At 61.5% G+C, this 55966-nt stretch carries 55 protein-coding genes and 1 tRNA gene (1 of these 56 running past the window's edge); 27 read left to right on the top strand and 29 right to left on the bottom strand.

Features of this window, described 5'->3' with window-relative positions; genetic code table 11:
- Positions 1-505, top strand: partial view of a M23 family metallopeptidase gene (locus CCGE531_RS16895; RefSeq protein WP_120665265.1) — the end only. Its footprint begins 1436 nt before the window's first position; only the last 505 of its 1941 coding nucleotides appear in the window; its start codon lies off the left edge, out of view; the stop codon is at positions 503-505.
- A gap of 191 nt (positions 506-696) precedes the next feature.
- On the opposite strand, the gene clpB is transcribed toward CCGE531_RS16895, so the two are convergent.
- The gene (gene clpB / locus CCGE531_RS16900; protein ID WP_120665267.1) at positions 697-3297 is read right to left on the bottom strand and encodes an ATP-dependent chaperone ClpB; all 2601 of its coding nucleotides are present in this window, start codon (positions 3295-3297) and stop codon (positions 697-699) included.
- A 158-nt stretch (positions 3298-3455) separates the two neighbouring features.
- Here clpB and CCGE531_RS34285 point away from each other — a divergent pair, with 158 nt between their 5' ends.
- Positions 3456-3614, top strand: coding sequence for a hypothetical protein (locus CCGE531_RS34285; RefSeq protein WP_162943918.1), 159 nt, complete (start codon positions 3456-3458; stop codon positions 3612-3614).
- A 101-nt stretch (positions 3615-3715) separates the two neighbouring features.
- Here the strand turns inward: CCGE531_RS34285 and CCGE531_RS16905 are convergent, their stop codons facing one another.
- The 6 genes from CCGE531_RS16905 to CCGE531_RS16930 all read right to left on the bottom strand — a co-directional run bounded on the left by CCGE531_RS16905 (position 3716) and on the right by CCGE531_RS16930 (position 11249).
- A complete protein-coding gene (locus tag CCGE531_RS16905; protein WP_120665269.1) occupies positions 3716-4417 on the bottom strand; it encodes a DUF4167 domain-containing protein in 702 nt (233 codons plus the stop codon).
- 348 nt (positions 4418-4765) lie between these two features.
- Positions 4766-5641, bottom strand: a complete 876-nt coding sequence (gene prmC, locus CCGE531_RS16910) for a peptide chain release factor N(5)-glutamine methyltransferase (RefSeq protein ID WP_120665270.1) — start codon at positions 5639-5641, stop codon at positions 4766-4768.
- The gene (prfA, locus tag CCGE531_RS16915; protein ID WP_120665272.1) at positions 5638-6717 is read right to left on the bottom strand and encodes a peptide chain release factor 1; all 1080 of its coding nucleotides are present in this window, start codon (positions 6715-6717) and stop codon (positions 5638-5640) included. Before prfA ends, prmC begins: the two co-directional genes overlap by 4 nt.
- Positions 6718-6807: 90 nt before the next feature.
- Complete coding sequence (gene ptsP, locus CCGE531_RS16920; protein ID WP_120665274.1) at positions 6808-9075, bottom strand: phosphoenolpyruvate--protein phosphotransferase; 2268 nt, start codon at positions 9073-9075, stop codon at positions 6808-6810.
- A gap of 101 nt (positions 9076-9176) precedes the next feature.
- Positions 9177-10451: an aspartate kinase gene (locus CCGE531_RS16925; protein WP_120665276.1), complete on the bottom strand. Its 1275-nt coding sequence runs from the start codon at positions 10449-10451 to the stop codon at positions 9177-9179.
- A gap of 171 nt (positions 10452-10622) precedes the next feature.
- Positions 10623-11249, bottom strand: a complete 627-nt coding sequence (locus CCGE531_RS16930; protein ID WP_120665278.1) for a hypothetical protein — start codon at positions 11247-11249, stop codon at positions 10623-10625.
- A gap of 259 nt (positions 11250-11508) precedes the next feature.
- Here CCGE531_RS16930 and ubiG point away from each other — a divergent pair, with 259 nt between their 5' ends.
- Positions 11509-12261, top strand: coding sequence for a bifunctional 2-polyprenyl-6-hydroxyphenol methylase/3-demethylubiquinol 3-O-methyltransferase UbiG (gene ubiG, locus CCGE531_RS16935; RefSeq protein WP_120665279.1), 753 nt, complete (start codon positions 11509-11511; stop codon positions 12259-12261).
- A gap of 21 nt (positions 12262-12282) precedes the next feature.
- On the opposite strand, the gene CCGE531_RS16940 is transcribed toward ubiG, so the two are convergent.
- The 5 genes from CCGE531_RS16940 to CCGE531_RS16960 are packed head-to-tail and all read right to left on the bottom strand — an operon-like array spanning position 12283 to position 15241.
- On the bottom strand, positions 12283-12870 hold the full coding sequence (locus CCGE531_RS16940; protein ID WP_120665281.1) for a DUF3291 domain-containing protein: 588 nt from the start codon (positions 12868-12870) through the stop codon (positions 12283-12285).
- Positions 12870-13298, bottom strand: coding sequence for a DUF1178 family protein (locus CCGE531_RS16945; RefSeq protein ID WP_120665283.1), 429 nt, complete (start codon positions 13296-13298; stop codon positions 12870-12872). The genes CCGE531_RS16940 and CCGE531_RS16945 overlap by 1 nt, the downstream gene beginning before the upstream one ends.
- On the bottom strand, positions 13295-14152 hold the full coding sequence (locus tag CCGE531_RS16950; protein WP_120665285.1) for a carbon-nitrogen hydrolase family protein: 858 nt from the start codon (positions 14150-14152) through the stop codon (positions 13295-13297). Before CCGE531_RS16950 ends, CCGE531_RS16945 begins: the two co-directional genes overlap by 4 nt.
- Before the next feature lie 24 nt (positions 14153-14176).
- A complete protein-coding gene (gene grxC / locus CCGE531_RS16955) occupies positions 14177-14434 on the bottom strand; it encodes a glutaredoxin 3 (protein ID WP_120665287.1) in 258 nt (85 codons plus the stop codon).
- A 30-nt stretch (positions 14435-14464) separates the two neighbouring features.
- Positions 14465-15241 carry a ComF family protein gene (locus tag CCGE531_RS16960; RefSeq protein ID WP_120665289.1) on the bottom strand — a complete coding sequence of 259 codons (777 nt, stop codon included), beginning with the start codon at positions 15239-15241 and terminating at the stop codon, positions 14465-14467.
- Positions 15242-15440: 199 nt separating this feature from the next.
- Here CCGE531_RS16960 and CCGE531_RS16965 point away from each other — a divergent pair, with 199 nt between their 5' ends.
- Positions 15441-16325 carry a methyltransferase domain-containing protein gene (locus tag CCGE531_RS16965; RefSeq protein ID WP_120665291.1) on the top strand — a complete coding sequence of 295 codons (885 nt, stop codon included), beginning with the start codon at positions 15441-15443 and terminating at the stop codon, positions 16323-16325.
- Positions 16326-16360: 35 nt separating this feature from the next.
- On the opposite strand, the gene CCGE531_RS16970 is transcribed toward CCGE531_RS16965, so the two are convergent.
- Both CCGE531_RS16970 and CCGE531_RS16975 read right to left on the bottom strand, forming a co-directional pair.
- The gene (locus tag CCGE531_RS16970; protein ID WP_120665293.1) at positions 16361-16543 is read right to left on the bottom strand and encodes a Flp family type IVb pilin; all 183 of its coding nucleotides are present in this window, start codon (positions 16541-16543) and stop codon (positions 16361-16363) included.
- 179 nt (positions 16544-16722) lie between these two features.
- Positions 16723-17040 carry a hypothetical protein gene (locus tag CCGE531_RS16975; RefSeq protein WP_120665295.1) on the bottom strand — a complete coding sequence of 106 codons (318 nt, stop codon included), beginning with the start codon at positions 17038-17040 and terminating at the stop codon, positions 16723-16725.
- 374 nt (positions 17041-17414) lie between these two features.
- Between CCGE531_RS16975 and CCGE531_RS16980 the strand changes: the two genes are divergently transcribed.
- The gene (locus CCGE531_RS16980; RefSeq protein WP_120764123.1) at positions 17415-17741 is read left to right on the top strand and encodes a hypothetical protein; all 327 of its coding nucleotides are present in this window, start codon (positions 17415-17417) and stop codon (positions 17739-17741) included.
- A gap of 57 nt (positions 17742-17798) precedes the next feature.
- On the opposite strand, the gene mutT is transcribed toward CCGE531_RS16980, so the two are convergent.
- From mutT to CCGE531_RS17005, 4 genes are all read right to left on the bottom strand, one after another.
- Positions 17799-18212: an 8-oxo-dGTP diphosphatase MutT gene (gene mutT, locus CCGE531_RS16985; protein ID WP_120665299.1), complete on the bottom strand. Its 414-nt coding sequence runs from the start codon at positions 18210-18212 to the stop codon at positions 17799-17801.
- Positions 18209-18988: a GNAT family N-acetyltransferase gene (locus CCGE531_RS16990; RefSeq protein ID WP_120665301.1), complete on the bottom strand. Its 780-nt coding sequence runs from the start codon at positions 18986-18988 to the stop codon at positions 18209-18211. The genes mutT and CCGE531_RS16990 overlap by 4 nt, the downstream gene beginning before the upstream one ends.
- A gap of 10 nt (positions 18989-18998) precedes the next feature.
- Positions 18999-20240 carry a bifunctional glutamate N-acetyltransferase/amino-acid acetyltransferase ArgJ gene (gene argJ / locus CCGE531_RS16995; RefSeq protein ID WP_120665304.1) on the bottom strand — a complete coding sequence of 414 codons (1242 nt, stop codon included), beginning with the start codon at positions 20238-20240 and terminating at the stop codon, positions 18999-19001.
- A gap of 178 nt (positions 20241-20418) precedes the next feature.
- Positions 20419-21342 (bottom strand): peptidylprolyl isomerase, encoded by a 924-nt coding sequence (locus tag CCGE531_RS17005; RefSeq protein ID WP_120665307.1) that lies wholly within the window; start codon positions 21340-21342, stop codon positions 20419-20421.
- Positions 21343-21588: 246 nt separating this feature from the next.
- Between CCGE531_RS17005 and secA the strand changes: the two genes are divergently transcribed.
- Positions 21589-24309 carry a preprotein translocase subunit SecA gene (gene secA, locus CCGE531_RS17010; RefSeq protein ID WP_120665310.1) on the top strand — a complete coding sequence of 907 codons (2721 nt, stop codon included), beginning with the start codon at positions 21589-21591 and terminating at the stop codon, positions 24307-24309.
- Between the two features lie 104 nt (positions 24310-24413).
- On the opposite strand, the gene CCGE531_RS17015 is transcribed toward secA, so the two are convergent.
- Positions 24414-25043: a glutathione S-transferase family protein gene (locus tag CCGE531_RS17015; protein WP_120665313.1), complete on the bottom strand. Its 630-nt coding sequence runs from the start codon at positions 25041-25043 to the stop codon at positions 24414-24416.
- Between the two features lie 248 nt (positions 25044-25291).
- Between CCGE531_RS17015 and CCGE531_RS17020 the strand changes: the two genes are divergently transcribed.
- Together CCGE531_RS17020 and CCGE531_RS17025 are read left to right on the top strand one after the other, a co-directional pair.
- Complete coding sequence (locus tag CCGE531_RS17020) at positions 25292-26707, top strand: lipopolysaccharide biosynthesis protein (protein WP_120665316.1); 1416 nt, start codon at positions 25292-25294, stop codon at positions 26705-26707.
- A 2-nt stretch (positions 26708-26709) separates the two neighbouring features.
- A complete protein-coding gene (locus tag CCGE531_RS17025) occupies positions 26710-27981 on the top strand; it encodes a GNAT family N-acetyltransferase (RefSeq protein ID WP_120665319.1) in 1272 nt (423 codons plus the stop codon).
- Here CCGE531_RS17025 and CCGE531_RS17030 read toward each other — a convergent pair.
- Together CCGE531_RS17030 and lepB are read right to left on the bottom strand one after the other, a co-directional pair.
- On the bottom strand, positions 27968-29608 hold the full coding sequence (locus tag CCGE531_RS17030; RefSeq protein WP_120665322.1) for an AMP-binding protein: 1641 nt from the start codon (positions 29606-29608) through the stop codon (positions 27968-27970). The two genes, CCGE531_RS17025 and CCGE531_RS17030, sit on opposite strands and share 14 nt — an antisense overlap.
- Positions 29609-29711: 103 nt before the next feature.
- The gene (gene lepB / locus CCGE531_RS17035) at positions 29712-30656 is read right to left on the bottom strand and encodes a signal peptidase I (RefSeq protein ID WP_120665324.1); all 945 of its coding nucleotides are present in this window, start codon (positions 30654-30656) and stop codon (positions 29712-29714) included.
- A 246-nt stretch (positions 30657-30902) separates the two neighbouring features.
- On the opposite strand from lepB, the gene CCGE531_RS17040 reads away from it, so the two are divergent.
- Together CCGE531_RS17040 and CCGE531_RS17045 are read left to right on the top strand one after the other, a co-directional pair.
- Positions 30903-31883 (top strand): aldo/keto reductase, encoded by a 981-nt coding sequence (locus tag CCGE531_RS17040; RefSeq protein WP_120665326.1) that lies wholly within the window; start codon positions 30903-30905, stop codon positions 31881-31883.
- A gap of 228 nt (positions 31884-32111) precedes the next feature.
- A complete protein-coding gene (locus tag CCGE531_RS17045; RefSeq protein WP_120665329.1) occupies positions 32112-32906 on the top strand; it encodes a class I SAM-dependent methyltransferase in 795 nt (264 codons plus the stop codon).
- Positions 32907-32913: 7 nt separating this feature from the next.
- Here CCGE531_RS17045 and CCGE531_RS17050 read toward each other — a convergent pair whose 3' ends face one another.
- A complete protein-coding gene (locus CCGE531_RS17050) occupies positions 32914-33501 on the bottom strand; it encodes a TetR/AcrR family transcriptional regulator (protein WP_120665332.1) in 588 nt (195 codons plus the stop codon).
- 236 nt (positions 33502-33737) lie between these two features.
- Between CCGE531_RS17050 and CCGE531_RS17055 the strand changes: the two genes are divergently transcribed.
- From CCGE531_RS17055 to CCGE531_RS17080, 6 genes are all read left to right on the top strand, one after another.
- Positions 33738-35036, top strand: a complete 1299-nt coding sequence (locus tag CCGE531_RS17055; protein WP_120665335.1) for an MFS transporter — start codon at positions 33738-33740, stop codon at positions 35034-35036.
- A 150-nt stretch (positions 35037-35186) separates the two neighbouring features.
- Positions 35187-35271: transfer RNA gene (locus tag CCGE531_RS17060), tRNA-Leu, on the top strand.
- A 174-nt stretch (positions 35272-35445) separates the two neighbouring features.
- Positions 35446-35907: a hypothetical protein gene (locus CCGE531_RS17065; RefSeq protein WP_120665338.1), complete on the top strand. Its 462-nt coding sequence runs from the start codon at positions 35446-35448 to the stop codon at positions 35905-35907.
- A gap of 145 nt (positions 35908-36052) precedes the next feature.
- On the top strand, positions 36053-36646 hold the full coding sequence (locus CCGE531_RS17070; protein ID WP_120665341.1) for a YqaA family protein: 594 nt from the start codon (positions 36053-36055) through the stop codon (positions 36644-36646).
- An 18-nt stretch (positions 36647-36664) separates the two neighbouring features.
- Positions 36665-37177: a disulfide bond formation protein B gene (locus tag CCGE531_RS17075; protein WP_120665344.1), complete on the top strand. Its 513-nt coding sequence runs from the start codon at positions 36665-36667 to the stop codon at positions 37175-37177.
- Between the two features lie 131 nt (positions 37178-37308).
- Positions 37309-38376: an IS5 family transposase gene (locus tag CCGE531_RS17080; protein WP_162943911.1), complete on the top strand. Its 1068-nt coding sequence runs from the start codon at positions 37309-37311 to the stop codon at positions 38374-38376.
- Between the two features lie 337 nt (positions 38377-38713).
- Here the strand turns inward: CCGE531_RS17080 and CCGE531_RS17085 are convergent, their stop codons facing one another.
- Both CCGE531_RS17085 and CCGE531_RS17090 read right to left on the bottom strand, forming a co-directional pair.
- Positions 38714-39271: an HNH endonuclease gene (locus tag CCGE531_RS17085; RefSeq protein WP_120665347.1), complete on the bottom strand. Its 558-nt coding sequence runs from the start codon at positions 39269-39271 to the stop codon at positions 38714-38716.
- A 110-nt stretch (positions 39272-39381) separates the two neighbouring features.
- Positions 39382-40071 carry a DNA-3-methyladenine glycosylase gene (locus CCGE531_RS17090; RefSeq protein WP_205586452.1) on the bottom strand — a complete coding sequence of 230 codons (690 nt, stop codon included), beginning with the start codon at positions 40069-40071 and terminating at the stop codon, positions 39382-39384.
- Between CCGE531_RS17090 and gluQRS the strand changes: the two genes are divergently transcribed.
- The gene (gene gluQRS / locus CCGE531_RS17095) at positions 40070-40948 is read left to right on the top strand and encodes a tRNA glutamyl-Q(34) synthetase GluQRS (protein ID WP_120665353.1); all 879 of its coding nucleotides are present in this window, start codon (positions 40070-40072) and stop codon (positions 40946-40948) included. The genes CCGE531_RS17090 and gluQRS overlap by 2 nt on opposite strands.
- Here the strand turns inward: gluQRS and CCGE531_RS17100 are convergent.
- Positions 40913-41875, bottom strand: a complete 963-nt coding sequence (locus tag CCGE531_RS17100) for a YihY/virulence factor BrkB family protein (protein ID WP_120665355.1) — start codon at positions 41873-41875, stop codon at positions 40913-40915. The two genes, gluQRS and CCGE531_RS17100, sit on opposite strands and share 36 nt — an antisense overlap.
- A 101-nt stretch (positions 41876-41976) precedes the next feature.
- Between CCGE531_RS17100 and CCGE531_RS17105 the strand changes: the two genes are divergently transcribed.
- The 6 genes from CCGE531_RS17105 (at position 41977) to CCGE531_RS17130 (ending at position 46648) form a co-directional block, all read left to right on the top strand.
- The gene (locus tag CCGE531_RS17105; RefSeq protein ID WP_120665358.1) at positions 41977-42810 is read left to right on the top strand and encodes an SDR family oxidoreductase; all 834 of its coding nucleotides are present in this window, start codon (positions 41977-41979) and stop codon (positions 42808-42810) included.
- A 117-nt stretch (positions 42811-42927) separates the two neighbouring features.
- The gene (locus CCGE531_RS17110) at positions 42928-43131 is read left to right on the top strand and encodes a twin transmembrane helix small protein (RefSeq protein ID WP_120665360.1); all 204 of its coding nucleotides are present in this window, start codon (positions 42928-42930) and stop codon (positions 43129-43131) included.
- A 13-nt stretch (positions 43132-43144) separates the two neighbouring features.
- Positions 43145-43723, top strand: a complete 579-nt coding sequence (locus CCGE531_RS17115; protein ID WP_120665362.1) for a cob(I)yrinic acid a,c-diamide adenosyltransferase — start codon at positions 43145-43147, stop codon at positions 43721-43723.
- Between the two features lie 198 nt (positions 43724-43921).
- On the top strand, positions 43922-44671 hold the full coding sequence (locus CCGE531_RS17120) for an electron transfer flavoprotein subunit beta/FixA family protein (protein ID WP_120665365.1): 750 nt from the start codon (positions 43922-43924) through the stop codon (positions 44669-44671).
- A gap of 20 nt (positions 44672-44691) precedes the next feature.
- A complete protein-coding gene (locus CCGE531_RS17125) occupies positions 44692-45621 on the top strand; it encodes an electron transfer flavoprotein subunit alpha/FixB family protein (RefSeq protein WP_120665368.1) in 930 nt (309 codons plus the stop codon).
- A 148-nt stretch (positions 45622-45769) separates the two neighbouring features.
- Entirely contained in the window at positions 45770-46648 is an 879-nt protein-coding gene (locus tag CCGE531_RS17130; RefSeq protein ID WP_120665371.1) for a 3-hydroxybutyryl-CoA dehydrogenase, read from the top strand.
- Positions 46649-46711: 63 nt separating this feature from the next.
- On the opposite strand, the gene CCGE531_RS17135 is transcribed toward CCGE531_RS17130, so the two are convergent.
- Positions 46712-47653 (bottom strand): IS110 family transposase, encoded by a 942-nt coding sequence (locus CCGE531_RS17135; RefSeq protein ID WP_120663283.1) that lies wholly within the window; start codon positions 47651-47653, stop codon positions 46712-46714.
- A 279-nt stretch (positions 47654-47932) separates the two neighbouring features.
- Complete coding sequence (locus CCGE531_RS17140; RefSeq protein ID WP_120665374.1) at positions 47933-48598, bottom strand: TlpA disulfide reductase family protein; 666 nt, start codon at positions 48596-48598, stop codon at positions 47933-47935.
- A gap of 23 nt (positions 48599-48621) precedes the next feature.
- Between CCGE531_RS17140 and argH the strand changes: the two genes are divergently transcribed.
- From argH to CCGE531_RS17160, 4 genes are all read left to right on the top strand, one after another.
- On the top strand, positions 48622-50022 hold the full coding sequence (gene argH / locus CCGE531_RS17145; RefSeq protein WP_120665376.1) for an argininosuccinate lyase: 1401 nt from the start codon (positions 48622-48624) through the stop codon (positions 50020-50022).
- Between the two features lie 100 nt (positions 50023-50122).
- Positions 50123-50317 carry a lipoprotein gene (locus CCGE531_RS17150; protein ID WP_120666915.1) on the top strand — a complete coding sequence of 65 codons (195 nt, stop codon included), beginning with the start codon at positions 50123-50125 and terminating at the stop codon, positions 50315-50317.
- Between the two features lie 12 nt (positions 50318-50329).
- Positions 50330-51601 carry a diaminopimelate decarboxylase gene (lysA, locus tag CCGE531_RS17155; RefSeq protein WP_120665378.1) on the top strand — a complete coding sequence of 424 codons (1272 nt, stop codon included), beginning with the start codon at positions 50330-50332 and terminating at the stop codon, positions 51599-51601.
- 359 nt (positions 51602-51960) lie between these two features.
- Entirely contained in the window at positions 51961-54759 is a 2799-nt protein-coding gene (locus CCGE531_RS17160; RefSeq protein ID WP_120665380.1) for a TIGR02302 family protein, read from the top strand.
- 75 nt (positions 54760-54834) lie between these two features.
- On the opposite strand, the gene CCGE531_RS17165 is transcribed toward CCGE531_RS17160, so the two are convergent.
- Positions 54835-55194: a response regulator gene (locus CCGE531_RS17165; RefSeq protein WP_120665383.1), complete on the bottom strand. Its 360-nt coding sequence runs from the start codon at positions 55192-55194 to the stop codon at positions 54835-54837.
- A gap of 158 nt (positions 55195-55352) precedes the next feature.
- Positions 55353-55901, bottom strand: a complete 549-nt coding sequence (hpt, locus tag CCGE531_RS17170) for a hypoxanthine phosphoribosyltransferase (protein WP_120665385.1) — start codon at positions 55899-55901, stop codon at positions 55353-55355.
- Positions 55902-55966: the final 65 nt, after the last annotated feature.

The raw sequence follows: 55966 nt of genomic DNA on the forward strand, positions 1-55966 counted from the left end.
ATTCCTGCTGCGCAACCCTGTTCCCACGGGCGTCTTCAAATCAGGCTTCGGCATGCGCCGCCACCCGATCCTCGGCTTCGCGCGCATGCATACCGGCGTCGATTGGTCAGCGCCCCGCGGCACGCCGATCATCGCGGCCGGCAACGGCATCGTCGAAAAGGCGAGCTGGGATTCGGGTGGCTTCGGCAACCAGACCCTTATTCGCCACGCGAACGGCTACGTCTCCTCCTATAATCACCAGAGCGCCATCGCCAAGGGTATCGTTCCGGGCGCGAAAGTGGTGCAGGGCCAAGTGATCGGCTTCATCGGCTCGACGGGTCTCGCAACCGGGCCCCACCTGCACTACGAGCTGATCGTCAACGGCACGAAGGTCGATCCGCTGCGCATTCGCCTTCCCGGCGGCAAGTCGCTGGAAGGCGATGCGCTCGCCAAGTTCCAGGAAGAGCGCAAGCGCATCGATACGCTGCTCAGCGACGACAAGTCGAAGCAGATCGCCAGCAAGTAGCCGAGCTGTACCCTCTCCTATTTGCGGCCAGGTCCGATAGCAAAATGGCGGCCCGAAGACCGCCATCTGTGTTTGTTCACCCCGTGCCGCTGAGAGCGGTTCAATTTTTACGCAATCTCTGAACCGCTCTATCTCTTTGTTTCCTAGCAATTCCGGACGGAAAACCGCTACGCACTTTTCCTGGAATTGCTTCAGGCTGCCTCGTGCACGGCCTGGCGCGGACGGAACAACAGCCGGTCCGAACCGCTGGTGACCTTGACGAGCGATCCATCCGGAATCTGACCCGAAAGGATCTGCTCAGCGAGCGGATCCTGGACATATTTCTGGATCACCCGCTTCAGCGGCCTTGCGCCATAGATAGGATCGTAGCCCTTGTTGGCCAGCCAATGGCGGGCATCTTCGTCGAGCTCGAGGGTGATCTTGCGCTCCGACAACAGCTTCAGCAGCCGCTCCAGCTGGATATCGACGATCGCGCCCATCTCATCGCGCTTCAGGCGGTGGAACAGGATAATCTCGTCGATACGGTTCAGGAATTCGGGCCGGAAATGCGACCGGACCACATCCATCACCTGCTCGCGCACCACGTCGCTGTCATCGCCGTCCTTCAACTGGGTCAGATATTCGGCGCCCAGGTTGGAGGTCATGATGATCATCGTGTTGCGGAAGTCGACCGTGCGGCCCTGCCCGTCCGTCAAGCGTCCGTCATCCAGAACCTGGAGTAGGACGTTGAAGACATCGGGGTGCGCCTTCTCGATCTCGTCGAACAGCACGACCTGATAGGGCCTGCGACGGACAGCTTCGGTCAGCGCACCGCCCTCCTCGTAGCCGACATAGCCGGGAGGGGCGCCGATCAGCCGGGCCACGGAGTGCTTCTCCATGTACTCGGACATATCCATGCGCACCATGGCCGTGTCATCGTCGAAGAGGAAGCGGGCAAGCGCCTTGGTCAGCTCCGTCTTGCCGACGCCGGTCGGACCGAGGAAGATGAACGAGCCGATCGGCCGGTTGGGGTCCTGCAGGCCCGCGCGCGAACGGCGAACGGCGCGCGAAACAGCCTGAACGGCATCACCCTGGCCGACGACCCACTTTGCCAGCTCGTCTTCCATCCTGAGCAGCTTGTCGCGCTCACCTTCCAGCATCTTGTCAACAGGAATCCCCGTCCAGCGGGAAACGATCTGGGCGATGTTATCGGCCGTGACCACTTCCTGCACCATGGAATCGCGGGCGCCGTCCTGCTCTTCCGCAGCCTTGAGTTCTGTCTCCAGCTTCGGGATCACACCATAGGCAAGCTCGCCGGCGCGCTGGAACTCGCCCTTGCGCTGGGCGATCGCCAGTTCGTTGCGCGCTTCGTCGAGCTGCTTCTTCAGATCGGCGGCCAGACCCAGCTTCTGCTTCTCGGCCTGCCAACGCGCAGTCAGCGCATCGGCCTCCTCTTCCAGCGAGGTGAGCTCCGTCTCCAGCCGTTTCAGCCGGTCGGCCGAGGCCTGGTCGGTCTCCTTCTTCAGCGCTTCGCGCTCGATCTTCAGCTGGATGATGCGGCGATCCAGTTCGTCGAGCTCTTCCGGTTTCGAATCCACCTGCATGCGCAGGCGCGCCGCCGCCTCGTCCATCAGGTCGATGGCCTTATCCGGCAGGAAGCGATCGGTGATGTAGCGGTTCGACAGCGTAGCAGCCGCCACCAGGGCGGCATCGGCGATGCGGACCTTGTGGTGCTGCTCATATTTTTCCTTCAAGCCGCGCAGGATCGAGATCGTGTCCTCGACCGTCGGCTCTTCGACCATGACGGGCTGGAAGCGGCGGGCAAGGGCCGGATCCTTTTCGACATGTTTGCGGTATTCATCGAGCGTGGTCGCGCCGACGCAGTGCAGCTCGCCGCGGGCAAGCGCGGGCTTCAGGAGGTTCGAGGCATCCATGGCGCCATCGGCCTTGCCGGCACCGACCAGCGTGTGCATTTCGTCGATGAACAGGATGATCTCGCCGTTTTCCGACTGCACCTCGTTGAGCACGGCCTTCAGCCGCTCTTCGAACTCGCCGCGAAACTTCGCGCCGGCAATCAGGGCGCCCATGTCGAGCGCCATCAGCTTCTTGTCCTTCAGCGATTCCGGCACGTCGCCATTGACGATGCGCAGCGCCAGGCCCTCGACGATGGCCGTCTTGCCGACGCCGGGCTCGCCGATGAGCACGGGGTTGTTCTTGGTACGGCGGGACAGGACCTGGATGGTGCGGCGGATTTCATCGTCGCGGCCGATTACCGGGTCGAGCTTGCCGTCGCGCGCCTCGGCGGTGAGGTCACGGGCATATTTCTTCAGGGAATCGAAGCCCTGCTCGGCATTGGAAGAGTCGGCGGTGCGGCCTTTGCGGATATCGTTGATGACTTGATTGAGCGCAACCGGCGTAATGCCGGCCTTCTTCAGGGTTGCCGACGTCGAAGCCGTGGGCTCGATCGCCAGCGCCTGCAGGAGACGCTCGACGGTAACGAAACTGTCGCCGGCCTTCTTCGCGGCTTCCTCGGCGGCCGCAAAGACCTTGGCGAGCGGCTGCGAAAGATAAATCTGGCCATCGCCGCCGGAAACCTTCGGAAGCTTGGCAAGTGCGGCATCATTGGCAAGGCGGGCGGCCTTGGCGTCGCCGCCGGCGCGTTCGATCAGCGAGGCAGCCATGCCCTGATCGTCGTCCAGTAGCACCTTCAGCACATGTTCGGGAGCGAACTGCTGGTTACCCTGCGCGAGCGCATAGGTCTGGGCGGATTGCAGGAAACCACGCACCCGCTCGGAGTATTTTTCAATATTCATATGAGACCTCCATGAATCGCTCTGCCCTGACCGGCGCAGACCGATGATTGAGATTGAGCCCCCTCAAGAGGCGGGCCCGCCTTTCCGCCATTGAGATTTGCGGCAAGGCAACTGGGGAGAATATGGGAGGATATTTGAAGAGTTTAAAGGGTCGCGGAATGGAAAAACCGACCGGAGTTGCTCCATCCGCTTCTGCAGTTGAAGAAGCGCCGCTTAGAGCAGTTCCAGGAAAAGTGCGCAGCGGTTTTCCGTCCGGAATGCGTGAAAACAAGAGCATAGAGCGCTTTCGCGATCCGAAGAAAGGGGAGAGGCTCTAGCCCCGAAAGAGAGCTTCCCGCTTGTACAAAAAGAAATGGCGGCTTCCGCCGCCATTCCCGCATTCTCGCTTCAATAGTCCGGCTCGCTCCTGCGGAACGACTTATTCCGAATTAGCGTCAGCCAAAGCCGGCGCCTCGCCTGAAGCAGCCTCGCCCTCACCTTCGCCCTCATCGGCGGCGGCGCTGCGGCGCGGCTGGCGACGCGGACGGTTGCCGCCGGCGCTGCGGCGGCGCGGCTGGCGCTCGGTGGCGCTCACCGCCGGGGTTTCCTCTTCGATCGCGACTTCGGCCGGGATGCCTTCGATTACCGGCTGCGGACCGGTGCCGTTGATCGCTTCCTGCTCGGGAGCCGGAGCGGCGGCAGCGGCCGGAGCCTCATGCCGCGGGCGAGCCGGAGGCGGAGCCATCTGCGGCTGGTCGTCGATCTCGCTTGCATCCATATCGTCGATATCACGGTCGCCCGTGTCGCGATCATTGTAATTGTGCTGATCGTCGCGCTGATAGCGCTCCTGCATCTGCGCCTGGGCGCTGGCAATGATCCGATTATAGTGCTCGGCATGCTGCAGGTAGTTCTCAGCCATAACGCGGTCGCCGGAGCTCTGGGCATCGCGAGCCAAGGCCGCATATTTCTCGGCGATATGCTGTGCGGTTCCGCGGATCTTTACATCGGGACCGGAGCTATCGTAAGTCCTGGTCAGCGGGTTCGAGCCCTTGCGGTTGAAATTGTTGTTGTTATTTCCGCCGCCACCGTTGTTGTTGTTACCACGCCCCCGACCGCGCTTGTTTTGCTGTCCTGGCCTCATAGATCCTTCACCTGAATTCTCTTCGTTGGGATAAAATCATACACGACACCTGCCGCCGCGGTTCGGAGATTCCCGAACCAGGGCCTGCGTGCCGCAAGCAAACTGCGCTTTAGCGCCGGTCTGCCGCTCGACTACGTCAGATTAAACTGATCACGCATTGGGTTATCTTCAACCTTTGACACTCTTACCAAAGAGCGGATCCCCGAGGCTGTCCAAGATAAGCGAATCGTCTCGCCTATTCCCAGCCGCCCAACGCGTGAGCGCAACCTATATTGCTTCCTCAGGAAATCCAAGCTTTTTCTTTGCGATAACAACAGGGGTTCCACAAATCCGCTGCAAAATGTCGCGTTAATGTTGAAATTCAAACACAAGGACCCGGTCGTTCTGGCCGTAGTCACGAACCGCTTCGACAAGGGAAAATCCTGCTCCTTCAAAAATTGAAGTCACCGTTTCACGCTGATCGTAACCGATCTCTACCCCTATCATGCCATCCGGATGTAGAAACCGCGCCGCATCCTTTGCGATCGCCCTGTATGCATCCAGCCCATCAAGGCCCCCGTCAAGAGCCGCGGGAGGATCGAAATCCTTTACTTCTGGAGCGAGAGTGGAAATGACACTGGACGCAATATAGGGCGGATTTGAGACAATCACATGAAAACATTCGTGGATGGCATCAAACCAGCTTCCATGCGCAGTGCCAAACCGCGCCGCTAGACCATTCTGCTCAGCGTTCCCGCGAGCGGTTTCCAGCGCCTCGCTGGAAATATCGGAACCTACGCCCGTTGCTTTGGGGCATTCATGAAGCAGAGCCAGGCAGATGGCTCCCGTTCCCGTTCCGATATCCAGTATATGGACATTGCCGACCTTGGATTCAAGACGCCGCATATGTGGCAGCATCGTATCGACGAGAATTTCAGTATCGGGCCTTGGTTCGAGCGTCGCCGCCGAGAGCCGCAGGGAGAGGCCGTAGAACTCCCGCTCGCCAAGAATCCGATGGACAGGCTCATGGTTGAGCCGGCGGGCAATCGCCGCCCTCACCGCCGCCGCATCCTTCGCAGACACGTCCTCGGAGCCTCGGGTCACCAGTTCGGTGGCGGCGAGGTGAAGAAGGCCGCCGACAAGAATGCGCGCTTCCGTGGCGGGATCGTCAAGGTCGGCCTCGGCAAAACGAGCGCGCACCTCCTGCAGGAGTCCGGAAACGGTCGACCCCTGCCCGCAGCTCATGCCTGTTCGCCGAGCTGGGCGAGCTGGCTCGCCTGGTAATCCGCCAACAGCGCATCGACCACTTCGTCGATCTCGCCGACCATCATCCGGTCGAGCTTGTAGAGCGTCAGGTTGATGCGGTGATCGGTGATGCGTCCCTGCGGGAAATTATAGGTGCGGATGCGTTCGGACCGATCGCCGGAGCCGACCTGGCTTTTGCGGTCGGCGGAACGCTCGCTGTCGGCGCGCTGGCGCTCCATGTCGAACAGGCGCGACCGCAGCACCTGCATCGCCTTGGCGCGGTTCTGGTGCTGCGACTTTTCCGAGCTCGTGACGACGATGCCCGAGGGAAGATGGGTGATGCGCACGGCCGAGTCGGTCGTGTTGACATGCTGGCCGCCGGCGCCCGAAGAGCGCATGGTGTCGATGCGGATATCCTCGGGCCGGATTTCGATATCGATTTCCTCGGCTTCCGGCAGCACGGCAACGGTTGCCGCCGAGGTATGGATGCGCCCGCCGGCTTCGGTTTCCGGCACGCGCTGTACGCGATGGACGCCGGATTCGAATTTCAGCCGGGAGAACACGCCCTTGCCGCTGATCGTAGCGATGATTTCCTTGTATCCGCCCGCTTCGCCCTCGCTGGCGGACAGAACCTCCACCTTCCAGCCATTGGCGGCCGCGAAACGCTCATACATGCGGAAGAGATCGCCTGCGAAAAGTGCTGCCTCGGAACCGCCCGTGCCGGCGCGGATTTCGAGGATCGCGCTCTTCTCGTCGGCTGCATCCTTCGGCAAAAGCTCGATCTGGATCTCTTTTTCCAGCGTCTCGATGCGCTCCTTGACCTCGGGCAGCTCCATCTCGGCGAGGTCGCGCATGTCACGGTCGACGGACTTATCGGCGAGCATGGTTTCAAGATCGGCGGCTTCGGAGACGGCGTGCTGATAGTCCCGAATCTTGATCACGACCGGCTGCAGTTCGGAATATTCGGAAGCAAGCTTTACATAGACATCCGCGGCCGGACCGGCGGACATGCGCGCCTCGATCTCGCCGAAACGGCGTTCCAATTCGCGCATCTTTTCAATGGGGAGCTTCGCCACCCTCTACTCCAATTCTTCTTATTATCTCTGCTGTGATGTGATGCGCATGATCTTGTCCGGAAACCGCTTCGTGTCTTTCAGGATCACACGCTAAAGCGGAATATTGTGGCTCTCGGCGAAGCGCGCAAGGATATCCCGCATGGAAGTCGTCGGCTGCCTGTCATCGAGCGCGGTCTCCATGACATCAGACAGGGCCTGGAGGTCGAGCCCGAGCAGCATCGCCTTGACCGGACCGATCGAGGCAGGCGACATCGAAACCGAGCGGAAGCCGAGGCCGAGCAGGGCCATCGCCGAAATCGTCTTGCCGGCCAGCTCGCCGCACAGCGTCACCGGTGTCTTGTTGCGCTCGCCGGCGCGCACGATATCGCGCAGGATGCGCAGGAAGGGCCGTTCGAGCGGATCGAAGCGGTCCGACACGCGCGCATTGCCGCGGTCCACCGCCATCGCGAACTGGAACAGATCGTTGGAGCCGACGGAAACGAAATCGACTTCCGCCATCAGCTCATCCAGCTGCCACAGCAGCGCCGGCACTTCCAGCATCGCTCCGAACTGGAGCTTGCGCGGCAGGCCGTGTCCGAAGCGCGAGAGATGCTGCACTTCCTTCTGCAGCAGCTCGCGCACGGCCCTGATCTCGGAAACTTCCGTGACCATCGGCACCATCATCTTCAATTCGTTGTCGGCCGCGGCCTTCAGCATAGCCCTGAGCTGCGTGCGCAGCAGGCCCGGCCGGTCGAGCGAGAGGCGGATGGCGCGCCAGCCGAGCGCCGGGTTTTCTTCCTCATGCGCGCGGAAATAAGGAACGACCTTGTCGCCGCCGATATCAAGCGTGCGGAAAGTCACGACGTGCCCGACCGCCTGCTTCATCACATTGCGATAGAAGGCTTCCTGCTCTTCGGCCTTCGGCATAGTCGAGGCGATCATGAACTGCAGCTCGGTGCGGAAAAGGCCAATACCCTCGGCGCCGGATTCGGCAAGCTGCGGCAGATCGACCAGCAGGCCGGCATTCATCATCAGCGTAACGCGTTGCCCGTCCCGGGTGACCGGCTCGACCGCCCGCAATGCACGGAACTGCTCCTGCCGGCGGGCACGAAACCGCACCTTCTCCTCATAGGAGCGCTGGTGATCGGCCATCGGCCGGAGATGCACATGGCCGCCATCACCATCGATGATGACCGAATCGCCATTCTCTGCAAGCGCGACGACACCTGCCGCCTGCCCGACGACGGGAATGCCCATGGCGCGCGCGACGATGACGACATGGCTCGTAACCGCGCCCTCTTCCAGCACCAGGCCGCGAATGTTGGCGCGGGGATAATCGAGCAGTTCCGCTGCACCCATGGCGCGCGCGAAGATGATCGCATCGTTTGGAAAACCCTCGGCGCTGGTGCGGCCCGAATGGCCGATGAGCTGCCGGAGCAATCGGTTCGCCAGGTCCTCGAAATCGTGCATGCGCTCGCGAAGATAGGGATCGGTCAGGCGCATCATGCGCGCCTTCGTGTCGCTCTGCACCTTTTCGACCGCCGCTTCCGCGGTCAGGCCATTGCGGACGGCTTCCTCGAGCTTGCGCACCCAGCCCTGGTCGTGCGCGAACATGCGGTAGGTTTCAAGCACCTCGCGATGCTCGCCCTCCATCGAGACGTCGCGGCGCGACAGCATGTCGTCGATCGAGATGCGCAGCGAGCCGAGCGCTTCGGCCAGGCGGCCGATTTCCTTGTCGGCATCATCGTTCAGCAGGTTGGTGACGACGATGCGCGGCTCGTGCAGAACGACATAACCGAGGCCGATGCCTTCATTGTAGGTATCGCCGTCGATGGTGACAGAGCGGGTGAGATCGAGCTCCAGGCCGGGCTTGGTGATCTTCTTCAGCTCGCCGGTGGCGATCATTTCGGCCAGCACCATGGCCGTCGTTTCGAGCGCCTCCAGCTCTTCCTCGCGATAGGTGCGGCTCGCCTTGTTCTGAACGACGAGAACGCCGAGCGACCGCCCCGTGCGCAGGATCGGCACGCCGAGGAAGGAGTGGTAGATCTCTTCGCCGGTTTCCGGCAGGTAGCGGTAGGCGGGATGCGATTGCGCGTCCGAAAGGTTCAGCGGCTGGGCGGAGGCGGCAATCGTGCCGACAAGGCCCTGCCCCATCTTCAATTGCGAAAGGTGGACGGCCTCTTTCTTCAGACCCTCGGTAGCATAAAGTTCGAGGACGCCGTCCGCGCGCAGCACATAGACCGAGCAGACCTCGGCGACCATGTTGCTGGCAATCTGGCGGACGATCCGGTCAAGGCGCTCCTGCGGCTCCAGCGGCTCCGCCATCAACTCGCGTAGCCGCTTGAGCAGAACGCGTGGACCGCCGGATAGGTCTCTCATTGCGCCACTAGCTCCCGAATCAAGATGTCATGCCCGTCTTGCCCCACGTCAGGGCCGGCCGAAACTCGCCTCCGTCACGGTCCGTTGTCAGCAGTCCTGAATCAACTCTTATCCAGACCGTAGCAGGAATGCAAAGTCCTGACTGCGAGTTCTGCGTAAGGACCATCAATCAGGATGGAAATCTTGATTTCTGACGTCGTAATGGCCTTGATGTTGATGCCTTTTTCGGCAAGTGCCCGGAAAGCGGTCGCGGCAACGCCGGCATGCGAGCGCATGCCGATGCCGATGACCGATACCTTGACCAGACCTGATTCGCTCTGGACGACGTCGTAGCCGATCTTTTCCTTGTTTTCGCCAAGGACGCGAAGCGCCTTGGCGACATCGCCGGAAGGAACGGTGAAGGTCATGTCGGTCTTGGAACCGTCCTCGGAAATATTCTGGACGATCATGTCGACATTGATGTGGTTTTCGGCCAGCGGCCCGAAGATCGCGGCGGAAACGCCCGGCCGGTCGGCAAGACGGCGCAGCGAGATCTGAGCCTCATCCTTGGCATAGGCAATGCCGGTGACTACTTCCTGTTCCACGATTTCATCCTCGTCACAAATCAGCGTTCCGGGCGGGTTGAGCAGATCGCCCATGCCCGGAGCATCGGGATCCTCGAAAGAAGAGCGCACGAAGGTGCGGACCTTGAAGACCATGGCCAGTTCGACCGAGCGCACCTGCAGCACCTTGGCGCCGAGAGAGGCCATTTCGAGCATTTCCTCGAAGGCGATCTTCTTCAGGCGGCGGGCCTTCGGCTCGATACGCGGATCGGTCGTATAGACACCATCGACGTCTGTATAGATGTCGCAACGGTCCGCCTTGACGGCGGCGGCGATCGCGACTGCCGAGGTGTCGGAGCCGCCGCGGCCGAGCGTCGCGAGGCGATTGTCCGGGCCAAGACCCTGGAAGCCGGCAACGACGGCGACCTGGCCTTCCCCCATCCGGCGGATCATATCCTCGCCGTCGATCTCGAGAATGCGGGCCGCCCCATGCGCATTGTCGGTGCGGATCGGGATCTGCCAGCCCTGCCACGAACGGGCATTGATGCCCATGGCCTGCAGCGCGATCGCCAGCAGGCCGGAGGTGACCTGCTCGCCCGAGGCGACAACCGCGTCATATTCGCGCGCATCATAGATGGAATGATCGGCGCCGGTGACTTTCGGCATGTTCTGGACCCAGCCGACCAGCTCGTTGGTCTTGCCGGACATGGCGGAAACGACGACTGCCACTTCATGGCCGGCATCGACCTCGCGTTTCACATGGCGTGCGACGTTCTTGATACGGTCCAGATCCGCGACGGACGTTCCGCCGAATTTCATCACGATGCGTGCCATGTGCCTCTACCAGTACCCTGCGCCGGGCGGCCGAATGCGGAAAGCCCGACATGCAAAATCGCCCTCCCGGTTCGGTAGCCGGAAAAGCGTGATCTCAATGGGGCCGTCTCTTAGCGAGTTTGTCGGGCGGGTGCAATAGCATGGCACACCCGGCGCGACAAAAACTATACTTTAATAGTCAACTTTCAAAGTCGACCAGAGCTTGTCAAGAATTCCGCCTTCCCTCGGGATATTTTCCTTGTTGAGGAAGGTGGCGACGAGTATGCCGCCCTCCGGCCGGCCGGTCGCGACAATCTCATATTCCATGACATCGTCGTCCGTGGTGGTTTCCGCCTTCACGCCCTTCAGCACCCTTCCGCTTGGAAGCGTGCGTTGCATGGTCTGCTTGGTTATCTTCGCGCCGCCGCTGAGGCTTTCCTGCACCATCTGCTGCAACACGACATCGGCGTTGCCGGACGGATCGAGGCCTTTATAGACCTGCACGATGATGCCGGTGCCGATCGGCGTCATCAGCGCATATTGCTGCACGCCGTCGCCGAGATCCGTCTTTGCGACGGTGAGCTTGCCATCGTGATCGAAGGAAAACTTGCCGCCGGTGAACGTCACCGAATCGCTGCGCTGCAGCTCCACCGGAACCTTGCGGCCATCCTTCATGGTGACTTCGAATGTATCGCCGGGATTGATGCCCACCACGACACCATCGATCGTCAGGCGATACCCCTTGCTGTCCCCAGCATTTGCGTGGCCAACAACAAGGCAACCCATGGCGATAGCCGTCGCGAGACGGAGTGGTCTCATGAGGAACTCCTCTATACGCCGGTCGATCGGAATCGATCCCGGTTCTGAAAGTCCATTTCACAGCCCGGCGATTGATCGGCCATAAGATACCTCCATGTCAACCTCGGGATCGCAATTCGCTGCCGCCGATCGGCGCACCCACGGGCGATCGATGGCCACAGCCCTTGACATCGCGCATCGATCGTCCGACTTCACACGGAGAGGCATTGTTGCTTGCGCTCGCCCGGACCACGGCATGGCGCAGATCACGGAGTGAACCATGAGCGAAACGGCAAAGAGCACGATCGACCAGAGCGAAGTCGACCGTTTTTCCGCCATGGCGGCCGAGTGGTGGAGCCCGACCGGCAAGTTCAAGCCATTGCACAAGTTCAATCCGGTGCGCCTGGCCTATATTCGCGATCACGCCTGCGAGAATTTCGGCCGCGATCCGAAGAGCAGCCGGCCGCTGGAAGGCCTGCGCGTGCTCGATATCGGCTGTGGCGGCGGCCTGCTGTCCGAGCCGGTGGCGCGCATGGGTGCCGCGGTCGTCGGCGCCGACCCCTCGGAAAAGAACATCGGCATTGCCACGACCCATGCGAAGGCCTCGGGCGTTCCTGTCGATTATCGCGCCGTTACCGCTGAGCAGCTGGCCGAGGCGGGCGAAACTTTCGATATCGTGCTGAACATGGAAGTGGTCGAGCACGTCGCCGACGTCGAATTCTTCCTCTCCACCTGCGCGAAAATGGTGCGCCCCGGCGGCCTGATGTTCGTTGCGACCATCAACCGCACCATGAAGGCAGCCGCCCTTGCCATTTTCGCGGCGGAAAACGTGCTGCGCTGGCTGCCGCGCGGCACCCATCAATATGAAAAGCTCGTGCGTCCGGAAGAAATCGAAAAGCCGCTTGCCGCCGATGGATTGGAAATCGTAGCCCGCACCGGCGTCTTCTATTCGCCGCTGCAGGACCGCTGGAACCTCTCGAAGGATATGGACGTCAACTACATGCTGCTGGCGAAGCGGGCGAACTTGAGCTGATCGCCCGCCGGCGAACCGGCATCAAACCTTCAATGTCATGACATGCGCCAGCAACTCGCCTTGCGTTGCGGCATTCAACGCGACGAGCTCCTTGATACGAAGGCGGTCGATCTCAAGCGGCTGACCATCTGGTCCATAGGGCTGCTTGAACGAGAACGCCGTCCGGCTTGCTCCACGGTCGTGAAGATGTTCGAGCCGCTCGACGCCGTCCTTCCACACCGGAACGGTCCCGGCATCCACCCACCAAAGAACAAGCGGCGGCCAGCTTTGCCTGACATTCCATTGCCGTGCATGTTTCAAGGCGTCGGCATGCACGCCGCTATAGGTAAATGCCATCAGCGACTCGATATCGGTCCAGAGCGACAGCGACGATGGCGCCGTGGTAAATCCGCTACCTTCGATGAAACGCGGAAAGACCTGTTCGCCCCAACAGGAGGGTTGCGGCTCGCCCGGATAGCCGGAACGGCCGATGAAGCCGCTTGCGCGAGCGGCCGCCTCGAAGTTTGCCGCTTCACGCAGGCGAAATCCTTCGACGTCGGGGCTTTCATAGGCCGCGACATGCAGCCCGAAATTATACATGGCAAGATGCTTGCCGGCGCTCGCCGGCATCAGTTGACGTCGTCAGGCAGTACGGGGATAGCGGCGATCTCGATGCCTTCCTCGACGAGAGCCTGCGCCTCGTCCGGCGTCGCCTTGCCGATGATCCCGCGCGCATCCGCCTCGCCATAGTGGATCTTGCGGGCTTCTTCCGGGAACTTGGCACCGACATCCTCGGCATTCGCCTTGATGGCGTCGACCGCTTCCTTGAGCTTTGTCATCGCGTGCTTGCGCGCGGCATCCATGGCGAGCGTCTGCATCTCGTCCTTCCTGCGCGCCGTCGAAACCGAAGGCGCCATCAGGAGCTTGGAGATCGCAGCCGAATTGCAGACGGGACAGGTGAGGAAACCGCTTGCGACCTGGCGGTCGAAATCGGCGCTTTCGGAAAACCAGCCCTCGAACTCATGGGCATTGTCACAGCTAAGCGAATAACGGATCAAGCAGCGACGCCTCCAGCCGCCGGCGTCGCGATCTTCTCAAGCGAGAACTCGCGCGCATTCTTCAGGTTCGGTATCTTGTCATGGGCCAATTTCACCGCGGCGACATCGATCTCGGCGATGACGACCGCCTCCCCCGTGCCGCCGGCTGATGCCAGCACCTTGCCCCACGGGTCGATGATCATCGAATGGCCGAAGGTTTCGCGGCCGTCCTCATGCTTGCCGGCCTGCGCGGCGGCAATGACGAACATGCCGTTTTCGATGGCGCGGGCGCGCAGCAGGATTTCCCAATGCGCTTCGCCCGTCTGTTTCGTGAAGGCGGCGGGCACAGTCATCACCTCCGCGCCGGCAACGGCCTGGGCGCGGAAAAGCTGCGGAAAGCGCACGTCGTAGCAGATGGAAAAGCCGAGTTCGGCAAAGGGCAGCGACGCGATGCGCGCTTCAGAACCCGGACGGTAGACGGCGCTCTCGCGCCAGCTCTCGCCATTGTCGAGATCGACGTCGAACATATGGATCTTGTCGTAGCGGTTGATGAGCTTGCCGTCGGGACCGAAGAGGAAGCCGCGATTGGCGATCTTGCCGTCATCGAGCGCGATAGCCGTCGAGCCGATATGCAGGTGGATACCGAGCTCCTTTGCCAGCTCGGATGCCGTCTTGACGATGATATCGTCCGGCTCGTCGCGCAGCACGGCGCGCATAGCAGGCCGATCCTTCTGTACCGCGCCCGTCATCTCCGGCGTCTGCACATAGACAGCACCCTGCGAGACGGCTTCACGTACCAGGCGCGCCATGTCGGCTGCGTTCTTCACCGGATCGACGCCGGAACACATCTGGATGGCAGCGGCCTTGAAGCTCATCGTTTTCTCCCTCGTCGGAACAGATCAGGCTGATAGCATCGGGTCGAGCTTGCCGGCCCGCTCGAGCGCGTGAATATCGTCGCAGCCGCCGACATGCTCGCCATCGATGAAGATCTGCGGGAAGGTCGATCGGCCGTTCGCCTTGGCGATCATCTCCTGCCGCATCTCGGGCGAATAGGTGGCGTTGTGCTCGACATAGTCGACGCCCTTGGATTCGAGCAGTGATTTCGCACGGGCGCAATAGCCGCAGAATTCACGCGTATAAATAACGACGGATGCCATGATCCACTCCGGAAAAGCTCAGATTGAGTGTCATATAAGATGGCCGACGACCCTTGCAAAGGTCAAAACCGTGACATCGGCGGCGCCTGCTTTCTTCAGGGCCCGCGTCGCCGCCGCAACCGTCGCGCCAGTCGTATAGACGTCATCAACGAGAACGATGCGCCGCCCGAATATATCGGCCGCCCGGTGCTCGGAGACGGCAAAGGCGCCACGCACATTGTCCTGCCGCGCCTTCGCCCCGAGGCCGACCTGCTGGCTCGTCCGCTTGACGCGCAGGAGCGTTGCAGCCAGTAGCGGCTTGCCCGAAAGGCGGCCGATATGGCGTGCGAGTTCGGCCGCCTGGTTATACTTGCGCGCAAACAGCCGCGCCCGGTGTAGCGGCACCGGAATGATTGCATCACAGGCCGCGACCGTCCCGTCGCTGGCACGCAGCATCCAGCCGGCCATCATCGGCGCGAGATCGGTGCGATCGCGATATTTCAGGCTGAGAACGAGATCGCGCACGATGCCGTCATGAACGGCGGCGGACCGCAGGCGATCGAAGACGGGCGGATCGGCAATCGCCTCGGCGCTGAGAATGCCGGCACCGAGATCATGGGAAAACGGGCTGCCCAGGACTTCGCAATAGGGCCGCTCGATAAAGCGAATATCCGACCAGCATGCGGGGCAGAGGCCCCGATGCGTCCCGGCCGAGACCCCGCAACCCGGACAGGCGGGAGGATAGACGAGATCGGCGAGCGCCACAAAGGGCTTTTTCAGCCCGGCGCTGAGCATAGAAAAGGTGATTTCGCGTCCCATCATCCCCATATGATTGAGACTAGCAATTCCAGGAAAAGTGTATAGCGGTTTTCCTGGAATTGCTTGAGAGCAAAGGGCTAGAGAGTGATTCAGCGATCCCGTGAAGCGCTGAACCACTCTCTAGCTTTTTCCCGCAGGCCTTGCGAAGGGAAAACGCGCGGCGTGCCCGGCACGCCTCGCCGAATTGATGATATTACAGGAAACCGCCATGGAAATCGTGTTCGACCAATCGCTGCTTTCGGCCCGCAAGCGCCGGGCGCTGAGACAAGGCGACCCGAAAGCAGCCTTCCTGCTCGATATTGCCGCCGGCGAACTGGCGGAGCGGCTTGGTGTGACCGAGCGCCATTTCGACGAAGCCGTCGAACTGCACGGCGCGACCGGCATCACCGCGCGTCTGGCTCTGGCGACCGGCAAGATCGGACATCTGAGAAGGATCGAAAACGAGGTCGGCTTTGCCGCCCCCGGCGAGACCCTTATCGAGGCCCCGCCGGAAGAATTGCCGCTGGAGGCGGACTCGGTCAATCTCGTGCTTTCGCCGCTCAGCCTGCATGTCACCAACGACACGCCCGGCGTCTTCATCCAGATACGCCGGGTCTTGAAGGCTGACGGTCTTTTCCTGGCGGCGATCCCCGGCACCGGTACCTTGCAGGAATTGCGCGACGTGCTGCTTGCAACCGAGATCGAGCTGACGGGCGGCGCGAGCCCGCGTGTCATCCCCTTTGCCGACGTCCGCGACGTCGGCGGCCTGTTGCAGCGTGCCGGCTTCACCTTGCCCGTCATCGACACAGAGGCCTATACGGTGCGCTACGACAACCTGTTTGCCTTGATGCGCGACCTGCGGGCCATGGGCATGACCAATCCGCTTGTCGATCGCAGCCGCAAGCCGCTGACGCGCGCCTTCTTCCTGCGTGCGGCCGAACTCTATGCCGAACGCTATTCCGATCCGGATGGCCGGATCAGGGCGACATTCTCGATCATCTACGTCTCAGGCTGGACGCCGCACGAAAGCCAGCAGAAACCGCTGCGGCCGGGCTCCGCCAAGGCGCGGTTGGCGGATGCGCTCAAGGTCGAAGAGCACAAGCTGAAGCAATAACCGGCACGCCAAGGCTAGCCTGGTCTCACGTCAGCTCAGTTCTGCGACGCTGCCGAATTCTGCATCGTGCTGGAGAGCGTGTTGAACACGCCGGAGAGGCTGCCGCCGAAAGCGCCGACACCGCTGATGATCGCCGCCGACATCAGTGCGGCAATCAAACCATATTCGATGACCGTCGCACCGGTCTTGTCACTGAAAATACGCCGTACGGAACGCATAAGCTCGGGGCTCCCAGCATTGGACAACAGATGAATCCGATGCTCATCATGGCATCCGGCAGGCTATGCTCAGGCACCAGAGCATTTCCGCCTTTCTTCGAATCGCGAAAACGCTCTATCTTTTTGTTTCCTTACGCATTCCGAACGGAAAACCGCTGCGCGCTTTTCCTGGAAATGCACTACTGGCAGCCGCTGTCGGCGCCATAACCCTGGACGATGCAGACCGAACCCGGTTCCCGCTGCAGCACGCTGCGGCGGATCGTATAACGCTTGCCGTTTTCAGTCTGCGGGATCGAGCCGGTGATAACATTATCAATGTCCGGCGCGCTGGCAAGCACGCGGGACTTCGATTTGTCGGAGAGCATCGGCGTGAGGATGAGCGAAAGCGCAACCGCGGCTGTCCCGAACAGCAGAGCGATATTCAACGCGCCCGTCTTGCGCGACGTGGAATAGGACTGCTCTTTCTCTTGAACAGCTTTCCAGAAATCGTCGTCCATTATGTCAAGCCTTCTTTAACGCACCCAACAATCGCTTGATTGAGAGAATTGAATGCCAGAAGGTCATAAACGATCCCTTAATATCCACATGCAAATTAAAGAGACGTAAAATTCCGGGACAGTGCCTGATTCGGCCTAGAAGGCTGATATTACATGGCTAATTTTCGTTAACCATATTTGGCATGTGTCGCCCTCGGACGAGCTTGCGGGCCGCCGGAGACATTTACAAAAATGCTTTCCCTGGTCGCACATAAAACCCCGCCTGCAAAACACAGCCATAAGCAAATATATATTGGATTTACAATTAAAAATTGTATATGCCACGGATGCCGATCAACATGGGCAGACGAGTTCCTAATTTTACAGGAACGACCGTGGCAACCTTCCTGAAGATAGCCGGCGGCTTTATCATCGCGGTGGGTCTGCTCATTCTTGCATTCGTTCTCGTGGTGGGTCGTAACGACCCGTTGACCTCGGAACCTCCTCCAGCTTTCGGCGTCATTCTCGCTGGCGCGCTTATTTGCGCCTTCGGCTTGATGCTCGAGCATCTGGAAACAATCAGCCGGCATTCGGCCAAGCAGGCCGAGTTACTAACCGAGCTGGTCCGTAAAATGCCCAAGGCGGATTCCGCAGCCAGGCCCTCTGAGGCAAACAGCCTCGATCAGCTCACGAAGTCGAACTTCCGTTTTAAGGATATATGACACCAGCCGTGACTTCGGCAGAGAAGGGAGCAGTTCCCAGCAGGAATTGCCAAAACCCTAAAGCAGATCCTGCAGGAACGGGATCAAGGGCTCGTCGGCCGGCGGCATCGGGTAGTCGCGCAGCGCCTGCGGCCGCACCCATTTGATCGCCTGCCCTTCCCGGCCGTGCGGGATTCCTTCGAAACGCCGGCAGATGTAGAGCGGCATCAGCAGATGGAAGGTTTCATAGGTATGGCTGGCGAAGGTCAGCGGCGCGAGGCAGGCGATTTTCGTCTGGATGCCGAGCTCTTCCTCAAGCTCGCGCACCAGCGTTTCCTCGGGCGTTTCACCGGCCTCGACCTTGCCGCCGGGAAATTCCCAGAGACCGGCGAGCGACTTGCCTTCGGGACGCTGCGCCAGAAGAATGCGGCCATCGGCATCGATGAGCGCGCAGGCGGCAACGAGGATGATCTTGCGGCCTGCTTCGCTCATGCGGCCCCCGGCGGTTGCCAATAGCAATAACGATAGGCCTCGCGGAAGCCGAAGCGGATGTAGAGCGCCAGAGCCGGCGCGTTGTCGGCGCTGACCTGAAGCCAGGCGGTCTTGGCGCTGCGCATACGCGCCCAGCGCAACGCCGATGTCACGATCTCGACGCCCAGGCCCTTGCGCCGATGCTGCGCGGCAACCGAAACCGACATGATGCCGGCAAGATCATTGTCCTGTACGCAGAGCGTCGTCGCCAGCGGTCCGACCTCGGCATCCTCGATGACGAAGAGACCCGATGGCGGCTTGATATTGCTCACCACCTCCGCCAGCGCCGGCTTCAAAGCAGGATCGGCTTCATCGACAATGAGGCTTGCATCCACGAAGCGGCCGACATCGTGGCTCGGCAGATGATCCAGCATATCCGGCAGCTCGAGATCGACCAGATCGGCGGTCATGACGATCGTCTCGTCGAAGCGCGTCCAGCCGCGTTCCCGCAGAAGGTCGATGAGCTTCGGCGAGGCGAGCGGCGTCTCGCGCACCACCATCGGCCGGCCATAGGCCTCGAACTTGCGCTGCGCCTTCGTCAGCCGGATCTCGAGATCGCGATGATCGGAAGGATCGAGCGGCACGACCGAATTCAACCGCTTCGACGGGTGCCCGGCCGTCAGCCGCACCTGCCAGCTGCCGTCATACTGCACGGACGATGCGGGCCAGGCCCGGAAGCCGACGGCTTCGAGCCTGCGCACCAAAGGCAGCTTGTTTATCGTGGACTGCGCATGCATCGGCTAAATATCAGCTCCGGTAGTCGCCATTGATGGCAACATATTCCTTCGTCAGGTCGCAGGTCCAGACCGTTGCGCGACCATTGCCGAGGCCGAGATCGACCTTCACGGGAATATCCTGCTGCTTCATGACGTTCGAGGCGGCTTCCTCGGAATAGGAAGAATCACGCTCGCCGTTGACGGCAACGCGGACATCGCCGAACCAGATGGCAAGCTTGTCGCGATCCGCCATTTCGCCGGCCTTGCCGACTGCCATGACGACACGGCCCCAATTGGCGTCCTCGCCGGCGGCCGCGGTCTTGACCAGCGGCGAATTGGCGATCGAAAGCGCGATGCGCTTGGCGGCGGCGTCATTTTCAGCGCCGGTCACGGTGATCTCGAGCATTTTGGTGGCGCCTTCACCGTCACGAACGACCTGAATGGCGAGATCCTTGAGCAGCTCGTTGAGCGCCGCGCGGAAAGCCTCAAGCTTCGGATCGTCGGCGCGGTCGATATGCGCCTGCCCGTCAGCCGCGGCAGCACCGGTGGCAAACAGCATCAGCGTATCCGAGGTCGAGGTGTCGCTATCAACAGTCATGGAATTGAAGCTAGGGCCGACGCCTTCGGAAAGCAGCGCCTGCAGAGCGGAAGAAGAGATGTCGGCATCGGTGACGACGAAGGAGAGCATCGTCGCCATGTCGGGTGCAATCATGCCAGCGCCCTTGGCAATACCGTTGATGGTGACCTTGACGCCGCCGATCTCGGCACTGCGGGTCGCGACCTTCGGATAGGTATCCGTGGTCATGATGGCCTTGGCGGCTTCGAACCAGAAATCGCTGACGGCATCCTTCGCCATGGTGTCGAGCACGCCGGCGAACTTGGTGGCGTCGAGCGGCTCGCCGATAACGCCCGTGGAGGCGAGATAGACTTCGTTTTCACCGCAGCCGACGGCCGCAGCCGCGGACTTGGCGGTCAGTTCCGTCGCCTGACGGCCCTTCAATCCGGTAAAGGCATTGGCATTGCCGGAATTGACGACGACGGCGCGCGCGCTGCCATGCGCGAGGTTCTGGCGGCAGAAATCGACCGGAGCCGAAGGACACTTCGAACGGGTGAAGACGCCGGCAACGGCAGCCGGCTTGTCGAAGACCATCAACAGGACATCGGTCCGGTTCTTGTACTTGATGCCGGCGGACGCCGTGGTCATGCGCACGCCGCGCAGGGCGGGCATGGCCGTGAAGGTTTTGGGAGCGAGCGGAGAGACGGAACCAGACATGAGAGCCACCCTGAACGAGCATGATGCCGAAAAGTGTAGGCGGTTTTCGGACAACATCATGCTCTGCTTCTTTAAATTCTGGAGCGGATTCAGATTTTAGGTCGATACGACCTAAAATCATCCGACTCCAGCGAAGGGCCCGGAAAATCCGGGCCCTGATGGTTTGACTGCTTGTGACTTACTGCTGCGGCTGCGCGTCGGGCGCTGCCGCACCATCGGCAGGAGCGATGGCGTCATCGGCCGGTGCTGCGTCCTGCTGCTTCTGCGCATCGTCATAGGCCTTGCTGAGGGCCGGGTCGTTGATGACGACCTTGGTATCCTGCTTGGCCTTGTTCAGAAGCTCAAGATACTTGTCGCGCATGACGAGCTGACGAACCTGGTCCTTGACCTGCTCGAACGGCGGCGGCGGAGCGTTGCGCTTGTCTTCGACCTTGATGACGTGCCAGCCGAAATCGGACTTGACCGGCGTCTTGGTGTAGGTGCCGACCGGAAGGGCGAAAGCCGCATCCTCGAATTCCTTGACCATGCGGCCATGGCCGAAATAGCCGAGATCGCCACCATCGGCCTTGTTCGGGTCGGTCGACTTTTCCTTGGCGAGTGCGGCGAAGTCCTTGCCGGCGTCGAGTTCCTTGATGATTGCCTTGGCCTCGTCCTCGGTCTTTACGAGGATATGACGGGCATGAACTTCTTCCTGCTTCGGCAGGGCCGCGACTTCCTTGTCGTAGCGGGCCTTGACTTCGTCATCGGTGATCTTGTCGGCGACATGGGCCTTGAAGAAGGCATTGTGCAGCTCGCGGTCGCGCAGGTAGGCCATGTGGGACTGGAAGTCCGGCGTCTGGTCGAGCTTTTCGGCGGCGGCCTGCTGCGACAGCAGCTTCACGTCGATCGAAGCGGAAAGTGCTGCGACCTTCTTCTGGTCGTCCGGCAGTTGGCCGAGCTGAGGATCGAGGTTGGCGATCGCCAGATTGAGTTCGGACTGATGGATTTCGACATCGCCGATCTTGGCGACAACGGGGTCCTTGGCATCGGCTGCGAAGACCGGAGCCTGGAAGGTAACGATTGTTGCGAAAGCAACCGCAGCAAGCTTGTTATACTTCAACATAAAATAACCCTTCGGTGATCTCGACCGGCTCGACAGATGCGAATCCGGCGGGAAAAAGCCTTCAGCAGGAGAATGTGGCCTTTCTGTATCGGCCAAATCCCGTTGACATCAATCGACCCCCCTCTTATCTGTCACGCAACCTCGCGTCCAGAACAGTTTCCGGCCGTTTCGTGCTAAACTCCCGTTTTTTTCGGGAAGGAGCAAAGCAGAAAACGGCCGGATGAAATCTCAGAAAGGACCAGTCACATGGTCAGCCTAGGTGGAATTGCCCGCAAGTTGTTCGGCTCGTCCAACGACCGCAGGGTCAAATCGTTCCAGCCGCAAGTAGACGCAATCAATGCGCTCGAGCAGCAGATGCAGGCGCTGTCCGATGAAGCTCTGGCCGCCAAGACGGTTGAGTTCCGCCAGCAGCTCGCAGACGGCAAGGCGCTCGACGATCTTCTCGTGCCCGCCTTCGCTGTTGCCCGCGAAGCGTCGCGCCGGGTTCTCGGCATGCGGCCTTTTGACGTGCAGCTTGTCGGCGGCATGATCCTCCATTCCAACGCCATCGCCGAAATGAAGACCGGTGAAGGCAAGACCCTCGTTGCGACGCTGCCGGTCTATCTGAACGCGCTGGCCGGCAAGGGCGTGCATGTCGTTACCGTCAACGACTATCTGGCACAGCGCGACAGCGCCACGATGAGCCGCCTTTACGGCTTCCTCGGCCTGACGACGGGCGTCATCATCCACGGCCTGTCGGACGAAGAGCGCCACGACGCTTATGCCTGCGACATTACCTACGGCACCAACAACGAGCTCGGCTTCGACTATCTGCGCGACAATATGAAATACGAGCGCGCCCAGATGGTCCAGCGCGGCCACAACTTCGCGATCGTCGACGAAGTGGACTCGATCCTCGTCGACGAGGCGCGCACGCCGCTGATCATCTCCGGCCCGCTGGACGATCGTTCCGATCTCTACACCACGATCGACGCCTTCATCCCGCGCCTGTCGAAGGACGATTACGAGATCGATGAAAAGCAGCGCTCGGCGAACTTCTCCGAAGACGGCACCGAGAAGCTGGAAAACATGCTGAACGACGCCGGCCTGTTGAAGGGTGAATCGCTCTACGACATCGAAAACGTCGCGATCGTCCATCACATCAACAACGCGCTCAAGGCGCACAAGCTGTTCCAGCGCGACAAGGACTATATCGTCCGCAACGGTGAAGTCGTCATCATCGACGAATTCACCGGCCGCATGATGCCGGGCCGCCGCTATTCCGACGGCCAGCATCAGGCCCTGGAAGCCAAGGAACACGTGCAGATCCAGCCGGAAAACCAGACGTTGGCGCAGATCACCTTCCAGAATTATTTCCGCATGTACGGTAAGCTTGCCGGCATGACTGGTACGGCGGCGACGGAAGCGGAAGAATTCGGCAACATCTACGGTCTCGACGTCATCGAAGTGCCGACCAACCTGCCGATCCAGCGTATCGACGAGGACGACGAGGTCTATCGTACGCATACCGAGAAGTACAACGCCATCATCAACGAGATTCTTGATGCGCATAAGCGCGGCCAGCCCGTGCTGGTCGGCACGACGTCGATCGAGAAATCCGAACTTCTCGCCGATCTCATGCGCAAGCGCGGCTTCTCCGACTTCCAGGTGCTGAACGCCCGCTATCACGAGCAGGAAGCCTACATCGTCGCCCAGGCCGGCGTTCCCGGCACCGTCACGATTGCCACCAACATGGCGGGACGCGGTACCGACATTCAGCTTGGCGGCAACCTCGAAATGCGCGTCGAGCGCGACCTGCACGAAGTTGAGCCTGGCCCCGAGCGCGATGCGGCCATTGCCAGGATCGCCGAGGAAATCAAGGAGCTGAAGCAGCAGGCGCTTGCCGCCGGCGGTCTCTATGTCATCGCCAGCGAGCGCCATGAAAGCCGCCGTATCGACAACCAGCTTCGCGGCCGTTCCGGCCGTCAGGGCGACCCGGGCCGCTCGAAATTCTACCTGTCGCTCCAGGACGACCTGATGCGCATCTTCGGCTCCGACCGCATGGACGGCATGCTGCAGAAGCTGGGTCTCAAGGAAGGCGAGGCCATCGTCCATCCCTGGATCAACAAGGCTCTGGAACGCGCCCAGAAAAAGGTCGAAGCCCGCAACTTCGATATCCGCAAGAACGTTCTGAAGTACGACGACGTGCTGAACGACCAGCGCAAGGTCATCTTCGAGCAGCGCGTCGAGCTGATGGACGCGACGGACCTCACCGAAACCGTCGGCGATATGCGCCACGATGTCATCGAGGATCTCGTTTCGAAGCATATTCCCGAGCGCGCCTATGCCGAACAGTGGGATGCCGAAGGCCTGAAGACTGGCGTCGCCAATTTCTTCGATCTCGACATGCCGGTTCATGACTGGGTCAAGGAAGAAGGCATCGCCGAGGACGACATCCGCGCACGCCTGACGGAAGCCGCCGAGAAGGCAGCGACCGAAAAGGCCGAGCGCTTCGGCCCCGAGATCATGACCTATGTCGAGCGCTCCATCGTGCTGCAGACGCTGGACAATCTCTGGCGCGAACACATCGTCAATCTCGACCACCTGCGTTCGGTTATCGGCTTCCGAGGCTACGCCCAGCGCGATCCGCTGCAGGAATACAAGGCCGAGGCTTTCGAGCTGTTCCAGGCACTCTTGAACAACCTGCGCCAGGCCGTGACAGCCCAGCTCTCTCGCGTCGAACTCGTACAGCAGCCGGCCGAGCCGGAAACGCCGCCGATGCAGGCCCGTCATATCGACGCGACGACCGGCGAGGACGAATTCTCCCCGTTCGCTCTTGCGAGCGAAAGCGCGACAGCGCCGGAAAATCGCGACCCGCGCAATCCGGCGACCTGGGGCCGCGTCGGCCGCAACGAGGCATGCCCCTGCGGCTCCGGCAAGAAGTACAAGCACTGCCACGGCGCCTTCGAAAGCAGCGAAGTCGTCTGAGCCTCATTGGCTGATAGCAACGACAAAATGCCGCCGTTTGGCGGCATTTTTGTTTTCCGACGTCAAGGATTGCGCCAAGCTAAGGCGGCAGCGGCCCATCGAGCTCAGATAGCGGAATGCGGATCTTCGCTGTAGAGATGGATCGGATAGCCGGGGCCGATGACATCAAGCACCCGATCGAACCATGCCGTGAGCGCTGGATAATCGGCGAGAGCAAAGCCGCAATCCGCAGCCCGATGGGCATAAGCATAAATTGCTATATCCGCGATCGAAAACTCATCTCCGGCGAGGAACGGCGTGGTCTTCAGTCCACGCTCGAGCGCCGCAAGCGCACGAAGGCTGCCCGCGCGCTTGGCCTCCGTCATGACGGCATTGAGTTCGAGCCGTCCCGTCAAGGTCCAGAAGCGCAGCGTGCCGATGACCGGCTCGACGTGATATTGCTCGAAGAACAGCCACTGCATGACCTTGGCGCGCCGATAGCGGTCTGTCGGCAGAAATCGTGTGCCTTCGGCGACATAAGTGAGGATCGCGTTCGATTCGGCGATCGTGCGCCCATCCTCCAGTTCGAGAACGGGAATACCGCCAGCGGGATTGAGAGCGAAAAAGGCATCCGTGCGCCCCTCGCCTTCGAAAATCGACACCTGGCGGGTTTGGTATGGAATATCAAGCAGCCCGAACAGTACCCTGGCCTTCCAGCCATTCTGCGATGGCAGGTAATCGTGGAGCGTGAGCATGGGATCCTCCGTTGGCACGCGATCGATTCTACATCTCGGCTAAATGTCCGCCACCCGTTTCCTGCGGCGGGAGCGCGACATCATAGCCATGAGACCCGCCGCATCCCAAGGTTGCCTCGAATTCCCTCGGCGGGCAATTCTTCGCAGCTTACGGATGATTTTTGCAGGCCGGAAGAACCTATTCTTAACCCTCCTCTGCCAAGACTACCGCGAGGTTGGGATCATACTTAAAGTATTGCGTATCGATCATGGCGGTCTTTCAAACAGCGGAGAGAATGTTGCCGTCCGCATTGCGGACCGCGCTATCGCCGTATCTGCGCAAACTCGCTGCCCTCTTTGCCGGGCAGGACGAAAAGGCCGCTTCACAGCGCATGGCGCTGATCGCCTTCACGATCCGCATCGCGGGCGCCGCCCTCGCCTTCCTGTCGCAGATCATCCTTGCCCGCCTGATGGGCCGGTTCGAATACGGCGTTTTCGTTTTCGTCTGGGTGTTGATGATCCTTTTCGGCAATCTTGCCTGTCTCGGCTTCCCGACCGCCATCATCCGCTTCCTGCCGCAGTACGATGCCAGCGGCAATCACGATGCCATTCGCGGCCTGAACGCCACGGCGCGCCTGTTCGTGGTGGCCGTCTCCGGCACGCTGGCACTGATCGGCGCATTCCTGATCTATGTCTTCCGCGGCATGATCGAAGATTATTACATCCTGCCGATCTTCCTCGGGCTGATCGCCGTGCCGATGATCGCCCTGGGTGATGTTCTCGATGGGACGGCGCGTGCAAAGCACTGGCCGGTCATGGCCCTGAGCCCAACCTTCCTGATCCGTCCAACGCTGATATTGCTCTTTATGGTCGCAGCCGTCCTTGCGGGAGCGCCGCGCGATGCGGTCACGGCCATGACGGCAGCCCTGGCCGGTGCCTTTACCAGCGTGCTGCTGCAATATCTGGTTGTGACTCTCCGCCTGCGCCGCCATTATCCCGGCGGCCCGAAAGCCACGGAATTCAACGCGTGGTTCGCCGTCGCCTTTCCGATCTTTCTTGTCGAAGGCGTGGGCTACCTCCTCACCAATTCCGACGTCGTGGTGGTCGGGATCTTCCTCGATCCGGATCAGGTCGCCGTCTATTTTGCCGCCGCCAAAACCATGGCGCTGGTTCACTTCGTCTATTTCGCCGTCAAGGCCGCGATCGGCCCGCGTTTTGCCGCCATCCTGGCGGAAGGTGACCGAAGCAAGCTTGCCGCCTTCGCCGCCGATGCAACGCGTTGGACCTTCTTTCCGGCACTCGCCGTCGGCCTCGCCGTCCTGGCCGCGGGTCAGTTCTTGCTGTCGCTCTTCGGCGCCGCCTTCACCGATGGCCAGATCGTCATGGCGATCCTGCTTGCCGGGATCCTCGCGAGGGCATTGGTTGGTCCCGCCGAAGTGCTCCTGACCATGGCCGACAAGCAGATGCTCTGCGTTTATCTCTATGCAGCGGCACTCGTCACCAATATCGGCCTGAACGCTATCCTCATCCCGCATCTCGGCATTGAAGGGGCAGCCATTGCCGGCGCCGCCGCCATGGCGGTCGAGGCGCTGCTTCTGCACATCGCCGTCCGCCACGCGCTCGGCATCACCCTGTTCGCCCTCATCCGGCGCCCCGCAACGCCACCGGCAACGAGGGCTCTCTGATCATGGCACGCCCTCCCTACACCGAAAGCACCGACAGCCAGGTGAACGCACTGACGCACACGCTCGCAGCGCTGCATTTCGAAACGCCGAAGGCCGAGGCCCGGGTCGAGATCGGCCGCGCCGGCCGCGAACTCTGCCTCTATCCGGGCAAGCTCGGCTACGAGCTGCAGGACGAGCTGGACTTCCTGTCCAACCGCGCCATGGAGCCGAACGTCTTCTTCTCCGGGCGCTTCCTGGCGCCCGCCATGCCGCGCCTCGAGGACCGGCAGGTGCGCCTGGCGCTGATGCGCGACAACAGCAGCACGCGCAGCCGCATCCGCCTGCTGATGCCCTTCACCGTCGACAAGCCGGGCTTTGCGATCGGCCCCTCGATCATCCGCGTCTGGTCGAACTCCTTCGGCCCGCTCGGCACGCCGCTGCTCGATGCCGAGGATGCCGGCGAGAGCCTCGATAATCTTTTCGAAGCGCTCTCCCGGCAGGACCTGCGCCTGCCGACGACGCTCGTGCTGCCGGATGTGCGCCTGAATGGCCGCTTCGTTCAGATGGCGAAAGCCATCGCCATCGGCCGGAACCTGCCCATCGCGGTTGCCAATCCTTTCCAGCGCCCGATGCTTCAGAGCAACGACGACGCGCTCGCCTATCTCAAGCGGGCGATCTCCAGCGCGCATTTGCGCGAAATGCGCCGGCAATGGCGGCTGTTGGAAAATGAGGGCGAGATCAGCTACAGCGTCGCGCGTCAGCCGGGCGACGTACACACGCGCATGGAAGAGTTCCTGGCGATCGAGGCGAGCGGCTGGAAGGGCAAGAAGCGGTCGGCTCTCGTCACCGATCGCCATCATGCCGCCTTCGCCCGCGAAGCGATCTCCAATCTTGCGGCCATCGATGCGGTGCGTATCCACACCATCGACCTCGACGGCAAGGCCATCGCCTCGATGATCGTGCTGATGATGGGTGGCGAAGCCTATACGTGGAAGACCGCCTATGACGAGGCCTATGCCCGCTTTTCGCCGGGCAAGCTGCTGATGGGCGAACTGACGGAATGGCATCTCGACGATGCCAACGTCGTCCGCTCCGATTCCTGCGCCGTGCCGGACCATCCGATCATGAGCCGCTTCTGGCATGAGCGCGAGGACATGGGCACGCTGATCGTCGGCCTGACGCCGAACGGCGACCGCGATGTCCGCCAGGTAACCACGCAACTGCACATGTACCGCAGCACCCGCAACATGGCGAAACTGCTGCGCGAAAAGATCCTGTCGCTTACGAAGCGCTAACTTCAGCCATCGCCCGCTCGCGCAGCAGGCGGCGGATCACCTTGCCCGAGGTCGTCAGCGGCAGCGCATCGACGAATTCGATCTCGCGCGGATATTCATGCATGGAAAGCCGGGTCTTCACCCACTCGCGGATCTCGGCCGCCAGTGCTTCGCTCGGCTCACGGCCAGGCACGAGAACGACGTAAGCCTTGACGATTTCCGTTCTAACCGCATCCGGTTTGCCCACTGCCGCGGCAAGCTGCACGGCCGGATGGCCGCCAAGGCAATCCTCGATCTCGCTCGGGCCGATGCGATAGCCCGACGAGGTGATGACGTCATCGTCGCGCCCTACGAAGGAAATGTAACCATCCGCATCCTGCCGGCCGATATCGCCGGTCAGCAGCCAGTCATTGGCAAATTTCGCCTCAGTTGCCGCCTCGTTCTGCCAGTAGCCGAGGAACATCACCGGATCGGGCCGCTTGATCGCGATCTGCCCGCTCTCCCCAACCGGAACTTCGACGCCATCGGCATCGACGATCGCGACACGATGGCCAGGCACGGGCTTGCCGGTCGCGCCGGCGCGGCTGACGCCGAAGGCCTCGCTGGAAGAGAGCACGAAATTGCACTCCGTCTGACCGAAGAATTCGTTGACGCTGACACCGAGCGCCGACCGCACCCATTCGAAGGTCTCCCGGCCGAGCGCCTCGCCGGCCGACCCGATGGTGCGAAGCTTGAGATCATAATGGGCGCGCGGATTGTCCACGGCCTTCAAGAGCCGCAGCGCCGTCGGCGGGATGAAGGCATTGCGCACCTCCATCTCGGCCGTGATGCGGAAGGCCATATGCGGATCGAACTTCTGCGCCGGCGAGGAAACGACGGGGACACCGAGCATCAGGCTCGGCAGCAACGCATTCAGGAGCCCGCCGGCCCAGGCCCAGTCCGACGGCGTCCAGAGCCGGTCGCCAGCCTGCGGAAAGCCCTCATGGGCGAACTGCATACCCGGAATATGCCCCGGCAACACACGATGGCCATGCAGAGCACCCTTGGGCGGCCCGGTCGTGCCCGAGGTGAAAATCATCAATGCGGGGTCGTCCGGGCCGGTGTCGGCCACCTCGAACAAGGGCGGATGCGCCGCGACCAGATCGGCAAAGCCGGCGACGCCATCCTCGGCGCCGTCAATGCTGATCACTTGCGCAAGTTCCGGCAGCCGGTGCCTGATCGAACGCAGCCGCTCGAGGCCGAACCGGTTGGTGACGATGGCCGATGCCCCGGCCGCCTTCAGCCGGTATTCCAGCGCCTCGCCGCCGAACAGCAAAGCCAGCGGCAGGGCGATCGCCCCCATCTTGTAGATCGCCACATGCGCCACGACCGTCTCGAAACTCTGCGGCAACAGCAGCGCCACCCGATCTCCGCGACGCACGCCGAGAGCGACAAGCGCATTGGCGAAAGAGGCCGAACGATCGCGCAACTCGCCGTAGGTCATGGAACAGTGATTGCCGTCGGGATCGAAATGCTGGAGGCAGACCCGATCGGGCTCACGCTCGGCCCAGGCATCGCAGACAGCATATCCTATGTTGAATTTCGCCGGAATTTCCCAACGAAAGTCGCAATAGAGGGCTTCATAAGTATCACGCGGGGGCAATTTCATGCGCAGTTCCAGAAAATTGTGCGGTGCAGCTAACACCTGTCGCCCGCAGGGTTCAAGGAAACATTTGAGATTGCCGATACCCACCCTGCCAGGTCACCGTCATTTAGTGCACGAAGGACCACCCTTCTTCGGAGCGAAACACCAGCCAAAACTTGCCATAGATATTCGCCTCAGGCACGAAGCCGACATCGAAGCGGCTATCGTTGGAATTGTCGCGATTGTCACCCAGGACGAAATAATAACCTGCAGGCACTGAATACTCGCCTGTGTTGTCCCCCCGCGAGTTGGGCGATTCATCCAAAGTCCGATAGCGAACCCCGTTGTCCAGCACCTCGCCGAAAACGGGGAATTCGCCACGATCCAGACCATAGTTCGTCACGATGGTACCCTCGTCATCGCGCGGCACCGCCTGTCCATTAATGAAAACAATTCCGTTTTTCATCTGGATGCGGTCACCGGGAAGCCCGATAACACGCTTCGCGTAGTCCACGTTCGGTGTGGCCGGAGGCGCGAGGATGACGACATCCCCTCGCTGTGGCTTAGGCCCGAACAATTTCGGCGGCAGCCAATCGGGTCTAAACGGGAAAGAGTAGCGACCATAGCCATAATTGAACTTCGTCACGAAAGCGTAGCTGCCGGGCATAAGCGTCGGCATCATCGAACTAGAGGGGATCGAAAACGGTTGGACAATGAATGCCCGAATGAAGAATGCGACGGCGATGGGAAAAAGCCAAAAAACCAGCGCTATATTGTACCAACGCGCGAACCATCGATGTTGCCAGGCAGCGCCCCCTCCCCGCGCCAACCAATAGCCATGAACACAACCGACCAAATTGAAAGGAACGGCTACCAAACCAGCAGCCGCGGCCAATGCGAGCTGAGGCATTGCAAGAATAACCAGAAAGCCGACAAGGTTGGTAACCAACAGATAGGCTATCGCCATACGTCCCCGGCCAAGATAGGCCGTGACGATGGCAGGTCCCAGAAGCAGGCCGATGACAGCGGCGGCGAGCGGACGGCGGTCGTGGAAGAAGCGGAAAAAACGCATGGAAAGCCTCAAATTGATGAGGCGCTATAGTTACACAACCAGTAACTGCATTTGAATTGTCGAGATATGACAATCCCCAAGCTAGACCCGCGTCGATCCGCGGCAGCTTTTCGAGCAACCGCGAATTATTGAGCTATCGGCAAAGCCCTGCCCTGCTAATCTCCGTGTGATACAATATCATTCCTCTTCCCAAGCGAGGCGGAAGCCCTTGCCCACCGGATATCCATAACAAGATGGAGAATAGCGATGGAATACGTAAAGCTTGGCCGGACCGGTCTGGAAGTCTCACGCATCTGCCTGGGTTGCATGACCTATGGCGATCCCGACAAGGGCACACATGCCTGGTCGTTGAAGGAGGAGGAAAGCCGGCCGCTGCTGCGCCAGGCGATCGAGGCCGGCATCAATTTCCTCGATACGGCCAACACCTATTCCAACGGCTCCTCGGAGGAGATCGTCGGGCGCGCCATCAAGGATTTCGCCCGCCGCGACGATATCGTGCTCGCCACCAAGGTCTTCAACCGCATGCGCCCCGGCCCCAATGGTGCCGGCCTCTCGCGCAAGGCGATCTTCGATGAGATCGACAACAGCCTGCGCCGCCTCGGCACCGATTATGTCGATCTCTACCAGATCCATCGCTGGGACTATACGACGCCGATCGAGGAGACGCTGGAAGCGCTGCATGATGTCGTCAAGGCCGGCAAGGCCCGCTATATCGGCGCCTCCTCCATGTATGCCTGGCAGTTCGCCAAGGCGATCTACACCTCTCGCCTCAACGGCTGGACCGAATTCGTCAGCATGCAGGACCATCTGAACCTGCTCTATCGCGAGGAGGAGCGTGAGATGCTGCCCTTCTGCGAGGATCAGAAGATCGCCGTCATCCCCTGGAGCCCGCTCGCCCGCGGCCGGCTTACCCGCGATTGGGATGAGGCGACGGCCCGCACGCAATCCGACGAATTCGGCAAGACGCTCTACACCCAGGCGCTGGAAGCCGACCGCAAGATCGTCGATGCCGTCGGCACCATTGCCAAGGCGCGCGGCATCCCGCGCGCGCAGGTGGCGACCGCCTGGATCCTGCAGAAGAGCGCCGTCACCGCGCCGATCATCGGCGCTTCCAAGCCCGGCCACATCACCGATGCCGTCGCCTCCCTGGAGATCAAATTGACGCCGGAAGAAATCGAGGCGCTGGAGAGCCCCTATGTCCCGCACGGGGTTGCCGGGTTCAAGTGATCGGAGAATTGGGGCTGGTCAGGTTGGGCTGGCGATGCCGCAGCTACGTGCTTGGTCCCTCGCCCCAACCCTCTCCCCGCATATGCAGCAGGGCAATCGCATTTTGAGGCACATCGGCGCCGCAAGTTCCTTCTCCCCGAGGGGAGAAGGGGTTGGTGGGGAAGTTCACGAACCGGTCACAGTTGAGGCTTAGCAGGTCAGGGTTCCCTACCCCGAGGATGGTATCTGATGATCACGGTTCCCTTCGAAGCGCGGCGCTTTCAGTCGACCGCGGCCTATTACCTGCGTTATCGCATCCCCTATCCCGACAGGCTGATTACCCGCATTGCTGAGCGCAGCGGCCTGAAGCCCGGTGGCCATGTGCTCGATCTCGGCTGCGGCCCCGGCCAGCTCGGTATCGCGTTTGCGCGGCTACAGGGCGCGGCCGTCACCGCCATGGATCCGGAGCCGGAAATGCTTGCCGAAGTCGAGGCCGGCGCGCGCAAGGCCGGCGTCGATATCACCATCCGGCAGGGCTCCTCCTACGATCTCGGCTCCGATATCGGCCCTCTGCACCTCTGCATCATGGGCCGCTCGTTCCATTGGATGGATAGGCCGGCAACGCTCGAAGCGCTGGATAGGCTGATCGAGCCCGGCGGCGCGGTCGTCCTCTTCCACGATAAGGGCATCCTGGCGGAGCCGAACTGGCGCGGCATTCTTGAGCCGCTGATGGAAACCTATTCACCCGAGCGCAGCGCGGAGCGGCAGATGCGCCAAAGCAGGGAATGGGCACCGCATGAAGCCATGCTGCTCGCCTCCCCTTTCCGCAATCTCGAACGCATCGGCATCATCTCGGAATACACCAGGGATATCGAGGAGATCGTCGGCCGCATCTTCTCGATGTCGTCGACCTCGCCACAGGCGCTCGGCGACAAGGCGGCCGATTTCGAAGCGGCCCTGCGCGCCGAACTGCTGGCGGTCGCGCCCGACGGCAAATTCAAGGAGATCGTCGAGGCGAACGGGCTGCTCGCCTTCCGCGAATAGATCGGGATCAGCCGTTGCTTTCACTTGGCGGCGGCGACAGCTCCCGCCGGGTCGCAGACAGGAATTCCTGCGACAGCTCGGAATTGTCCATCGCCCGCGCCAGGACGACGGCGCCGACCATGGCCGAGAGGCTGGCAAAAGCCTTGCGACGGCGCTCCTCCGGCGTTTCGCCGGGAACGATCTCTTCCAGTACCTCGACCAGCCCCATCAGGCCGCCGGTGAAGGTGGATTGCATCTCGGGACCATGGCGGCTGACCTCCTGCGTCAGTGCCGCGAAGACGCAGCCGGTCGCATGCTCGACGACGTTGCGATGCGAGAGATAGTGGGCAAGCAGCGTTTCCAGCGGCTGATCGGGCGAGCTTGCCGCCACTTCCTTCCAGCGCTCCAGCGAGCGCGCCACCAGCGCCTTGCTCGCCTCGGAGGCGAGCTCGTCCTTCGAATCGAAATGGCCGTAGAAGCCGCCATGCGTGAGCCCGGCCGCCTTCATGATCTCGGCGACGCCGATGCCGTCGAAACCCTTCTCGCGAAAGAGCTCGCCCGCCACGGCAAGGATCTTCTCGCGATTCTCGGCGAATTTCTCCCGGCTCACTCTCATCAAAAAACTCCATCAGAGCATCAATAAATCTGCATTGACAATTTATATGATGAGCATCATCAATACGCAACAAATATGATAGCAATCATGTAAATGCCTTTACACAAACGTTCAAGCCGGGAGGACGGCTTGGCGCTAGAAGTGGACACGGTACCCTCGCCCATCCATCATCAAGCGTTTTCACAAGCTCTCCCGATCCTGACGCCAAGACACGCAACCTTATCGGAACGCACCTCATGGTCTCAACTGCCCTTGCTTCGACGCTCGCCCGGCGCAACATCCATTACGGATGGGTCGTCGTCGGCGCCACCTTCCTCACCATGCTGGTCACCGCCGGCGCCATGGGCGCGCCCGGCGTGCTCATCAAGCCGCTGGAGGACGAGTTCGGCTGGAGCACGTCGTCCATCTCCTCGGCGCTCGCCGTGCGGCTGTTGCTGTTCGGCCTGATGGGTCCCTTCGCCGCCGCCTTCATGAACTATTTCGGCGTACGCAAGGTCATCGTCTTCGCGCTGGCGACCATCGCCGTCGGCTTCATCGGCTCGCTCTTCATGACCGAGGTCTGGCAGCTGCTTTTGTGCTGGGGCATCATCATCGGCTTCGGCACCGGCCTCACAGCCATGGTGCTCGCCGCAACCGTGTCGACGCGCTGGTTCACCAAGCATCGCGGCCTCGTCATCGGCATGCTGTCCGCCAGCTCGGCGACGGGACAGCTCGTCTTCCTGCCGCTGATGGCGGAGCTGACGACGCGCTACGGCTGGCGCACCACCGTGATCTTCGTCTGCGGCATGATCGCTGTCGCCGCCCTCATCGTGCTGCTCCTGATGCGTGACCGCCCCTCGGACGTCAACCTGCCGCTGGTCGGCGAGATCCACATCACACCTCCGCCGCCGCCCACGAAGAACCTGAAGGCCGCGCTCGCCTCGCCCCTGTCGATCCTGCGGGAGGTGTCCACGACCTCGACCTTCTGGATCCTCTTTGCCACCTTCTTCATCTGCGGCCTGTCGACTAACGGGCTCATCCAGACGCACTTCGTCACCCTCTGCGGCGATTTCGGTATCGTGCCGGTGGCGGCCGCCAGCGTGCTCGCCGTCATGGGCATCTTCGATTTCTTCGGCACGATCGGCTCCGGCTGGCTCTCCGACCGCTTCGACAATCGCTGGCTGCTTTTCTGGTATTACGGACTGCGCGGCCTGTCGCTGGTTTACCTGCCCTTCAGCGACTTCACCTTCTACGGCCTGTCGATCTTCGCTGTCTTCTATGGCCTCGACTGGATCGCCACCGTGCCCCCGACCGTCAAGATTGCCGCCGACCGCTTCGGCCGCGAAAAGGCCGGGCTCGTCTTCGGCTGGGTCTTCGCCGGCCACCAGCTGGGTGCGGCCACCGCCGCCTATGGCGCCGGCCTGACCCGCACGGAGCTGAACACCTACCTGCCCGCCTTCTTCGTCGCCGGCGCCTTCTGCCTGCTCGCCGCGATCCTGGCGATCACCCTGCAAAAGTCCGGCGCCACCACCAAGGGCCCGGCCATGGCGCACTAAACCGAGCCCGGAAAGAGCAAAAAGCCCATGGCGTCCACCGACGCCATGGGCCAAACCGCAACCCTGCGGAAACACTCGCAATATCTGCCGACCCCGGCTTGCGCGCCCCGCCGATCACATGCTAGACAGCCGCCTCGTCAGTACCCCGTTGCCCCATTGGCGGAATTGGTAGACGCGCTCGACTCAAAATCGAGTTTCGAAAGAAGTGCTGGTTCGACTCCGGCATGGGGCACCATCTTATCCCATCGACAAAACTTTAATCGGCTTGAAACATGCCGTCGTGCATCGCAGTCAATCGACCTCATTGCGTCGGCAACGCAACCATGTCGCTAATTTTGAGTACAGATCCCTTGAAGGGCTCGACTTTAACGCGATTAATGGCATAGTCCGCTCGCAAACGGGACATGCCATGAATGTAGCCTGCACTATCTTCGCTATCTTGATTGCCTCGCTTGCCTTTGACGAGGCCGTTTCTGCGCCCCGACATCAGGCGTCCGTCGCGCAAACATGTTTCGTGAAATTCGGCGATGCTCCAAAGCAATCGTGTCGATTGGTATATTCCATAGAAGGGCCGCAGCATCGACAAATGTCGGTGGGCGCAAAAATCGCAAATGGTGACTTCAGCTTCGCGGGTTCGATCATTGATGGACGTTCCTTCAAGGTCACCGAAATTTACGCCGGAGTTCCGTTAAAAGCGTCTGGCCTCTGCAAGTTGACCATGACAGCGAAGGGCCGCGTCACGGCAATAAACTGCAGGGCTAAAGGCAAGTTTGGTGTCGCGCGCATGAAGTCCACAGCAGACAATCCAGATAATTGGGATCTGATCATCAGAAGAATTGTGCCGAACGATTCATCGACTCGAAAACCGTAACCTCGGTTTGCGATTCGAGCACCATCCCCAAGACCCCACACCATCACGAAAAATTTTGCCTTTCTGCCGCTCCCGCACGTCCCCGACCATTTACAGCCATAATCCTGCCCCCTAAAGGTTTGCAACGCAGCAAAAAGGGGGCCTTATGCTTCGTAGACTGTACGACTGGACCATGTCGCTTGCCGGCCGCAAATCGGCGGAAATCTGGTTGGGCGTTATCGCCTTCGTCGAGAGCTCCGTCTTCCTCGTTCCGGCGGACGTGCTTTTCCTGCCGATGTCGCTTGCGAGGCCCGAGCGCGCCTGGCGCTACGCGCTGACGGCGACGGTCGCCTCCGTGCTCGGCGGTATTGCCGGCTGGATGCTCGGCTATTACGCCTTCGAGACCATCGCCAAGCCGATCCTCGAATTCTACGGCAAGCTCGACGCCTTCAACCAGATGAGCGCCGGCATCACCTATGAATGGGTCCTGCTGCTGCTCGTCACATCGGGTCTCGCGCATCTGCCGCCGATCAAGGTGGTGACGATCCTTTCCGGCGTCGCTCATATCGATCTCGGCCTGTTCATCGTCTCGGCCATCGTCGCCCGCGGCGCGCGCTTCTTCTTCCTGGCCTTCCTTTTGCGCCGCTATGGCGAATCCATCCGCCATTTCATCGAGAAGCGCCTCGGCCAGATCACCATGGTAGCCGCCGTCGTTCTCATCGCCCTCTATGGCATCTTCCATTTTGCCCTGGCGAGCTGACCAAGGAGCCCTCAACACATGTCCACGACTTCGCCTTCTCCCCGCGCCGGCCTCGGCTATGGCGCCCTGCTGACGATCGGCATGATCGTCGTCATCGGCTCGGCGCTCGGCTTCCAGTATATCGGCGGCTATATCCCCTGCGCGCTCTGCCTGGAGCAGCGCCAGCCCTATTATTACGGCATCCCGGTCGCCATCATCGCCGTGCTGACGGCGGTCGCCGGCCTGCCCTCCTGGATCACCCGCGGGCTGCTGATCATCGCCGGCCTGATGATGGTTGTCGGCGGCGGCATCGGCGTCTATCACTCAGGCGTCGAATGGCACTTCTGGGAAGGCCCAACCACCTGCTCCACCTCGGCTGCCAGCGTCACGCAGAATGCCGGCGACCTGCTCGGTCAGCTGAACACCATCAAGGGGCCCTCCTGCACGGAAGCGGCACTGCGCGTCCTCGGCCTGTCCATGGCCGGATGGAATGTGATCGCCAGCATGATCCTGGCGGCGATCGCTTTTGTTGGGGCGAAGAAGGCTGGTTGATTTTTTGGGCGAACGACGGCCCTCTCGGAGGAGGTGGCTCTGATACCCCCCTCTGTCCCTTTCGGGACATCTCCCCCACAAGGGGACTATTGCAAAATTGAGTGGATATGATTCCCTGTTATTGAACGGGGATGATTGTCATGGTGCTGAAGCGGACAGGTCAGTTCAGTTTTGTGGATGCGTTGATGCCGGCCGGTGGCGGCAACCAGCGTCTGGATCGGTTATCGGGTCTTGTCAAATGGTACCGGTTCGAGAAGGTGCTGCAGCGGCTGCGCAATGATGCGGCTGCCGGCCGCCCGGCCTATCCACCGTTGATGATGTTCAAGGCACTGCTCTTGCAGTCGCTGTACGGCCTGTCGGACATGGAGCTGGAAGAAGCGCTGTATGATCGGCTGTCGTTCCGCCGCTTTGTTGGCCTGAGCTTGGAAGAGACTGTTCCCGATCACACGACCTTGTGCCGGTTCCGCAATCATCTGATCGAGGCGCGACTGCTGGAGGCGCTGTTTGCTGAACTCGACAGTCAATTGGACAAAGCCGGGTTGATTCTGCGGCGTGGCACGATGCTGGACGCCACCATCATCGAGACGGGAGCGGCTCGGCCGCCGAAGGGGCGCCTGCCTGGACAGGAGCCGGGACGGGAGCCCGGACAGGAGCCCGGACGGGAGATTGCCGAGCGTGGGGGAGATGCCGATGGCGTGGACACGGTGCCGCCGGTGAGGCTGAGCGACCCGGACGCCCGTTTCACGCGGCGCAAGGGCCGGCAGGGCTCGTCCTATGGCTACAAGGCCCATGTCGGCGTCGATGAGGGCTCGGGCCTGGTGCGCCGGCTGATCACCACCCCGGCCAATGTCAACGATACGGTCTGTGCCGATGATCTGATCTGCGGTGACGAACAGGCGGTATTGGCCGACAGCGCTTATCATACCCATGCCCGCGAGAAGACGCTGAAGGCCAGGGGCATCAAGGCGCGGCTGATGCGCCGGCCCAACAAACATCACCGCACACTGCCCCCGAAGCTGCAACGCTTGAATGATCTGATCGCTCGCCGGCGCGCTGCCGTCGAGACGACCTTTGCTACATGGAAGCGCCGCATGGGTCTTTCGGTCATTCGTTATCGCGGACTGATCAAGGCGCAAGCCCAGGTGCTGATGACGGCAATCGCCTTCAACATGCGCCGCTGGGTGACGCTGACCGCCTAATCCGAGGGGCGGACTCTGTCCGCCACCCGCTCAAAACCAAAACAGCCACCTAAAAACAGCCCGCTCACCAACATAGCGGACCCAAAAACTCCGCCCCAACCCTTAGGCCGTGTCTCTGCTCTCGTTTATGCAACGATCCCACAAGGGGGGAGATTGTTGGGAGTTTGCCGCTGGTAACCCCCATAAAACAACAAGCAGCAAATCGCAGCTTGCTCGATGCTTGCTTGAGGTGAGGGAGTGGTGCAGGTGACCAATCTCCCCCCTTGTGGGGGAGATGTCGCGAGAGCGACAGAGGGGGGTGCCGCACCCTCCTCGAGCGCAGCCGCCAACGTGACCCTTACGGCTGCAGTTCCGAATCCCAGTAGAGATAGTCGAGCCAGCTGTCGTGCAGGTAGTTCGGCGGGAACAGGCGGCCGTTGTTGTGCAGGTCTTGCACCGTCGGCTGGTATGGCTTCTGCGCCGGGAACATGCCGGCCTGCTTCGGCAGCTTGCTGCCCTTGCGCAGGTTGCAGGGCGAACAGGCGGCCACCACGTTTTCCCAGGTGGTCTCGCCGCCATGGGCGCGCGGGATGACGTGGTCGAAAGTCAGGTCGTCATGAGAGCCGCAATACTGGCATTCGAACCGGTCGCGCAGGAAGACGTTGAACCGGGTGAAGGCGGGATTGCGGGATGGCTGCACATATGTCTTCAGGCAGACAACGCTCGGCAGCCGCATCGAAAAGCTCGGCGACGATACGCTGTGATCGTATTCTGCAATGATATTCACACGGTCAAGGAAGACCGCCTTGATCGCGTCCTGCCAGGACCAGAGCGACAAGGGATAGTAACTCAGCGGTCTGTAGTCAGCGTTCAACACGAGCGCTGGCAAGGACTGCGGGGAAACTGCAATCGTCAAGGAACCCTCCTGATCGATTCGCCATCTGCACCTGTATATTAGGCCGGTTGTTACAGGATTGTGAAGTCGAATAAATTCAGTGCGTAAAGGCGAACGCTGGGAGGCGCTGATTAAACTATAGGCAGCGCATCCCGCCGCGTTTTCACCGCATAATAGGCCCAGAAAAGCCGGGCGGCAACGGAGCGCCAGGGCGCCCAAACCGCTGCTTCCCGGGCAACGGCCTTGGCCAAGGGCCTGACTTCATGGCCGAAAGCCATGCCGACGGCCGCCTGCAGTGCCACGTCGCCCGCCGGAAACACATCTGCGTGACCGCCGCAGAACATCAGGTAGACCTCGGCCGTCCAGGGGCCGATTCCCTTGATGGAAGTCAGCTCGGAAAGCGCCTTGTCCGGTGATTCGGCGCTGAGCGCCTGCAGATCGAGGCTGCCGCCGGCAACCGCTTCGGCCACGCGAGCCAGCGTCTCGTGCTTGATTCGCGACAGGCCGAAGGTTCGCCACGCTTCCGGCTGCAGGCCGGCATAGCCCTTGGCGGTCACATGGCCCATTCCGGCGATCATCTTCCCCCAGATCGCATCGGCGCTGGCGCGGGAGACGACCTGCGAAACGATGATATGGGCGAGCCCTTCGAAGCCCGGTTCGCGCAGGCGCAGCGGCAAGGCGCCTGCCTCTGCGGCAACACGCCGCAGGCGCGGGTCGAGCTCCAATAGCGCAGCCAGGCCCCGTTCGATGTCGCGCTCGTCGCGAATGATCTGCATGGCGTCTCGTGGTCCCCGGTTCAAATTCGTGGCAGAAGAAAGCATGATCGAGATTCCCCGTCAAAAGCCGAAATTCCGTTTTGCCCCGAGCCCCAACGGCCCGCTGCATCTCGGCCATGCGCTGTCGGCCATTCTCAATCACGACATGGCGGCAAAGGCCGGCGGCGACTTCCTGCTGCGCATCGAAGACATAGATCAGACGCGCTGCACACCCGATTTCGAAGCCGGCATCTTTTCAGATCTCTCCTGGCTCGGCCTTCGCTGGCAGGAGCCGGTGCGCCGGCAGTCCGAACATTTTCCGGCCTATCAGCAAGCCTTGCAGGCGCTGATCGACCGTGGCCTCGTCTACCCCGCCTTCCTGACGCGCGGTGAGGTCAAGGCCCGCGTCGCCGCCTTCGAGGCGGATGGCAGCTTCTGGCCGCGCGATCCGGACGGCACGCCGCTCTATCCGCCCGACGACCGCGAGCGCGGCGATGCAGAGCAGCGCCGCCTGCTGGCATCGGGCATGAAACACGCCTGGCGTCTCGACATGGAAAAAGCGCTGGCGGCGGGCGGACAGCTCCATTGGCAGGAAAGCGGCGACGGTGAGACGGGTACTATCCTCGCCGACCCCGCCGCCTGGGGCGATGTCGTGCTGTCGCGCTCGGACGCGCCCTCGAGCTATCATCTTTCTGTTGTCGTCGATGACGCCATGCAGGGCATCACCCATGTCGTGCGCGGACTCGACCTCTTCCACGCCACCTCGATCCATCGCCTGCTGCAGGCCCTTCTCGACCTGCCGGAACCGCTCTATCATCACCACCGCCTCCTTCTCGGCAGCGACGGCAAAAAGCTTTCCAAGAGCATGGGCGATACCGGCATTGCCGAATGGCGCCGGCAGGGCCTGTCACCGGCGGAGCTTCGCCGACGCATCGCTCTCTGATTTGGCCCCCGATTCGGCCCCTGACTCCGAGGGTATTTTTTCCGATGGCACCTCGACGGCCGCACGGCTCGCCACCTTGCCGAACAATAACCGCCGCACGCGGAACTTCATCAGCGCCGCATTGATCTCCGCACCGATGATGAAAATCACGGCCAGCATATAGAGGAAGATCAGCACGATCATCACCGACGCCAGACCGGCATAGGTGGCGGTATAATTGGCGAAGGTCGAGAGATAATAGGCAAAGAGCAGCGCGCCGATCGACCAGAAGATCAAGGTCAGCAGCACGCCGGGAATGACGTCGAAGATCCGCCTGTGGCCGGCCGCGAGCCACAGATGCAGGATCATGAGGCCGGCGAGCAGCAGGAAGATCGTGCCGTAGATCCGCCAGCTGAAGACGATCTCGAGAATATCGGCAAGCTGCGGCAGCCATTGCCGGGTGTAATTCAGCGCGAGCGGCACGGCGACGAGCAGGATGCTGAGGATCGCAAAGATCAGCACGGCGATCAGCACGTAGCCGAGGCTGGCGAGACGGTTGAAATACCACGGCCGGGTTTCCGGAACGCGATAGGCACGATTGAGGGATATGCGCAGCGCCTCGACGCCGTTCGAGGCGAAATAGGCGGCCGCAAGCACGGAGATCGTCAGCAGCCCGCCGCGCGGGATCGTCAGCACCTGCACCACCTGATCGGCCAGCGGCTTGGCGATCGCTTCCGGCCAGGTGTCGAAGATCAGATGCACCGCCGTCGACGAGAACTGGCTGGCCCCGAGGAAGCTTGCCAGCGCCGTGCCGAAGATCAGGAAGGGGAAGACGGCCAGCAGCGTCGAAAGCGCGACATGGCTTGCCATGGCGAACCCGTCATCCTCGACGAAATGGAACACCGCGTCGTAGATCACCTTGTAAATCGTCCGCAGCGCTGTCGGCATTCCATCTCCGCTTGACGTCGGCATTCATCCGCCGGTTGTCGATTGTATCGGGTTCCTGAATATGGGAAACGAGTTCCGGTTTGTACAGGAATCATCTTACCATGGCGGAACAACGCATCATCCTGCTGACTGGTTGCTCCTCCGGGATCGGCGCTCATTGCGCCCGGGTCTTGCGCGACGACGGATGGCGCGTTTTCGCGACCGTGCGCAACGAAGCCGATCTCGCGCCGCTCACGGCGGACGGCATCGAAGCGCTGCTTCTGGACTACACCCGCCCGGAGACGATTTCCGCCGCGGTCGCAACGATGCGGGAGCGCACCGGCGACCGCATCGACGCCCTCTTCAACAACGGCGCCTATGGTCAGCCGGGTGCGGTCGAGGATCTCACGACCGATGTGCTGCGCGAACAGTTCGAGACGAACTTCTTCGGCTGGCACGAGCTGACGCGCCAGATCCTGCCGCTGATGCGCAGCCAAGGCCATGGCCGCATCGTCAATTGCTCGTCCATTCTCGGGCTGGTCCCCTATCGCTTCCGCGGCGCCTATACGGCCTCGAAATTTGCGCTCGAAGGGCTGACGATCACGCTCCGAATGGAGCTGCAGGACAGCGGCATCCATGTGAGCCTCATTGAGCCCGGCCCGATCGCGACGCGCTTTACCGCCAATGCGCTCGCCAAGATCCGCGAGCATATCGACCTCGAGGGGTCCGCCCATGCGGTGGAATACCGCAGGCAGATCAGGCGGCTGGATGGCTCCGGCCCGATCAACAAGCATAAATTGGGTCCTGAAGCCGTCTATGATGTGCTAAAATTGGCTTTGAATGTGAGGAGCCCGCGCCCACATTATCTGGTAACGACGCCCGCAAAGCAGGGCGTCCTCTTGAAAAGGCTATTGCCGGCTAACCTTTTCTATCGTCTGATGCGCCGGCTGGACTAGAGCAATCCCGGAAAAGTGCCCAGCGGTTTTCCGCCGGAATTGCGAAAAGCAACGAGATAGAGCGGCTCGGAGATCCGTGAAAGGCTGAACCGCTTTAAAGACAAGGATGGAGGAGCCATGTCGACCTTTACCTATACCGCCGCCATCATTGTCATGGGACTTGTCGCGATCGTTCTCGTTCGCGGCCTGTGGAACATGATGAAAGGCGACAATCCGAACCTTTCGAACCGGCTGATGCAATTGCGTGTCCTGCTGCAGGCGGTCGCGATCATTCTGATCATGCTGACGCTCTGGCTGACGGGCGGCGGCCGCCCGGCCTAACCACAGGAACACGATGGTCAAGCTCAACAAGATCTACACCAAGACCGGCGATGACGGCACTACGGGCCTCGTCGCCGGCCCGAGGCGGCTGAAGCACGACCTGCGCGTCGAAAGCTACGGCACCGTCGACGAAGCCAATTCCGCCATCGGCGTCGCCCGGCTGCATACTGTTGAGCGGCCCGATCTCGACGCCATGCTGATGCGCATCCAGAATGATCTCTTCGATCTCGGCGCCGATCTTTCCACACCTGAAACGGACGAACCGCCGGCCTATGAACCGCTGCGCGTCGTCGACCATCAGGTCGAACGCATCGAGCACGATATCGATCTGCTCAACGCCGATCTCGAGCCGTTGAGGTCCTTCGTGCTCCCGGCCGGCAGCCCGGCCTCCGCCCATCTGCACCTTGCCCGCACCATTGCCCGGCGCGCGGAACGCCTCATGGTGGCGCTGTCGCGCGAGCAAGGCGAGCGCGTCAGCCCGACGGCGCTGAAATATATCAACCGCCTTTCCGATTTTCTCTTCGTCGCCGCGCGGCATGCCAATGATCGCGGCCGCGCCGACGTACTGTGGGTTCCCGGCAAGAATCGGTAGTGGGGCAAAATCATTCACGAGAGGCACCGCATATTGATGTTGACGTAAACGTTATTTATGCCTTTCAAGCAATTCGTCTCTCGGCGGCCTGGAAGCGTTGTAATTGGGGGAAAAACGCGTATCCATGTCGCCATTCGACAAATGGAATGGCGCTAAGCAGCGCATGTTCTCGGGCGGTCATGTTGAAGGAAGGATTCCATGAAAATTCTCGTCCCAGTGAAGCGGGTGGTTGATTACAACGTAAAGATCCGCGTGAAGCCGGATGGAAGTGGCGTCGAGCTTTCGAACGTGAAGATGTCGATGAACCCGTTCGACGAGATCTCGGTCGAAGAGGCGCTGCGGCTCAGGGAAGCCGGCAAGGCCGAGGAAGTCGTGGTCGTGTCGATCGGGCCTGCCAAGGCCGAGGAGACGCTGAGGACGGCGCTCGCCATGGGGGCTGATCGCGCCATCCTGGTCGAGACCGACGATCAGGTCGAGCCGCTCGCTGTCGCCAAGATCCTGAAAGGTGTCGCCGACGCCGAACAGCCGGGCCTCGTTATCGTCGGCAAGCAGGCGATCGATGACGACAGCAACCAGACCGGCCAGATGCTGGCAGCCCTGCTCGGCACCGCCCAGGCCACCTTCGCCTCGAAGATCGAGATCGGTGAGGGAAGCGCCAAGGTCACCCGCGAAGTCGATGGCGGCCTGCAGACGATCGAGGTCAAGCTTCCGGCTGTCGTCACTACCGACCTGCGCCTCAACGAGCCGCGCTACGCCTCGCTGCCGAATATCATGAAGGCCAAGAAGAAGCCGCTCGACAAGAAGTCGCCTGCCGATTTCGGCGTGTCGACCGAGCCGCGGCTGAAGGTGCTGAAGACGGAAGAGCCGTCGGGCCGCAAGGCGGGCGTCAAGGTCAAGTCGGTTGCCGAGCTGGTCGAGAAGCTCAAGACCGAAGCCGGCGTGCTCTAGGATAGGAAAGGATAATACCCATGGCCATTCTTCTTCTGGCTGATCACGACAATGCCCACCTTTCCGACCAGACCGCCAAGGCGCTGACGGCAGCCACCAAGATCGGCGGCGACGTGCATGTGCTCGTTGCCGGCGCCGGCGCCCAGGCTGCGGCCGGCGAGGCGGCAAAACTGTCAGGCGTTTCCAAGGTGCTGGTTTCCGAGGATGCAAGCCTTGCCAACAATCTCGCAGAACCGTTGGCGGCGCTGATCGTTTCGCTTGCCGGTTCCTATGACGCCATCATCGGTGCCGCCACCTCGGTCGGCAAGAACGTGCTGCCGCGCGTGGCGGCCCTGCTCGATGTCGCCCAGGTCTCGGAAATCATCGAAGTGGTCTCGGCCGATACCTTCAAGCGCCCGATCTATGCCGGCAATGCCATCCAGACGGTGCAGTCGACCGACGCAAAGAAGGTCATCACCGTGCGCACGGCCTCGTTTGCCGCGGCAGACAGCAGCGGCAATGCGGCGATCGAGACGATCTCGGCCGTCGCCGATCCGGCGCTATCCACCTTCATCGGCGATGCGCTCTCCTCCTCCGATCGTCCGGAGCTGACATCGGCGAAGATCATCATCTCGGGCGGTCGCGCCCTCGGCTCGGCGGAAAAGTTCCGCGAGGTCATCCTCCCGGTCGCCGACAAGCTCGGCGCCGCCGTCGGCGCATCGCGTGCTGCCGTCGATGCCGGCTATGCGCCGAACGACTGGCAGGTGGGCCAGACCGGCAAGGTGGTGGCCCCGCAGCTCTATATCGCCTGCGGCATCTCCGGCGCCATCCAGCATCTGGCCGGCATGAAGGACAGTAAGGTCATCGTCGCCATCAACAAGGACGAGGAAGCTCCGATCTTCCAGATCGCCGACTACGGCCTCGTCGCCGACCTCTTCGAAGCACTGCCGGAGCTGCAAAAGGCGCTGTGATCGCGCCGATCGACTTTCTCGCAGTTGCGAGAGACTGGAAAATCGTCTCTTATAGGTCTATCAATCTTTGCCGGGCTAGTAATGGCCCGGCAAATTTGTGGTTAAGAGCATAGCGCACCGCCAAGAGCGCGCCGCCGGGGAGTTGGCAATGAGTTCGCTGAAGACGATCGGTATTATCGGCGCCGGCCAGATGGGCTGCGGCATCGCCCACGTATCCGCCATGGCCGGCTATAAGGTCCATATCTACGATCTGGCGCAGGATCGCATCGAAAGCGGACTTGCCACCATCAACGGCAACCTTGCCCGCCAGGTCGCCTCCGGCAAGACGACCGACGAGGAGCGCAAGTCAGCTCTTGCGCGCATCACCGGCTCTGCCGATCTCAACGATCTCGCCCAGGTCGATCTCGCCATCGAAGCCGCCACGGAAGACGAAAGCGTCAAGCGCAAGATCTATGCGCAGGTGTGTCCGGTGCTGAAGCCCGAGGCGCTGCTGGCCACCAATACGTCGTCGCTGTCGATCACCCGCCTTGCTTCCGCCACCGACCGCCCCGAACGCTTCATGGGCATCCACTTCATGAACCCGGTCCCGGTGATGAAGCTGGTGGAGCTGGTGCGCGGCATCGCGACCGACGAATCGACCTTCTCCACCGCCAGGGATTATGTCACCTCGCTGGAAAAGACGATCACCGTCGCCGAGGACTTCCCCGCCTTCATCGTCAACCGCATCCTGCTGCCGATGATCAACGAGGCGATCTATACGCTCTATGAAGGCGTGGGCACCGTCGATGCCATCGACACCGCCATGCGGCTCGGCGCCAACCACCCGATGGGCCCGCTGCAGCTTGCCGATTTCATCGGCCTCGATACCTGCCTGTCGATCATGCAGGTGCTGCACGACGGGCTCGCCGACTCCAAGTATCGCCCCTGCCCGCTGCTGGTGAAATATGTCGAAGCCGGCTGGCTCGGCCGCAAATCCGGCCGCGGCTTCTACGACTACCGCGGCGAAACACCGGTTCCGACGCGATAAGCCTTTCGGCAGCCTCGGGGCCGACCCTCGTCCTTCGAGGCTTCGGCCTTTGGCCTGCGCACCTCAGCAACCGTGTTGGTTGATCCAGGGTGTCCGTCTTCGGACGATTGTGTTGAGGATGGTTGCGAGTTTTCGCATAGCGGCGACGATGGCGACCTTTGGCGGTTTGCCGGCATCGCGCAGCCTTGCGTAGAAGGCCTTGATGGTTGGCGAACAGCGGAGGGCTGACAAGGTCGCCATGTAGAGGGCGCAGCGCACGGCGGACCGTCCACCTGCGATATGGCGCTGGCCGCGCATGGCGCCGCTGTCGTGGGCCATTGGTGCAACGCCGATCAGGGCGGCAAGTTTCTTGTCATCGATGCTGCCGAGTTCAGGGAGTTCGGCGATGAGAATGGCGGCGGTGATCTCGCCGATGCCGGGCACGGAAAGCAAAAGATCGCGCCGTTCGACCATATCGGGTTCGGTCTCGATGGCCAGGGTGATGGCCGTGTCGATGCGGGTAAGCTGCGCCTTGAAGGAGGCAAGCAGCTCGTGAATGAGGGCGGCGATATCCGCAGATGCATGTTCGAGGCGGTTCTTCTCGGCAACGGCCATGTCGATGAGTTGCCGACGGCGGGCCACCAGCGCGGCCAAGGCGATGCGGCCGTCGTCGATATGGGGGATCTGTGCCGGCCGCATCGCCTTGGCGAAGTGCAGGATGACCCGGGCATCGACCTGATCGGTCTTGGCCAATCGGCCACTGGCTCTGGCAAAATCGCGGACCTGGCGGGGATTGACGACGGCAACCGCAATACCGGCCGCCATCAATGTGCGCACCATGCGCATCTCGTAGCCGCCGGTTGCTTCGACGACGACCAGACTAGCTCCCGCGACCGCGGCTGCAAGCCCATCGCAACCTGCCGCATCATTGTTCCATCGCGCCACCGATGTGGCGCCGTCGAGCGCGACGTCAAGATAAGCCTTGGAGACGTCTATCCCGACCATAACATCCTGTGAGGCATTCATGGGTGCTCCTCCTTGCAACGCGGGCTCGAAGCCCAGCCAACCGTTCGAGCAGAAAGGATGCGACAGAGACGCTTGCTGAGGTACGGGTTCAAGACCCAAGGATGACACGCACCTCCGTCACGCCACCCATCTTACACTATCGCCAACGTACAAGGATGAGGTCGGAGCTACCTGTGCGCTGAGCTCAGACGGTTAGCCCTCATGGTGAGGTGGAAGCCCTGAGCTTGTCGAAGGGCGACCCTCGAACCACGAGGGCGGATGATTGAGCAACAAGATCGCCTAAATCCCCGCAGCAGCCTTCACCAGCGCCTTCGCATCATCGCTATCCCAAGCCGCCGGTCCGTTCATGGCTGACAGCAGGCAGCCCTTGTCGTCGATGAGCAGCGTCACCGGCAGGCCGAAGGCGAGGCCCTGCTTCTTCAGTACGTTGAACACGCCCATGGTATTGTCGCGGTAGTAGCCGAGCTTGTCGATCGCATATTCGGTGCGGAAGGCTTTCGTCTTTTCATCGTCGCCCGTGTCGATATTGATGGCGACGACCTCGAACTTGTCGTTGCCGTTGCTCTTCTCGAGCGCGTTCAGCGCCGGCATTTCCTCGCGGCACGGCACGCACCAGGTCGCCCAAACGTTCAGCAGCACGGTCTTGCCGGCGAAATTGCCGATCGACAGCGGCTGTCCTTCTGCACCCTTGAAAGAGACATCCTTGAGCGAGATCGGCGCCGGCGGCAGGCTCATGGCGGCGACCTGCCCCTTGGTGAACGGCGTCAGCGCGGCGGCGCGATCCCTTGCCGATCCGCATTGATCGGCTAAGGCCGTTTCACCAACGCCATTGCCATACCCCGCCTCCTTCACGTATACCGCTGCCGCGCCGGCAATAACCCCAGCGACGGCGGCGAGCAGAACGAGTTTCATGGACGGCAGACCGAACGGCTTCTTTGCTGTCATTACATTCTCCAGGTGGGCATCTCATGACTGACGGCACGGACACCAAATCCTCCAACCAGATGTGGGGCGGACGCTTCGCTTCCGGCCCCGCGGCGATCATGGAGGAGATAAATGCCTCGATCGGTTTCGACAAGAAGCTGTTTGCCCAGGACATCCGCGGCTCAATCGCGCATGCGAGCATGCTCGCCCATCAAGGCATCATTTCAACCGAGGATAAAGACAAGATCGTTCACGGCCTGAACACGATCCTGTCAGAGATCGAAAGCGGCAATTTCGAATTCTCCCGCCGCCTCGAAGACATCCATATGAACGTCGAGGCGCGGCTTGCGACCCTGATCGGCCCGGCTGCCGGACGTCTACACACGGCCCGCTCGCGTAACGACCAGGTCGCGCTCGATTTCCGCCTCTGGGTGAAGGAAGAGCTGCAGAAGTGCGAGCAGGCGCTGACCGAGCTGATCTCGGCCTTCCTCGATCGCGCCGAAGAGCATGCCGACAGCGTCATGCCCGGCTTCACGCATCTGCAGACGGCGCAGCCCGTCACCTTCGGTCACCATTGCATGGCCTATGTCGAGATGTTCGGCCGCGACCGCTCGCGCGTGCGCCATGCCATCGAACACATGGATGAATCGCCGATCGGCGCCGCGGCCCTTGCCGGCACCGGCTTCCCGATCGACCGCCACATGACCGCCAAGGAGCTCGGCTTCCGCGAGCCAACCCGCAATTCGATCGACACCGTCTCCGACCGTGATTTCGCCCTCGAATTCCTGTCGATCGCCGCCATCGCCGGCATGCATCTATCGCGGCTGGCCGAAGAAATCGTCATCTGGTCGACGCCGCAATTCGGCTTCGTGCGCCTCTCCGACGCCTTCTCCACCGGCTCCTCCATCATGCCGCAGAAGAAGAACCCGGATGCCGCCGAGCTCGTGCGCGCCAAGACCGGCCGCATCAATGGCTCGCTGGTGGCGCTGCTGACGATCATGAAGGGCCTGCCGCTCGCCTATTCCAAGGACATGCAGGAAGACAAGGAACAGGTGTTCGACGCCGCTGAAAGTCTGGAACTGGCGATTGCCGCCATGACCGGCATGATGCGCGACATGACGATCAACACCGCCCGCATGAAGGCCGCCGCCGGCTCCGGCTATTCCACCGCCACCGACCTTGCCGATTGGCTGGTGCGCGAGGCGGGCCTGCCCTTCCGTGATGCCCATCACGTGACGGGACGCGCCGTGGCACTTGCCGAAAGCAAATCCTGCGAACTCGCGGAATTGTCGCTCGAGGATCTGCAGGCGATCCATCCCGATATCACCGACAAGATCTTCGACGTTCTGACGGTCGAGGCTTCGGTTGCCAGCCGCAAGAGCTTCGGCGGCACGGCACCTTCGGAAGTGCGCAAGCAGATCGCCTTCTGGCGCGCCCGCAACTGAGAAAATCGCCGAAAACACAATCAAACAATCAGGGTGCACAAGGCTCGGAAACTTCGCTATGAAGGACTGCTTTCCGCGTTTGCCGCCCAAGAGGATTTCGATGCAGATCAACATGCCGCATATCATCCGCCTGACCGTCGTGCTTTCGGTCGTCGGCCTTGCCGTGGTCGGATGTGGCCGCAAAGGCGATCTCGACCCGCCGAGCGCGGCAGCGACCAAGGGCGGCGACGTCTCCAAGCCGACGAAGCAACCGGGTGAGCAGGACAAGAAGTTCTTCCTCGATCCGCTTCTCTAATAGGCATCGATCGTGAACCATTTTCAGTATCGCGACGGTATCCTCTATGCCGAGGATGTTCCGGTTCCCGAGATCGCCAAGGCGGTCGGCACTCCGTTCTATATCTATTCGACGGCGACGCTGGAGCGCCACTACCGCATCTTCGCGGCAGCCTTCGGCGATGTCGACGCCATGGTGTGCTACGCCATGAAGGCCAATTCCAACCAGGCGGTGCTGAAGACGCTCGGCCGCTTGGGCGCCGGCGTCGACGTCGTCTCCGTCGGCGAACTGCGCCGCGCGCTGGCAGCGGGAATTCCGGCAAGCCGCATCATGTTCTCCGGCGTCGGCAAGACGGCGCAGGAAATGGACGTCGCGCTCGAAGCCGGCATCTACTGCTTCAACGTCGAATCCGAGCCGGAGCTGGAAGTGCTGAACCAGCGCGCCGTCCGCGCCGGCAAGGTGGCACCCGTCTCCTTCCGCATCAATCCGGACGTCGACGCTCGCACGCATGCGAAGATCTCGACTGGCAAGAAGGAAAACAAGTTCGGCATCTCCTGGCAGCGCGCCCGCGCCGTCTATGAGCGCGCCGCCAGCCTGCCTGGCATCAAGGTCACCGGCATCGACATGCATATCGGCAGCCAGATCACCGAGCTGCAGCCTTTCGACGATGCTTTCAAGCTGCTGCGCGATCTCGTGGAGACGCTGCGCGGCGACGGCCACGATATCCATCACGTCGATATCGGCGGCGGCCTCGGCATCCCCTATCGCGATGACAACAATCCGCCGCCGCTGCCGGATGCCTATGCCCAGATCGTCAAGAACCAGCTGCGCGGCCTCAATTGCAAGATCGTCACCGAGCCGGGCCGCCTGATCGTTGGCAATGCCGGCATTCTGGTGACCGAAGTCATCTATGTGAAGGATGCCGGCGACAAGAGCTTCGTCATCGTCGACGGCGCGATGAACGACCTGATCCGCCCGACGCTCTACGAGGCCTATCACGAGATCAGGCCGGTTGCGATCGCCGCCGCCGATACCCCGCGCATCAAGGCCGACGTCGTCGGCCCGGTCTGCGAGACGGGTGACTATCTGGCGCTTGACCGCGACATGGCGCTGCCCAAGCCCGGCGATCTCCTCGCCATCGGCTCCGCTGGTGCCTATGGCGCCGTGCAGGCCGGCACCTACAACAGCCGGCTTCTGGTTCCGGAGGTGCTGGTCAAGGGCAATGAATTTCACGTCATCCGCCCGCGCGGGACCCATGAGGAGCTGATCGGCCTGGATTCGATCCCGGCCTGGCTCGAGGGATAATCGGTTTCGATTCGTAAATTTCGGGCAGGACGGGCAAAATATCCGCCCAGCCTGCCCGATCACGTTTCGGCGAAATCCGATGAAAAATCAGGCTTTGGTGCCGCTTGCCCTCGTCTTCGCCACAAAGAATGTTATCTTTGATTGATTGGCGTCTCGCCGGGCGCCGCGTGCGCGGGCGTGTGGGACGCCGCGCCATCGCCAAAGGGCTACTAGAGCCGGATGATTTTAGGTCTGTTCGACCTAAAATCTGAATCCGCTCTAGAATCAAAGAAGTAGAGCATGATGTCGTCCGAAAACCGCTCACACTTTTCGGCATCATGCTCTAGCCATCAATGTCAGATCGGGAGAAGACCGGACCGATGACCAGTCCCAGCAACCCTAAGAAGGGCGCTTTCGCCACCCATCCGGCGCTGGCGCGCATGGTTGCGGTCAAGCGTCTCTTTGCCCGGATCGTGCTGGTCTCGGAACAATTGCTGCCGCGGCTCCTGCTGCCGGCATCCATTCTGGCCCTTTTCCTATCGGCTGCCTGGTTCGGCATTTTCCGCATTGCGCCGGATGTTCTCCGCTTTCTGCTGCTTGCCGGCTTCGCGGTCGGCTTCGCCATTTCCCTCTATCCGCTGCGGCGCCTGCGCTGGCCAAATACCGGCGAGGCAGATCGGCTGCTGGAAGAGCGCAACGGCCTCGCCCACCAACCTGTTACGGTGCAGGAAGACGAGCCGGCGCTCGACACCCCCTTTGCGCGCGCGCTCTGGCGCGAACACCAGACGCGCATGGCCGAGCGCATCGCCGCATTGGATGCCGGCCTGCCTAGACCGGATATCGCTCGCTACGACCGCTTTGCATTGCGCGCCATCCCCGCATTGCTGCTGGTGACGGCCTTCAGCTTTTCCATGTCCAATAGCGGCGGCTCACTGGGCGATGCCTTCACGGCCTCCCCTTCCACGTCGAGCAATCCGGATGTTCGCGTCGATGCCTGGGTTACTCCGCCCTACTATACCGGCGAAGCGCCTGTTTATCTGACCGGCAATGTCGCCAATGTCGGCAATAACCTGAACGTGCCGCAATTCTCCGAGCTCACGGTGCGCGTCACGGGCGCCTCGACGGACGAAAAGGTGTTGTTCCAGGCAGCCGGCAGCGACAAGGGCAGCGAAATTCCCGAACAGTCGGCCGATGCCGACAAGCAAGGCCCGGCGGGCGCCAAACCGGCGGCAATCCCGATGGCGCAACCCGCGGCAAACGGCAATGCCAATGCGCCCGTCGCGGCCAATGCGCCCGGTGCGGATGGAATGACTGCCCGCGCCCACGTCCTCAAGCTTGAAAAAGACGGCGAGCTGACGGTCAATGGCAAGTCCTGGTCCTTCAGCGTCGTGGTCGACAAGCCACCGGAAATCACGTTTGACGGCATCCCGCACGCAACGACCAGCGGCGCATTGGAGCTCGGCTTCAGGGTCAAGGACGATTACGGCGTCGAGGAAGCCCATGCGGAGATCGTGCCGGTCGAATCCGATCCCGCGGCCACTCCTCTTTACGGCCTGCCTGAATACAGACTGGAGATGCCGCGTCGCGACCGCCGCAACGGCAAGGCCCTGGCAAGCCATGATCTGACGCAGGATCCGCTCGCCGGCAAGCGCGTCCGCATCACTTTGGTTGCCAAGGATGGCGCAGGCCAGACCGGCCGCAGCCCACCTTACGAGATGGTGCTGCCGTCACGTAATTTCAGCCAGCCGCTTGCCGCAGCGGTGGCGGAGGAGCGTCAGGTCTTCGCGCTCGATACCCGCAAGATGCCGGAGGCGATCGAGCTCAACAAGTCGCTGACCATCCGGCCTGAAGAAGCGATTCCCGATCTCGGCAACTATCTGGCGATCAGATCCGCTTTGACGCGCATGAAACTCGCAAGCGGCGAGGCGTCATTGAAGGATACGGCCGACTATCTCTGGCAGATCGCGCTCGGCATGGAGGACGCGCAGCTGACCGATGCGGAAAAAGCGCTGCGGGATGCCCAGCAGAAGCTTTCCAATGCCCTGCAGCGTAACGCCTCCGACGCCGAGATCAAGAAGCTGACCGACGAGCTTCGCAAGGCGATGGATGCCTATATGAAGGAGCTGGCCGAGCGGATGCGCAACATGCCGGCCCAGCCCAACCAGCGCGCCGCCAATGTCCTGCGCCAGCAGGACCTGCAGCGCATGATGGATCAGATCGAAAATCTGGCCCGCTCCGGCAATCGCCAGGCCGCGCAACAGATGCTCTCGGAACTGCAGCAGCTGATGAACAGCCTCCAGGCTGGAAAGCCGCAGCGCGGGCAACAGCAACAGCAGGGCGAAGCCAACGACAAGATGCGCGAGCAGATGGACAAGCTCGGCCGCATCATGCGCGATCAGCAGAAGTTGATGGATCAGACCTTCAAGTTTGATCAGGCCATGCGCGACCGCATGCAGCGCGGCGATCCCAACGAGGATGGAGACGGCTTGATGGACCAGCCGCTGCCCGACCTCAACGATCGGATGCGCCCGGATATGGGCCAGCGGAATCAAGGCCGGCAGGATCCGGGTCAGCAGGATCAGCAGCAAGGCCAGAACCAGCCAGGCCAAAATCAGAAGGGCCAGAAGGGCAACGACCCAACCGACAACATGACGGCCGACCAGCTGCGCGACGCCCTGAAAGAATTGCGCAAGCAACAGGACGATCTCGGCAAGCAGCTCGGCGAGCTGCAGAAAGACCTGGGCTCGCTGGGCATGAAGCCGAACCAGAATTACGGCAAGGCGCAGCAGGAGATGAAAGGCGCGTCAGGCCAGCTCTCCCAAGGCAATGGCGAAGGCGCCGTGCAGGGCCAGGGGCGCGCACTGGACGCCCTGCGTAAGGGCACGCGCGAGATGATGAATCAACTCATGGCGCAGATGCAGCAGCAGGGACAAGGCCAGGGTCAGGGTCAGATGCCGGGACAAATGGGCCAGGGAGGCCAAAACGGGCGCGATCCGCTCGGCCGATCGCGCAACGATGGCGGCTTCTCGGATAATCCCGACAACAATATGGTGCCGGACATCATTAAGGCAGAGCGCGCACGCCAAATTCTTGACGCCATTCGCGAACGGCTGAGCAACAATCCCACATTCACCGAGGAACGGCGCTATCTGGAGCGCCTGCTGAATCTGGCCCAATAAGGCCGCTTCGGACCTACCCGCAGATGACCAGAATGGTGCCAGCACGAAAACAACCGTGCTGACCCAGAATCAATTTCAGGCAGCCAGCGCGCGCGCAACCGCCTTGCGGATATCGGGCAGCGCGAAGGGCTTGGCGACGACATCGACGATCTTTTCCATGAGGTCGTCGGCACGCTCGCGCTGCTCCGCATAGCCGGTCATCAGCAGGATTTTCATGCCTGGGCAGGCCGAATGCGCCTGATGTGCAAGCTCGATGCCGTCCATCAGGGGCATGCGGATATCCGACAGCAACAGGTCGTAGCCGCCCTGCTTCAGCTTCTCCAAACCTTCCGCGCCGTCAGCCGCTTCCTCGGTCTCGTGGCCGTCCAGGCGCAATGCGCGTGCGACGAAGGTGCGAAGCGAGTCTTCGTCTTCCGTGATCAGAATTTTTGCCATGGCCTATGCTCCTGGTCCGTCATGTTCCGCGACCGAAATCACCAGAATTCCGTTTGCGATAGGTAAACGACGGGGGGCGATCAGGCTCCGTGGTTAACGAGTCGTCATCGCTGGAGCAGAATGGGACAGGCGGACACGCCGCCTGCATTAACTGAGAATCAGGCCTCGGCGTCGCCTGTGACGACGCCGACGAACGGCAATTCGCGGAAAGCGTAGGCGACATCCATGCCGTAGCCGACAACGAAATAATCGGGGCATTCGAAGCCGACATAATCGGCCTCCAGCTCTTCCTGCCGCTTGACGCTCTTGTCGAGCAGGACAGCCAGGCTGACGTTGCGGGCGCCGCGCTCATAGAGCAGCTCCTTGGCAAAACGCAGGGTGCGGCCCGATTCCAGAATATCGTCGATCAGCAGGACGTCACGATCCTTAACGTCGCTGTCGATGTCCTTGACGATGCGTACGCCTTGGGAAACCGTGCCGGCGCCGTAGCTCGAAAGGGTGATGAATTCCACTTCGGGTGCCAGCCCCGTGTCGTGCAGCGCACGCAACAGGTCCGCCGCGAAGATGAACGAACCCTTGAGGATGGCGATGACGAGGAGATCTTTCGTCGGCCCGCTGGCGATTTCCTTCGCCATGGCGTGATTGCGCTCGGCAATCTGCTCGGCAGTGAAAAGCGGCTCGATGTTCTTCCCGCGTACGACAGGCATTGCTTGGCATGCTCCATGGCTGCGCGGCCCTTGGCCGCCGATCAAGCTCTACAGCGCCGCGCGTC

Origin of the sequence: Rhizobium sp. CCGE531 (genome assembly GCF_003627795.1) — a bacterium.
Classification (GTDB): Bacteria; Pseudomonadota; Alphaproteobacteria; order Rhizobiales; family Rhizobiaceae; genus Rhizobium.

Excerpts from the sequence above, each read along its gene's own strand:
- clpB (WP_120665267.1), bottom strand. The coding sequence starts at position 3,297 with ATGAATATTGAAAAATACTCCGAGCGGGTGCGTGGTTTCCTGCAATCC.
- CCGE531_RS34285 (WP_162943918.1), top strand. The coding sequence starts at position 3,456 with ATGGAAAAACCGACCGGAGTTGCTCCATCCGCTTCTGCAGTTGAAGAA.
- CCGE531_RS16905 (WP_120665269.1), bottom strand. The coding sequence starts at position 4,417 with ATGAGGCCAGGACAGCAAAACAAGCGCGGTCGGGGGCGTGGTAACAAC.
- prmC (WP_120665270.1), bottom strand. The coding sequence starts at position 5,641 with ATGAGCTGCGGGCAGGGGTCGACCGTTTCCGGACTCCTGCAGGAGGTG.
- ptsP (WP_120665274.1), bottom strand. The coding sequence starts at position 9,075 with ATGAGAGACCTATCCGGCGGTCCACGCGTTCTGCTCAAGCGGCTACGC.
- CCGE531_RS16925 (WP_120665276.1), bottom strand. The coding sequence starts at position 10,451 with ATGGCACGCATCGTGATGAAATTCGGCGGAACGTCCGTCGCGGATCTG.
- CCGE531_RS16930 (WP_120665278.1), bottom strand. The coding sequence starts at position 11,249 with ATGAGACCACTCCGTCTCGCGACGGCTATCGCCATGGGTTGCCTTGTT.
- ubiG (WP_120665279.1), top strand. The coding sequence starts at position 11,509 with ATGAGCGAAACGGCAAAGAGCACGATCGACCAGAGCGAAGTCGACCGT.
- CCGE531_RS16940 (WP_120665281.1), bottom strand. The coding sequence starts at position 12,870 with ATGCCGGCGAGCGCCGGCAAGCATCTTGCCATGTATAATTTCGGGCTG.
- CCGE531_RS16950 (WP_120665285.1), bottom strand. The coding sequence starts at position 14,152 with ATGAGCTTCAAGGCCGCTGCCATCCAGATGTGTTCCGGCGTCGATCCG.
- grxC (WP_120665287.1), bottom strand. The coding sequence starts at position 14,434 with ATGGCATCCGTCGTTATTTATACGCGTGAATTCTGCGGCTATTGCGCC.
- CCGE531_RS16960 (WP_120665289.1), bottom strand. The coding sequence starts at position 15,241 with ATGGGGATGATGGGACGCGAAATCACCTTTTCTATGCTCAGCGCCGGG.
- CCGE531_RS16965 (WP_120665291.1), top strand. The coding sequence starts at position 15,441 with ATGGAAATCGTGTTCGACCAATCGCTGCTTTCGGCCCGCAAGCGCCGG.
- CCGE531_RS16970 (WP_120665293.1), bottom strand. The coding sequence starts at position 16,543 with ATGCGTTCCGTACGGCGTATTTTCAGTGACAAGACCGGTGCGACGGTC.
- CCGE531_RS16975 (WP_120665295.1), bottom strand. The coding sequence starts at position 17,040 with ATGGACGACGATTTCTGGAAAGCTGTTCAAGAGAAAGAGCAGTCCTAT.
- mutT (WP_120665299.1), bottom strand. The coding sequence starts at position 18,212 with ATGAGCGAAGCAGGCCGCAAGATCATCCTCGTTGCCGCCTGCGCGCTC.
- CCGE531_RS16990 (WP_120665301.1), bottom strand. The coding sequence starts at position 18,988 with ATGCATGCGCAGTCCACGATAAACAAGCTGCCTTTGGTGCGCAGGCTC.
- argJ (WP_120665304.1), bottom strand. The coding sequence starts at position 20,240 with ATGTCTGGTTCCGTCTCTCCGCTCGCTCCCAAAACCTTCACGGCCATG.
- CCGE531_RS17005 (WP_120665307.1), bottom strand. The coding sequence starts at position 21,342 with ATGTTGAAGTATAACAAGCTTGCTGCGGTTGCTTTCGCAACAATCGTT.
- secA (WP_120665310.1), top strand. The coding sequence starts at position 21,589 with ATGGTCAGCCTAGGTGGAATTGCCCGCAAGTTGTTCGGCTCGTCCAAC.
- CCGE531_RS17015 (WP_120665313.1), bottom strand. The coding sequence starts at position 25,043 with ATGCTCACGCTCCACGATTACCTGCCATCGCAGAATGGCTGGAAGGCC.
- CCGE531_RS17020 (WP_120665316.1), top strand. The coding sequence starts at position 25,292 with ATGGCGGTCTTTCAAACAGCGGAGAGAATGTTGCCGTCCGCATTGCGG.
- CCGE531_RS17025 (WP_120665319.1), top strand. The coding sequence starts at position 26,710 with ATGGCACGCCCTCCCTACACCGAAAGCACCGACAGCCAGGTGAACGCA.
- CCGE531_RS17030 (WP_120665322.1), bottom strand. The coding sequence starts at position 29,608 with ATGAAATTGCCCCCGCGTGATACTTATGAAGCCCTCTATTGCGACTTT.
- lepB (WP_120665324.1), bottom strand. The coding sequence starts at position 30,656 with ATGCGTTTTTTCCGCTTCTTCCACGACCGCCGTCCGCTCGCCGCCGCT.
- CCGE531_RS17040 (WP_120665326.1), top strand. The coding sequence starts at position 30,903 with ATGGAATACGTAAAGCTTGGCCGGACCGGTCTGGAAGTCTCACGCATC.
- CCGE531_RS17045 (WP_120665329.1), top strand. The coding sequence starts at position 32,112 with ATGATCACGGTTCCCTTCGAAGCGCGGCGCTTTCAGTCGACCGCGGCC.
- CCGE531_RS17050 (WP_120665332.1), bottom strand. The coding sequence starts at position 33,501 with ATGAGAGTGAGCCGGGAGAAATTCGCCGAGAATCGCGAGAAGATCCTT.
- CCGE531_RS17055 (WP_120665335.1), top strand. The coding sequence starts at position 33,738 with ATGGTCTCAACTGCCCTTGCTTCGACGCTCGCCCGGCGCAACATCCAT.
- CCGE531_RS17065 (WP_120665338.1), top strand. The coding sequence starts at position 35,446 with ATGAATGTAGCCTGCACTATCTTCGCTATCTTGATTGCCTCGCTTGCC.
- CCGE531_RS17070 (WP_120665341.1), top strand. The coding sequence starts at position 36,053 with ATGCTTCGTAGACTGTACGACTGGACCATGTCGCTTGCCGGCCGCAAA.
- CCGE531_RS17075 (WP_120665344.1), top strand. The coding sequence starts at position 36,665 with ATGTCCACGACTTCGCCTTCTCCCCGCGCCGGCCTCGGCTATGGCGCC.
- CCGE531_RS17080 (WP_162943911.1), top strand. The coding sequence starts at position 37,309 with ATGATTGTCATGGTGCTGAAGCGGACAGGTCAGTTCAGTTTTGTGGAT.
- gluQRS (WP_120665353.1), top strand. The coding sequence starts at position 40,070 with ATGATCGAGATTCCCCGTCAAAAGCCGAAATTCCGTTTTGCCCCGAGC.
- CCGE531_RS17090 (WP_205586452.1), bottom strand. The coding sequence starts at position 40,071 with ATGCTTTCTTCTGCCACGAATTTGAACCGGGGACCACGAGACGCCATG.
- CCGE531_RS17100 (WP_120665355.1), bottom strand. The coding sequence starts at position 41,875 with ATGCCGACAGCGCTGCGGACGATTTACAAGGTGATCTACGACGCGGTG.
- CCGE531_RS17105 (WP_120665358.1), top strand. The coding sequence starts at position 41,977 with ATGGCGGAACAACGCATCATCCTGCTGACTGGTTGCTCCTCCGGGATC.
- CCGE531_RS17110 (WP_120665360.1), top strand. The coding sequence starts at position 42,928 with ATGTCGACCTTTACCTATACCGCCGCCATCATTGTCATGGGACTTGTC.
- CCGE531_RS17115 (WP_120665362.1), top strand. The coding sequence starts at position 43,145 with ATGGTCAAGCTCAACAAGATCTACACCAAGACCGGCGATGACGGCACT.
- CCGE531_RS17120 (WP_120665365.1), top strand. The coding sequence starts at position 43,922 with ATGAAAATTCTCGTCCCAGTGAAGCGGGTGGTTGATTACAACGTAAAG.
- CCGE531_RS17125 (WP_120665368.1), top strand. The coding sequence starts at position 44,692 with ATGGCCATTCTTCTTCTGGCTGATCACGACAATGCCCACCTTTCCGAC.
- CCGE531_RS17130 (WP_120665371.1), top strand. The coding sequence starts at position 45,770 with ATGAGTTCGCTGAAGACGATCGGTATTATCGGCGCCGGCCAGATGGGC.
- CCGE531_RS17135 (WP_120663283.1), bottom strand. The coding sequence starts at position 47,653 with ATGAATGCCTCACAGGATGTTATGGTCGGGATAGACGTCTCCAAGGCT.
- CCGE531_RS17140 (WP_120665374.1), bottom strand. The coding sequence starts at position 48,598 with ATGACAGCAAAGAAGCCGTTCGGTCTGCCGTCCATGAAACTCGTTCTG.
- argH (WP_120665376.1), top strand. The coding sequence starts at position 48,622 with ATGACTGACGGCACGGACACCAAATCCTCCAACCAGATGTGGGGCGGA.
- CCGE531_RS17150 (WP_120666915.1), top strand. The coding sequence starts at position 50,123 with ATGCAGATCAACATGCCGCATATCATCCGCCTGACCGTCGTGCTTTCG.
- CCGE531_RS17160 (WP_120665380.1), top strand. The coding sequence starts at position 51,961 with ATGACCAGTCCCAGCAACCCTAAGAAGGGCGCTTTCGCCACCCATCCG.
- CCGE531_RS17165 (WP_120665383.1), bottom strand. The coding sequence starts at position 55,194 with ATGGCAAAAATTCTGATCACGGAAGACGAAGACTCGCTTCGCACCTTC.
- hpt (WP_120665385.1), bottom strand. The coding sequence starts at position 55,901 with ATGCCTGTCGTACGCGGGAAGAACATCGAGCCGCTTTTCACTGCCGAG.